This is a genomic window from Budvicia aquatica DSM 5075 = ATCC 35567, from assembly GCF_000427805.1.
GTDB classification, from domain to species: Bacteria; Pseudomonadota; Gammaproteobacteria; order Enterobacterales; family Enterobacteriaceae; genus Budvicia; species Budvicia aquatica.
On the sequence record NZ_ATYS01000039.1, the window covers coordinates 1 to 51,059 of the forward strand.

The window sequence follows — 51,059 nt, forward strand, 5'->3', positions numbered from 1 at the left end:
AACGGGATAGTTGGTGTGTAATGAGATGGCCCCCACCACCCTGTGAGCGGTATGCTGGCAGGGTGTTTCTTTATGGAGAAGACCATCATGCAAAATGTCACGCTTATTGGTATCGATCTCGGTAAACATTCTTTCCACATTCACTGCCAGGATAAGTCCGGTAAGATGCTTCTGCGCAAAAAATTCACGCGCACTAAGTTAATGCAGTTTCTGGCAACATGTCCGTCCTCGGTTGTTGTTATGGAAGCCTGTGCCGGTGCACACTTTATGGCTCGCCGGATCGCTGATTTAGGCCATGAAGCAAAGTTGATTTCTCCGCAGTTCGTCCGCCCTTTTGTTAAGAGCAACAAGAACGATTTTGTTGATGCAGAAGCCATCTGCGAAGCTGCGTCTCGTCCCACCATGCGATTTGTGCAACCACGAACCGAAGCTCAACAGGCCATGCGGGCGCTTCACCGAGTCAGGGAGTCGCTGGTCAGAGATAAAGTCAAAACGACAAATCAGATGCATGCTTTTTTGCTGGAATTTGGCATCAGTATGCCGATCGGAGCCGCAGTAATAAAACGACTTTCAACAGTCCTTGCAGAGAACGAACTTCCTCCTTATCTGGCACAGTTGCTGATGCGCTTACATGCTCATTATCTTTACCTTGTCGAACAGATTATCGAGCTTGAGAGAGCACTGGAGCAGGAACTGAGTCGTGATGAAACAGGACAACGTCTTCAGACAATACCGGGTGTTGGGCCGATAACCGCCAGCGTCTTATCATCGCAATTGGGTGACGGTAAACAATATGGCTGTAGCCGGGCTCAACCGGCCTGGTACCCCGACAGTACAGTACGGGCGGCAAAAATACGCTTTTAGGGATAAGTAAACGCGGAGACAAAAATCTGCGACGGTTACTTGTCCAGTGCGCCAGAGTCTTTATCCAGAGAATAGATTATCAGTCAGGAAAGCTGGCTGACTGGGTCAGGGCGCAGTTGGCAAGAAAACACTCCTGCGTAGTGTGTTGTGCGCTGGCCAACAAATTAGCCCGGATAGCGTGGGCAATCACAACGCGGCAGACCGTGTTCGAAAGGTAACGATGACGCCAGTCAGACTGGCAGGTTAATCGTTAATTAAGCAGTTCCCAATCTGGTTTTGCGAAGACTGATTATTGATGACATGAACGGCCTATCGACCTGATGGAAACCTAACGTAAAAAATGGCTCTCTGAAGCCGTGTGTGTTTTTAGGATTATCAGGTGCGGAACTCATCGAGGCGCGGGCATCCATGCCCATAGTGACGCCGGATAGATTTAGGCAAGCCAACATTAATCAAAAAATCAGTGTTGCAAAAATGGTGGGGGCCATAGATTTTTACGAACAGAAGTTAATGATTTCATAGATAGCGTCCACCTTATTTGGTGTCCACCATCCTGACAGGAATTTCAGGTTCTACCAGACGGTGTTGGAAAGACGCTTACCTCGAAAACAAATATTACGCATGATTTCGCCAGATAGGTCAGTACTTTCAGTCTCATGGACCTGCCCGCCAACAATTTTTCGGCTAAAAATATCCATGAATAAGTATAAGTAAAAAAAGACACCTTTTATTGCTGCTAGCAGATGAGTGATATCCCAACTTAACACCTAAATCGGCGACGTTGCGCAGGTCTCTCCGCTCCCCGGTGGCGCTGCTGGTTGGCGGCTTTAAGTACGCGATACAGGGTCGATTCTGATGCAATATATTGCCCACGCTCCGCCAATGTCGGCACTATCTGCCTTGGCGGCATATGATCGAATTCCGCTGAGTTCGCCTGTAATTACGATATTTTTACCGCTAAACCTTGCCATGATATGACCTCTCCGTTGTTTCAGCTAACGGTCCCAGTGGCTGGTCTGTTAGCCCAAACGGTACCTATACGGCAATAACTAGAACACATGTTAGACGATATGGACCGTATCAACTAGGGATCGTATTCGTCTGACTAAGGCGCTGAAGATACTTGAGGACTGTGGCCGCATCTCTATAAACAGACAGAAGAATACCAATGGAAGTACGACTCAAATGATACAGATACACCGGAATTGATTTTTTTGCTTACTAACCGCCTGTCACTAGTAGCAGGGATCTTATATCCCCAAAAAACAGCAAGACTCTTGATTAAAGACAAGTGAAATCACTTAAATTCATATAGATAGAGTAGTTTCAAATAAGTATATTGCCGTGTTTTGAGTAACATCACATCCCATAAAAGCGTGCCAGCTGTTAAACAACGATTCCAAGATGTAATGGTTGCTCACCTCCAAGAGATGCCCTCATTAAGATCAGGAATTGGGACAAATTAGTTCTGAAATCAGAGTCATTATCCTCCGCCATGCCTGGAGCCAGAGAGCTTACTAATAAAGCCGGTGTGACAGGGCTTGCCCCGTAAATACTATACCTCGAGTGATGAAAGTGCCGAGTCTCGCAAGATTCACTTGGATTTACAATCATCAGTCCAGAAGAAAAACTCTTTCCGGTATTTTTTTCATGTATGCCGTGAAGGTATTTCATTGTAAGTTCGGGGAGATAATGACTAAATGCTTTCTTACTGGTCGTATACTTCGCATCCAGAATTAATTGCCTTTGTTCACCCGTGGGGGTTGAAATACAAACAATCATATCCGGTGATCGATTAGCATAAGGCCCGCACTGCCCCCTAGGCTTCAGGTCACCATTCACAGAGTTGATAGTCCATCCTTCAGAGTTTATCAGGGCCGCATCAAAAGAGCTCGTGTGATCATGAGTCCAAGCTTTCATCTCATAGATAAGTCGTACAGTATAACCACCCCAGTCATACTCGAAATTATTCCGTTCTACTATAGGGACATTCATCAATTCAAACTTCATACCCAATAACCGCGCATTGTCAAAGTGATACTTAATCAAAAACAGCAGGTAGTATTCAAAAAGCTTGGGAATACTTTGAATCGAAAAAAGCTCCTCCTGTATGCTCCAATCAGGTGCGCCGAATCTATGCCAAGCTATTATTTTGTGAAATACTTTCTGATAATGAAGATTATATCTAGCTTTTCTTGTAAATTGCGGAGTGCCAATCACAGTCTTGGACACAGGAACTCGCTCATCGAAGGTTCGTTTTAAACGCTGTAGGTTGACAATCAACTCTTTACATCGTGCAACTTTATTTTTATTGACCACCTTCGCGAACTTACTTAGTTGTGCGAAAAATGAAATATACCCAGATATATCCGATTGCACGCGAATCTTTGAAGAGGGATACTCTTCAAGCCCCCTAAGGATCTCTGAAGCGGCGCGCATAAGGGATATTATAAAACCATGGATAACTTGATTTTCATAAATATTCAAATCTTCTTTTAGATGATTTTCTAATATTTTTTCTGAAGAATAATACGTGCCATCTAGTTCCAGTATCGCCCGCTCTTGATCATCAACTGGATAGATATTATCAGAATTTTCTGCTATCCAGGCTAGGGTGGTGTCGTCTGTTACAGAATTTTCGGATACTACAACAATTTTAGTCACGGGTGTAAGTTTTGCAATTGGTCTGGAATAGATATTTGGAATCTCGGTCATTAGCAGAAAAACATTTCGTTCGAGTTGCTCGATCAAAAAGCTAACCGATCTTTCCCCTTCTTTGAATCCTGCATTTATACGAGTTACTCGAAAAAATGCTGCTAGAGCATCGTTATCATGAAACGCTAAAAAATCGAGCATTTTTTCAGCTCGTTCAGCATTCAATTTTTTGGCAAGTACTTCAACTGGAGAATATTGCTCGATTATAACTCTTTCACCTACCCCATCAATTCTCGTTGCTATCGAGAGCTCCGCCATACCGTAGTAGTTATGAAAGAAGCACTCGTATGTTGATTGATAAATGGGTTTTGGCTTCCATTCATAAATCCATAAACCGTCACATTCTTTAATGCCAGTCACGCCTACTTCATTTTCATGAAGACACAAAAAAACATCATCCAACGGAGCGGCCACTTCCAGCCTAAACTCTAGAGCCTCGTCCTCCAGAAAAAAAATCTGATTAGAGGACTGAAGACCAAAGGAAGTCAACTCGATCTCTAGACCACGCCTCTTGCCGCTTATTATCTTCGCAGTAAGCCTCATGCATGCACCTTAGAAGTAGGAATAAGTATCAGCATAACTATCTCCTTCCTCGATGATAGCCTTCAGAGCTCTTCTCGACATGTTTAAGTCGAGGTCTGTTAATTTTTGCTCAAGCTTGACTAGTCGCTCCCTGAAGCCTGCCCCATAACCCTCAATCGCGGGAAGAATATGTTGAGCAATAGCGTAGTCAAGAGGCCGATTTCTCATCCCGCCTACTTCATTAGCTACGAAGCAATAACGTCGTATTGCGTTTATCTTACGCTTACTAATATGGATTGAGCTCGTCTTAGATACCGGCGCAGACAAAATTGCGAGTACTTGCTCAAGGACGGCTTGTTCATCAGGGAGAAAGTCAGCCTCTCCAGAAGATATATTGAAGGCAAGATTAACTTGAGCAATGGGAATTGCTCCATTAAAGCCACAATCGCCTACAAAATCAGATACATCCTCTATGCTAACATCTTCGCTCAATGTAATTATTGGCGCGCGGTCAATTAAGCGCGGTGACAGTTTTTCGGTTGTGGCGTCATTATTTATAGTTGCAATAAATCGTACCTGAGGTCCAACCTCCAGAAAACGTTGCCCTATATCAGGAATCCCAAGGTCAATACGACGTTTAGCCCCCTCGGTATCACACATGCCTAGGAAATCAGACCAATAATGCTCTACACTCGATAAATTCGCCTCATCGAGAAGCACCAGTTTTAGAAAATTATCAGAGCTATCTTTATTTCTTAGAAATTGGTACAACCCACTTCTGGACGGTTGATAAACGTCTTTCAGAGAATTATAGAAGCCCAAAATATCTCTACCAGCTACCCATCCACGGCCTACAGCTACATTTAAGAAATTTGCGGCACCTTCTCCTTCACCACCATCAATATGCAAAGCATTAGCCAATCTAATCGCCGTTGATGTTTTACCTGTACCTGGTGGGCCGGATAATATGGTAAGGAATGACTGTGTAGTGCTAATTACCAGATTTACCATCTCATCGTATGTGAATTGGCGCCCCTCTTCGGAGTGAAAGGCATCAAGCAAGCTATGAATATATTCTGCCCTGTTCGACTTTGTTAACTCCACCTCAGAGACTTTCAACTGGGAAGCCTTTACATCCATTTTTGTCTCATAATCCGGCTTACCATTTAACATTTGGATTAAAGTTTTTAGCTCAGTCAGCTTTTCCCCTAATTGGGGTGACGCAATTAAAGTTCTTTGCCTTTCCAATGTCCTATCTAAATCAATTATTTCCTTTTGTTTTTCTTGATTAGTACGTTGCTGAAACGTGATCTCTTCTTTCAAACGAACAACATTTTCAATGTCTTGATTTTTTTCTAATATTTCTTCCAAAAGATTCTGGTTTTTCTTTATTTTCTGCTCAAGTTCTGTATTCTGATTGGCCAGTAATGCTTGCTTCTCAAGCAAACTTTGATGTGCTTGCTCTGCTGACTGTTCTTGTATTCTCTTTACTTCAAGACTCGCGTCAACTCGAGCACGCTCCACACCTTGTTCTATTTCCTCTAACTCTTTTTTACGAGTTTCAGCCACCCGAGAAATGTCATTAATTTCCCGCTGAATCTGCTCTTTCTTTGCATTCGTTTGAGCATCAATCTCTTCTATTTTTTCTTTTATCAGTAAGTCTTTATTTTGTAAAAAGTAACCGTCCAGATACTTCCTTCCTTCGACATTATCCTGAAGAAAGTCCTCGATTATAGCCTTGCCGTACCCTTCATCATCAAGAAATTCAGCTAATACCTTCTCTAATCTTTTGAGACGTTCATCATTATCCATGGCCTTACTTTTTTTCTTGAAGGCATCAATTATTTGCGTTAATTTATTGGCTTCATTCTTGCCTAAAGTGCTACTCCCCTTGCCAAACCCAAACTTTGCATAATATTTTATTAGTCTTGAGGCGGAAATATAATCAACCTTTTCAAATGAGGCTCTCTCTATTTTTTTCAGGGATGTGATAAATGTACGTAGAACACCTCTGACCTCGAAACGTAGAAGTTCCCCACTATCTTCTAATAAACTTTTATCGAACTTGGCAATATGATCCGTGGGAAGATTTAACGGAGTCAAAACTGTCGAGATCGTCAGAAACCAGTCGTCGTCGTCTTTGGTCGCATTAAACGGACCGCTAACTGCGCCCGAATCCTCGATAAAAAATGAAATGTTTTTAGGTAGGTCGTATCCCAAACTGACTTTACCGGTATCAATATCAGGCATAGGCATTTTTATCACTGGGATTAGTGCATTGTGTTCAAGTCTTTCAGCCCATTCTCCTTTTGAGTAATATTTTTGCTTCCTCTTATTTTCCTGCCACTCATTGTCAGTCACATGCCACTCTGTAATTATGAATAGCTCATCATCTTTAAAGACCTCATCTATTTTTCGGTACTCTTTAGATATAAAAATTCCAGAATTAGGGAAGTCTGTAATATTTACGCTTTTAAAACTACCGTCCTCATGCTCCATTGCAACTGGTATTACATTTCCGAAATCTGGATTAAAGTTCGTCGAATCTTTTACTACAATCAATCGTCCCATGTGACATCCTTTATACTTTTTCTGAAAATCAGGGCTGAGTGTTATGCGATGGTATTTTGCTGCAACGAATCTAGCTTCTTATGGCACTTTTTCCAAGCTGAATTTTTGCCCTTGGGGAGGAGGGGGCCGCCGAGTGATTTCTCCGGTCCACTGCTTTGTTAAATAAATCGAACTTTTAGGTGATTGGCGGATCTGATCGCTACATTCGTTTCAACATCAAGCCCCATGGCAAAGCAAAAGTTTAAAATCACCAACTGGCCCACATACAACAAAACACTCAGGCAACGCAACTCTCTGAGCTGCATTCGTTAAGAGTGTGTGGTGAGCGTCGAGGTAAAAGGCGGGAAGAATCCCGTCAGATGTGCAGAAAAGAGGCGAATGAAGCTTTCTTTACCAACGATGTCTGGAGATTTACGGGGCCAGTCTAGGCAGATATCAGTTCCCTTCAAAAAAATAAAATTTAAAAAACTTTAAAATACATTTAGTTAAGGTGTTTAGTGTAAGAATTACTAGGTAGACAGTGATACATTTATTTGTTTATATACATGGTTATTATGATTTTGATTTTAAAAACAAAAAAATAATAATTATTTTTACTATTAATAACAATGACCTGAAGTATTTAAATTACGTACATGAACTGATAAGGAATATCTTCAATGCGAATGATGGTGCAGGGAAAGAAAATAATTGTTAAAGGTGATACTTCAACAACGGGAGGTACGGTACTCACGGGTTCTGCTGACTCCAGTTATGACGGTAAAGCTATAGCCCTTGTTGGCGATAAGGTGCTATGTGCAGCTTGTAAAGTTACCGGGGTTATTGCTGAAGGCTCGCCGGATATGACGATTAGAGGTATTCCTGTTGCCTTAGAAGGGCACATTGTTACCTGCGCGTGTCCTTCTGGCTCTCATCGGCTAGTCGCCAAAGGATAAAACTCTTTAAGGAGTTGTCATTAGATGGAATTAAAAGAGCTATATCGAGATGAGTTGTCCCATCTGAAGCTTTTGGCTCAGGACTTCGTTGAGGAATATCCCGATTTAGAAAGTTTTTTGTCCTCTTCTGCGGCAGATCCCGATGTTGAGCGTTTGCTAGAAGGCTCGGCATTTTTAACGGCTCGTCTGCGCAAAAAAATAGAAGATGGTTTTCCTGAGATAACTCATGGTTTGTTGGAAGAGGTTTGGCCAACGCCGTTAAGACCTATTCCAGCAACGACGATCGTCGAATTCTTTCCTGATGACAATGGTGAAATGCTCGTTGTTCCTAAAGGGACTCATATCAAGGGTATTGTAGATTCTAAGCCTGATGAGTATCTGTTTAAGGTACAACGAGAGGTTGAGGTTTTACCGCTGGAACTTGTTGATAGAAAAATGGCACACAGTAATGATGGTTCCCAAATTACACTGACATTCAGATGGAACGGAAAGTCTGATGAGCATGAGTGGCAACCATCATCTTTTACCTTATTCTTGGGTAAAAATCATGCAACGGCAGGTTTACTTCAGCTCTGGTTGAGTCATTACCTTAAGGATGTAAAAATCCAGAGTAATGATCAAACTTATACCGCTCCATTAGACTCTGTTGCGCTGATGAAGCCAGATGCAGATACGCTGGCATTACCAATAGAAATAAAACAGTATTGGCGCTTACAGTTATTGCAGGAATATTTTTACACGCCCCACGTAAATGATTTTGTTCATCTCGATTTGAGCAAGGCTATTCGAAAGCTGCCGTTAAATGACGAGGGCGTATTTCAGGTTACCTTCAATTTTAATCGTATTTTTCCGTTTGAATACGCCATTGATGAACAAGTATTCAAACTACATTGTGTCCCTGCGATTAATCTGTTTAATGAGCTGAGTTCTTCAATTCAGTTCGTTACAGGTAAACAATCCCATACTCGATATCCGCTTAATCCAGCAAATAGAGATCATCGTATTTTTCAAATACTGTCGATGTACTCTCCGGCTGATGCTTCAGATAATAACCGTGGCATGATTCAAGAATATCGGGCGATAACCAATTTTGTGCCAACCCGTTTTACCCAAGAACACGATGCCTATTTTTATAAGTTAGAGCTTGAAAATGATGTGCGCGAGAGCCCAGTTCATCGGGTATCGTTTTTTGATCATGAGGGAAAATCGGTTGAGATTACCGATCGTAATTACTTTATTTGTGAGCTTGAATGTGATGATGGTGAGCGGGTTATGTGCCTTAACGAGGGAGATATCTGTGAGCCCACCAGTGAAGTTCCCAGTGGTTTAAGTTTTCGCAATATTACCACGCTAACTAAACCACAGGCGCCGTTGCCAAGCAGCCATCGTCACTGGCCTCTGATTTCGCATCTTTCCCTTAGCCCGATGTTTTTAAATGATAAGAAGGCCATTCAACAGGTCATTCTTGATTTTGATATTCATATGGATGCAAACCGCCCCGCTAACGATAAGCATCGGCGCTATTTGGCTGGCATTGAACAGGTATCGAGCATGCCGATAGACAGGCTTTTTAATGGATTACCGGTGCGAGGATTAAAAATGAAGCTACACCTGAATCCTGATTTCTACCCTGACCTTGGCGAGGCTTATCGGTTTGGCTCTTTATTGACTCAGTTCTTTGCTTATTGCATTACTGATAACAGTTTTTTATTCACCGATATTTTTAATACCCAAACTAACGAATGCTGGACCTTGCCGCAGATTACTGGAACCCGGGGTCAAATTTAAGGAGTAAATATGAATAATAATGGACTCTATTTTACCTGCAAGGTGGGTGATCTCGCTGAAGAAACTTTTGCGGTCTACAAATTTACGCTCGAAGAAGCTTTGTCAGACCTCTATACCCTGGAGCTTTATGTTGCGACTAAAGAACCCCGCATTGATTTAGCGGCGCTGATCTGTAAGCGGGCTAATTTTAGCGTTTGGTCTGGTGGTGAGGCTCAGAGAACGATATCTGGCATAGTAGAAGGTATCGAGCAGGGTAAATCCGGTTTTCGCCGTACGATGTATAAAATCATTATCCGACCTCAGGCCTGGTTATTGACTCTGCGCAAAGATAGCCAAATTTTTCACTTTAAAAGTATTCCTCAGATCGCTGAGTCAATGTTTCAGTTCCATAACGTTCAGTTTGAAAAACAGTTTGCGGATGAACACGCCGTTCGGGAGTACGTGACTCAAAAACGTGAAACAGACTATCAGTTCTTGCAGCGCCTAACGGCTGAAGAAGGTATGACATATTGGTTTGAGCAAAAAGATGAAGAGAACGCTCAGATTTTTTACTCAGATAGCCGGTTAGGCCAAAAGGCGGGTATAAGCCTGACTTATAATACCCACCCTCAGTCAGCCGAAGCTGGCGATCTCATGAGCGATATAAGGTTTGCTGTCTATATGCGGTCTAATCAGGCCATTCATAAAGACAGAAACTATCTAAAGCCCGCCTATGAGCTAAAACATAAATCGGTTGCCGAAGGTGCGCAAAGCGGGGATGACCGCTTTACCGTATTTGAAAGTTTTGGCCGTTTTGCTGATGATTCTCCGGGTAAACCCTTTACTCAATATCGGCTTGATGCTTTGCAATCAGAGAGTGAACTAGGTAGTGCAACCACTAACTGTGTGAAATTAATGCCGGGTAAGATTTTCTCGTTAGCTGAACACCCAGACGCTAAAATGAATGTGGACTGGCAGGTCATTCGTATCCGCCATGAAGGTTCTTGCCCGCAAGCTTTAGAAGAAGAGTCAGATCAAGGGCCGACCTTTGTTAGCAATCAAGTTGAGTTTATTTCCTCTCAGAAAGAGTGGCGCCCGCCGTTTATTCATAAACCCGTGCCTGACTCTAACGAAATTGCTGAGGTTGTTGGCCCTTCAGGTGAAGAGATCCACACTAATGAACACGGTTGCGTAAAAGTACACTTCCACTGGAACCGTTATGATGCACCTGATGATAAAGCTTCCGCATGGGTACGCGTATCTAACCAGTGGGCTGGTGGCGGTTACGGCAGCGTAACTTTACCAAGAATTGGCCATGAAGTGATGATTACCTATGTTGATGGCGATATTGACCGGCCAATCGTTAGCGGTCGGCACTATAACAATGTCAATAAACCGCCTTATGCGCTTCCTGCCAATAAGACCAAAATGGTCTGGCGCTCTAAATCCCATAAAGCTGAGGGGTTTAATGAACTGTCATTTGAAGACGAAAGTGGTAAAGAAGAAGTTTATATCCATGGGCAAAAAGACTTTAACGCTTTAATTAATAACGACACCAGTTGGGATATCCGTAACGACCACAAAGCGAAAATTGGCAATAACAGTACTTGGGATATCACCGGTACTCATGATATCACGGTGACCGGTGCGACACGGATTAAAGCCGATGGCGGTAAGTCTGAAAGCATTGAAGGCGAGTCAAATCTTAAAGTCGGTGGTGCTTACGTAATAAAAACCGGTGATGAAGTCTCTATTGAGGCCGGGGCCAAGATTACGCTGGCAGCCGGGACTGAACTGACGATTAAAGCCGGTTCGCAATTTATCACCTTAAAACCATCGGGCATTTTCACTTCGACACCGTTCAATATCGGCAGCGGCTCACCGGGAACAGGTAAAGGTCTTAATCTTAAAATGCCGGGCCTATTAGGGCTCTTGGCTGCACCAACGCTGATTCAAAAGGCCACTTTGCGCAAAAGTGTGCCTTACTGCGAAGAGTGTGAAAAATGTAAGAACGGTGAGTGTGATTTATCTGATACTCCGGCCACTGATGATAAATCAGAGATGTTGAAAGGAATGATTGCTGGCGGTGGATTTGGTGGCGGTATCGGTGCAGGTATGGCAGGCATGGGAACTCCGGGCTTTGCCGGTGGATTAGGCGGTATGGGTGGCATGCCTGACTTAGGGTTTGGCGGCGGTTCGCCGATGGATATGGCTTCTGGTTTTATGAATGATTCAGGTCTGAGCTCTGGCATCAATATGGTGCAAGAGAAACTGGCACAGGCTCAGGATATGGTTGACGGAGCCAAAAGTTATGCCAGCAGTATGATGAATGATGCCATGGGGAGCGTAAGTGGCATTGCCGGAAATGTTGGATCAGGTGCATCGAGTAGTATTGGAAACATGGCTGGATCAACCGGTGGTTTTGTGGGTGGGGTTAATCCAACCGGAATCGCTGGTAATATTAGTGGAAAAGCGACCGACCTCGCTAAAAATAAGATCAAGGGTATGACAACCGACGTAGTTAAAAAGAAACTCACGTTATAACGACAGAAGTAAAAGCACCATAGGCATGGCGCAGTGATGATTGTTTTTAGCCATTGCTGGTCCAGCCTCTAAAAAAAGAATAAAAAAATAGAAATAAAGGGAATATCTGATGAATCCGCTGCCCCTTAGTCAATGGGTTGAAATAACCGCCACATCCAACATGCCACTGTATGCGGTATTGGCGAATACCGGCGAATCTCAAGCCGTCAAAGAGTATTACCTCCATGATGGTACGCAAACGCCTTATGGGCTGTATTCGGGTACGCCTTATGCTGACTGGTTTGAGGTTATGCCGATGATTGTGCCGATTAGCAACGGCAGCCCGTTTTTGAATTGGGTAGCCAATACGGAGCATAAAGATTGGGGCTGGCTGGCAAGGTCACCGTTTAGTCTGGAGATGATTGCTGAACATATTCGGGGGTTGACGCAGGTGATTATGCCCGATGGTGATGCCGCCTTTTTCAGATACTGGGACGGGCAGTACTTTTCATTTCATTTAGAATATTTAGGGCAAGAGTGGGCATCTATTTTGCCCGTATTTCCCTTCTACTGGGTCAATGGCCAGTATTTTACTTTTCAGGTCTCTGCTCAACCAGAACCCAAAGCGTTTCCTTGGTGGTCAGTACCCAAAGAGTTAATCAGAAACCTCATTAAACAAGACCAGACTCCAGCTCTTGTTCATATATTTCAGGTTCTTCAGGAAGACTACCCGGACATTTATTGGTCGATGGATGAAGATCTACTGAAAAATAAAATAGAGCATTTTTTAGATAATTCGTCGTGTGTTCTGGAAGACCTATTGAAGAACGTAATTCATCATTTGGAGAATGAACAATGACAAGCTACGGGATGGCAAGTTATGGATACCCCGCCAGAGGTGACGCTAATTCATCTGGAGCAACATCGCAAAACTCTGATTATTTAAAAGGTAAGATCCCTAAGGTTGTTATTACGCCAGAGCAGCGTTTTACCGATGTATTAGCCAGCTTTAAAAACTGCTTTAGTGACTATAAAGACTGTACTGACTTTCCCTTACTGGGTAGCCTGTTGCTGATGGATCAGGAAGTTAAAGTTGGCGATATGGAAATAACGAGAGGGCGAAGTGATGATAAGGAGATAACAGGAAAATTACCCTGTGGTAAAGATGGTCCGATTGTTGTTACTCATGCTTTTCAAGCCAAAGGCTATATTCCTATCGGTAAAGCAAAGTTTAAGGTTATCAAGAGAAAAGACTTAACACTGAAAGAAGAGCAATCTATTTGGATGGCTATGAGTGATAGCGGTGGTTTTGGTGGCTTTGATCTCTATGCTAAACCCTATTATCAGGATAAAACGGTTCTAGATAATCAGGAATTTGATGAATTTGGCATAGCGGAAATCACGCTTGAACCCTGTGATGCTGGCTATTCATATCACATTATTATTAATCCAGATGCAAGCTTAGCCAGTAATGTTAAAGCGCTGGAAAGTTCATATGCAGAGCTCATTACTCAATCCTGCGCTTTACTTGAAACTGTTTGGAAAGATAAAGCCGAAGGTGGATACGGCCAATATCAGCAATGGATCGAGTTTGAACAGATGGGCGGTGTTAACTGGGATGCCGTAAGACAAGAGTTTATGTCTGCACTAGTGGATAAAGTACTGGAACTTTATGACACCGTTAAATTAATTTTTAATTGGGTATCTCAACTTGATACTGAAAAATTATTAGAATATTTAAGTAAAGATGCCGTCGAAGAGTTAGAGAAATTATATAACAGTAGCAAGAAAGAAATATCAGATATGCTGGTTGTTCTGTCTGATGAAGTATTGGTTTTTATCTGTACTAAAGCATTATATTCCTATTTTTGTCTCCTTACGCCTCAGCAATTAGGCGAGTTTGCCGCTAAGGCAATTGGCGAAATTATTATAATGGTTGTCCTTTATACTGTGTTGCCCGGTGCTGTACTAAAAATCGCTTTAGAGGGATTAGATACCGTGGCAGGTTTTAATCCAACAACGGAATTAACCATTAATCAATAAGGATATTAATAATGAAAGCAATTTTTAAAGGGGCAGGGAAAAACGCGAGTGAACTCGTTAAGGTTTGTAAGAAGTTTATACAAATCGCCGAAGAGCACAATCCTGGCATGAAAGTGAGAGATCATATTCGAACTCTCAGACAAAAGATTGATACAAATAAACATGCCAATGTAAATTCTAAAGTTCCAGAAGTCACCAATAATAAAAATAGCAGCTTACCTAATGAGCTGGATAATAAGCACAAGATCGAGTTAAAAGATGATACGCCTGATGCCAGTATCACAGGGAAGGATGCCAATGGTAATCCGACTCAGTCGGCACCTGAAACCCCTGTTGATGGCGATCCGATTTCTTTATGCTCTGGAGAAGAATTACTTTCTATCTCTGAAGGTAAGTTATTAGGTCTTTTACCGATGGAATGGAGCCGCTTCTACCGTACTAGTGCGAGTGAAATAAATAAGGGGCTGGGCTATGGTTGGAGCCATTCTTTATCCCATTATTTAACGTTTGCCAATGATAAAATTTTCTGGTCCGATCATGAAAATAAGACTACTGAGTTCCCGGCGCTGACTGCTGATACCTTAGTCGTCACCAATAAATTAGCTAAAGCAGCTATTTCATTTGGCGATCGGTATGAGAGTTATATCGTGACCTTTTCTAACGGTCAGGGTAAATATCACTTTGAACGGGAAGGCAGCTATGCACGGTTAGTCGCCATTAGTGATAAGTATCATAATACCGTTACGGTTCATTACACGTCTGAAGGCTATCTTAGCCATATTAAGAATGATACCTGTCGAATTTACTTTTCGTATAACTCATTAAATCTGATTGAGCAGGTGGCTCTGCAACGATATGAATCTGATAATCAGCATAATGAGTTCACATGGGTTTCAAAATCAGTTTTAGCCCGCTATGAATATAATTCTTTATTACAACTCGCTTGTGCGAGTAACGGTAATAACGAAAAAGAGCGTTATGAGTATGACGATCAGAATGTAATTATAAGCCGAGAACTGAGCGGTGGTGCGATTTTTCACTGGCAGTGGGAAGGTGAAGGAAAATCGGCTCGTTGTATCAGGCAATATAGTAATTTTGATAATTTCGATACCCAGTACGAATGGAATGATGAAACCAAAACCGTCAAATTGACGCGTAGTGACGGTAGTCAGCAAGTTTACCAACATGATAGTAACGCTCGTCTGATTTATGAAAAAGCCGCCGACGGGGCCGAAACCTTTAAAGAGTACGATGATAAAGGACAACTGGTTAAAATTACTGACCCTCTGGGAAAAGTTTCACAGTATTTTTATGATGATAGCGGCAATGTCAGTGCAAGTGTTAACCCCGATCGGCAAGTAACAAATTACGTCCATTTTCTGGGGGCCGTAAAACGCGTTTCTGTCGGTGAGGGGAAATCGACAAGAATTTGGTTAAATACCATTAACCAACATGGCGAAATCGTTGCAGCTAAAGACCCATCAGGTTGTGTAACGCGTTATTCGTTTTACGATAACGGTAAGATAGAGAGCGTGACTTACCCGGATGGTGTTCAAACACAGTATTTATGGGATAGCGTCGGGCGGCTAGTCGAAGAAAAGAGCAGTACTGGGGCATTATCTTATTATCGTTATGATGACTACGGTGTTAATCCCGTTCAGGTCGAAGATGAAAGCGGCAACGTTACTTTATATCAATGGGATTCATTAGGCCGTTTATTAAAGTGTACTTATCCCGACGGACGGAGTAGAGAATACCAATACAATCCTTACGGTAAAGTGACTCAGCTTACTGATGAAGCAGGTCGAATTACTGCTTATGAATATGCGGCACCTCTGCATTTATTAACGCATAAAACCTTGCCTGACGGCAGCGTTCTAAAATACCGGTATAACAATATTCACCTTCAGGTCAGCGAGATTGAAAACCAGAAGGGGGAAGTTTATCAGCTTCGTTATACTGCAACGGGCCTTATCAGCGAAGAGATTGGTTTTGATAACATCAAGACCACCTACGCTTATGATTTAAGCGGCCACCTTATTGAGAAGTGTGAGTTTGGCGATCGGCATGACGAAGAGCCGTTTATCACGCAATACGTTCGCGATCCGATGGGACGTTTGCTGAGTAAAATTCTTCCCGATGGGACTGAAGAACAATACAGCTATGATGATTTTGGCCAACTGACCAAAATTAAGTCTGACCAACAGTTGCTGGTTTGGGAATATGATATTGCCGGGCGTTTGACTGCAGAGCATCAGAACTGGGCGACGATCCGCCATCGTTATCATGAAGAGAGCGGAAAGCTATCCGGTACGCGATTGCCGGACGGGCAGTGGCTGGAATACCACCATCGTGACGGCCAGCTAAGGGGAATGACGCTCGACAGTCAGCCGCTAGCCGCGTTTGATTATAACAACAGCGGTAGGGAACGGGAGCGTCGGCAGGGAAACGGACTGATTAATCGTTATCAATATGACGATATGGGGCGCTTGTCTCAGCATTATTTACGCGAAGGGATGGGTTTTGATGATAATCCTCAAATCCTTTGGAAACAGGACTATCGTTATCAGGCTGATAACGAACTGTCGCAGGTTATCGGTAATAACGCCCGACGCTATAGCTATGATGATATCGGGCAATTAATCTCGAGCAGCAATCCAGATGCCAATCAGGAAGATCGCCACGCAGATCGTGTTGAAACCTTTAGCTATGATGCCGCAGGCAACCGGATTAGTGCAGAAAACAGCGCGGCCGGTAACCGTTTAGCCTTCTTTGGCGATCGCCATTTTGAGTATGACCGGTTTGGTAATCTGATTGCCGAACGCCGAGGCACTGCGCATAAATTACTGACCACCTATGAATATGACTGCCGTCACCGGTTAATTAAGCATGTTTCGCCCAATGGTCGAGTATCTACCTATACCTATGATGCCTTTAACCGACGTACCAGTAAGACGGTTGAGGGTAAGAAGACCGAGTTTATCTGGCAGGGCAGTAAGCTGATTGCTGAGTGTTCTGATAAAGATACGGTCTGGCGTAGTTATGTGTATGAACCCGGCAGTCATCGACCTCTGGTGCTGGTTGAAGGAAATGCAAAAAAGAATCAGAAAACCCGAACGTTTTGGTATCAAAATGATTATCTGGGTACACCGCATAGCCTGACGGATAGTTTAGGTGGATTGGTTTATAGCTGTACCTATAATGCCTATGGGCAGGTTCAAACCGAAACTCAACATCAGCAGGAAGAGCGCGGGTTGAGAGTGGAGACCAATCTTCGGTTTCAGGGGCAGTATGCGGATGAAGAAACCGGGCTCTTTTACAATTTAAATCGGTATTATGATCCGGCCTTGGGGCGGTATTTGACAGCGGACCCGATAGGGCTGGATGGTGGGTTGAATCCTTACGTTTATGTCAATGGAAATCCAGTAAGCTGGATAGATCCGTTGGGGTTGAGCCCGATTAATACTACACCATCAATGACACCAGAACCTACCGTCAGCTCTCCCAATGGTAGTGTCTCAGTTCCCGAACCTGAATTTAAGCCAGATTTTATTGTCTCACCGAACGGAACTGTTATGCCTACCAGCAAGGATGTAAATTTAGTTGATGCCCAACAAGAAGGCGGCTCGTGGTTTCAAATTCACAATACACATAATGATATGAAAGTTAATAGTGTTCCACATACTCATTTCCCTACCATTCATTTAAAAAGCATTGTTAGGGAAATAAAGAAAACAGATGGGGCAGACCTTGATAAAGCAGATAAATTGCTCCGTGATGGAACAATGAGAGAACGAATCGGTAGAAAAGATCGAGGGGGACCAATAAAATGAGTCAATTTATTTTAATTCCTATTAAATTAAAATATGAGGATAATCTAAATCATCTTGATTTTCTTTCTCCTGTAGATAGTAAGTTTTTAGAAGATATTTCCCATTGTTTAGATCTGTACAGTAAAAATTTTCATCTCTATACAGTAAATGATTTTGATAGCATTTGCATGGACGCTCAACAAAGTTTAGCCGAAGGAAAAAGCATAGAAGATACAAATCTATTCTTTATTCTGAATGTTATCCTAAAAATCACAACTGAATTTTTTGTATGGTACGGAAATGAATATCATGAGTTGGATATTGTGACAACCATGGATAAAGCTATCGAAAATATAGTGGAATCGTTAAAAAATAGTAGTGGTGAAATATATCTTCATTATAAATGTAGTTGAATAATAATATCTGGAAAGAGTGTCCGATCTTTCCAGATATTTTACTTATTTACTCTGTAATTTAATAACCATTCGACAAAGTTTAGGCTAATAATTACCGACTTACTGGTAGTAAATCCCAATGCTTCCAGCTAGTAGCCAATGGTGTAATAGCGTTTTGTTTTAACTTCTTTTTTAATGGAGACCAATCTTCGGTTTCAGGGGCAGTATGCCGATGAAGAGACTGGACTTCATTACAACCTGAATCGGTATTATGATCCGGCCTTGGGGCGGTATTTGACGGCTGACCCGATTAAGTTGGCGGGTGGGTTGAATCCTTACGTTTATGTTGATGGAAACCCTGTGAACTGGGTAGACCCGCTGGGGTTGAAGGGAATGCCGGGTTCCGAGACGAAGCCAACTGGCGATAGAAGTCCTGAGCCTACAGATGGGTCTCAAAGACATCGAGTTACCAAAGGCGCAGATGTCACTCCTGAAATAATTCAGGACGCTTTAAAAGGAGACTCGATGAAAACAGTTCAAGGTGAGGTATCCTTGCCTGTAGTTCAACGTTATGTAGATAAATTACTGAACGGTGAAGTTCCTCCGCTAATAAAAGTTGATGGGGACGTTATTGTTGAGGGTAATCATCGTTATGTAGCCGGAAAAATAGTGGGGCTAATTTCTGAATCAACACCTGGGGTGGTATCTCCTAGTCGAATACCATTGATAAAATTAATGTCAAATACCAAAATAGACCCTATCGATTGGAGTAACCATTGATGATCGTTATTACATTTGTAACTGATGAGACAACCAGAAAGTTCGATGTTGAGAATTTAGATGGATTTGATTTTTCAGGTGATTCATTACATACGGCTACTTTTGATGGTAATTCATTAAAAAATGCTATTTTCAGAAAAGCTAATTTGCGAAGTGCGAATTTAGCGAATTGTTTACTAGATGGTGCCGATTTTAAAGATGCTCTTTTGATGAATGCTAATTTCTTATCTTCCTCGCTAATGAATGTTGATATGCGTAATGCGCGTCTAAGCGGCGCATACTTTTCGGGTTCTAATATCGAAGGTTCTAATTTCTCAGGGGCGGATTTTTTTGATGCTAACTTTGATAAAACAAATTTAAAAGGTGCTAATTTGAATGGAACAAGAATAGAAACAGCCAGTTTCACAGATGCTATATATGATAAGGATACTGTTTGGCCAGTTGGTTTTTCGCCTGAAAATAAAGGGGCTAGAATAGTTCTATAGTATTGTTAATTGTTGTATCTAACTAATTAAACCTGACTAATTTTCAACCCGATTTGGCAAATAACTACCTCAGTTTATTGTCAAAATCGGGTAATGTCCCAACCAACTCAAATTGCAGCCAAAAGCCAAAAGCCTATGCTTCACTTATTCAAAGTTATTCTTCTAATCAGGTAGTAATTTTCGTATCCGGACGTTAATTTTTGGGTGTTAGGAAAAGAGCAGGGCTGGACCTACCAATATAATAATCAAAATGAAATTAACTGCATGGTCTCGCCGGGCGTGCAAGAGGCTCATTATCACTATGATTCGGAAGCTAATGAGTTAAATAGTACTATATCAATAAAACAGATATACCGATTAAAAGCGGTTCAGGAGTTACATTTAACGATCTTGCTCTCGAACAGTTAAGGCGTAATAAATTATCCACCGATAGGTTCACCAAATATACCTAAGGGGAGGTAAGTATCATGGATTATTATTTTGCTACATTAACAATAAAACCTATTGAAGGGGAGAATAAGAATGCGCAATTATTTAATTCAGCAGCAATACTAAGTAATATTTTAGGTGTTAAATTTGAAGAAGAATTGACTAATTTTTATGAGGAATATCCTGCTTATATTGCAGAAGATAAAAATTATGAATATGTACTTTTAGGCATTCCTGAACCCGAATATGATTTAAGTGATGAACCATCTGATGACTATGAACTTCAGATTTATTCACATGGTTGTTACGCGCTAGATGATAATTTTATTGATATTTCTGATCATTTTGAAAAACTAATAAATAGTAGTGGAGAAATATTTTGTTTTAAGTAATAAATATTTTTAGGGATTCTAGCATCTTGTCTGGCTGGGCAGTAAGTTGATAGCGGAGTGCTCATATAAAGATATGGTCGTAGCTATCTGTATGAATCGGGGAGCTTCCGGTCACTGACATTAGTCGAAGTAAATGCCAAGAAGAATCATAGGATTGGAACCTATTGGTATCAAAATGATTATCTGGGTACACCGCATAGCCTGACGGATAGTTTAGGTGGATTGGTTTATAGCTGTACCTATAATGCCTATGGGCAGGTTCAAACCGAAACTCAACATCAGCAGGAAGAGCGCGGGTTGAGAGTGGAGACCAATCTGCGGTTTCAGGGGCAGTATGCAGATGAAGAGACAGGGCTCTTTTATAATTTAAATCGATATTATGATCCGGGGTTAGGGCGGTATTTGACGCCGGATCCGATTGGTTTATTGGGCGGAGTAAATCAATATCAGTATGTTGATGGAAACCCGATTAATGCGTTTGATCCTTTGGGGCTACTCAAAACTGACACGTCAGGTCAAGAAGTAATTTTGGATAATAAAAGAGGATCAATAACATTTCCTCCAACTGTAAGTGCTCAAAAGCAACAACGACATTTGAAAGGAACAGCACCAGAAAATAAAGGGTATTTAGAAAATATAGAAGATGCCCAAAAAGTATTGGATGAGTATCGAGCTGGAAATTATAGATTTATAACTGAAAATCTACGTGAAAATGAAGTCACGATAGAAGTACCCTCTGTTACTGGAACCCATGTCAATGTTGGTAATCCAAATGGGTTGCCAGATTTAGTTCTAAAAACGAATGTATTTAAAATTCAATCTATCAAATCTCCAAAGATAGTGCCTGTAAACCCAACAAAAGGATCTGACTAATGAATGATGGGCTGCTACGTTTATCTGCGCAAAAAGCGTTATTATATTATTTGTTTCCTAAAGTACGAATGATTTCTATGGATGTAGTTGATTCGTTTTTACATATTCTTTTTATTGTCAGTGATGAATTAACCGAAGATGAAAAGGATATGATTTACACTGTCGGGGGGCAGATAGAAGGTGATTTCCTTGAGATTACTGATAGAAGGGTTGATTACGTTGTAAGCAAAGATAACATCGATGAACAGCCACAACTTAGATTACTTGTTTTAGCTCAGTTTGAGTAATTAAATTAGCTGGGAAAATATCCCAGCTTTATTTATTCTGTTAAGCTCAAGAGTTTCATCTTGGATTTTAGAGGAAACAAGGTACCTTTTTGATGTAGAGCATGAAGCCTGCATGAGCGAAATATATGAAGGGTATGACATAGATATGGGGGTTGTAACTTTAGCAGAGACAAATCAAGAATGTTACAACTACTTCTATAGAAAATGTAAGACGGCAATGGAATGTTTTATTATAAGCGAACGAGCTAAAGCTCTTGAGCGGAATTTGATTTCCGCAATATTAGCTGGATGGGGAGAATTATTGGAAGCTTTGGAAAGAGATTCTCGATATAATTTAGATGATAGATAAAATAATCATTGATATTATATGATTGATTTTTATATAATTTCCCGTTCTCGGTGCGAATTGGATGTTATTTGAAAATGGACTATAAACCGTAGGGGGTTTATGGAATATTATTTTTGTGATTTATCTATAGATAAAACTGAAGGTTTTTCTAATACAGCAATGTTATTAGGAACTGCACTAGGTGTATCTTTTCATAAGGATGAGAAATTCTTATTTGATGACGTTTTGGCATATATTGCAGAAACAGAAACTCTTAGGTTTATATTGTATAGTGTTCCTGATGATGAAGCCTCATTTTATGATGATATAAATTATTATCACCTTGAAGTAAGAGGTAAAAATAGACTTTACTACTGAAGTAGGGACTAATATCTCTAGTGAGATAAAAAGGAAAATAGAAGATAATGGAAGGTTACGGTGTGAAATAATGAAAAGTCCAGAGGATTAGTTTTTAAATATTGGTCTAATTGCCATCGGGTATGAGTGTAGTGGTACACTAAATTTGGCCACTATATATCCCGCAATAAGTGGGTTAAGAGGTGTGAAAAAGATAAGTTCACCTTTAGAATATATACTAAAGTACAAATGCAGAAAAATTAGATAATAGTGAAATAGTTGTTACTTTATAAGAGTATTAGAGGTACATATGACATACTATTTTGGTGACTTAAAAATAGAAAAAACAGATAGTTTTTCTAATGTAGCTTCGTTGTTAAGCGATGTTTTGGGTGTTCATTTTTATAAAGATGAAAATTTTACATTTGACGAAATATTAGCTTATATGGCCGATACCGCTGAGTTTGAATATATATTATATTGCGTGCCTGATGAAGAAGCCTCTTTCTATGATGATATAAGTTATTATCATCTTGAAGTTAGAAGCACAAATAAAGGTATGGGAGGCGTTAGGAAAAATATATCAAGCGAGATAAAAAATAAAATAGACAAATGTAATAAACTAAAGTGTGAGGTCATGAAGGCACCAGAAAGACTTATTGAATGATCAGTTAAGGTTGTTATATCTGCTAAAGATAGTGAAGAATTCATTAATGATAACGGTAAGCTAAATAGACCCTTTAATCGGCGTACCAGTAAAACGGTCGGCGGTAAGAAGACCGAGTTTATCTGGCAGGGCAGTAAGCTGATAGCCGAGTGTTCGGATAAGGACACTGTCTGGCGTAGCTATGTGTATGAACCAGGCAGCCACCGGCCTCTGGCGTTAGTGGAAGGTAATGCCAGAAAGAATCAGAAAACCCGAACGTTCTGGTATCAGAATGACCATTTAGGTACACCGCACAGTCTTACCGATAGTTTAGGTTCACTGGTTTATAGCTGTACCTATAATGCCTATGGGCAGGTTCAAACCGAAACTCAGCATCAGCAGGAAGAACACGAACTGAGAGTAGAGACCAACCTGCGGTTTCAGGGGCAGTATGCGGATGAGGAAACTGGGCTCTTTTACAATTTAAATCGGTATTATGATCCGGCCTTGGGGCGGTATTTGACGGCTGACCCGATTAAGTTGGCGGGTGGATTAAATCAGTATGCTTATGTGGATGGCAATCCGGTAAGCTGGATAGACCCATTGGGGCTGTTTAAGCAAAGTTCGACAGGATTTGAGAATAGTTCGGCCAGTACTGGAGAGCCCAAATTACCGACATCCTCAGGGGGGACGGGCAAGAATTACGACAAGGCTGATGGTCAAGGAGTATACGTTTTAAGGGATGAAAACAGTGATGTTAAATATGTTGGTAGGGGGGATGCCGAAGCAAGAACTACAACCCATTCTCGCAGCGATGATAAACACGAATTGGAAGCTGAGATTCTATGGGAAAATAATTTGTCAAAAGAGCAAGCTAAAGCACTGGAACAGTCTTTGATGGATTATTATGGTGGGGCAAAATCACAAGATAAGAATACTCCATTACTGAACGTTATACGTTCATACTCCGATAAAAATCCGAATGCAGCAAGTTACGATATCAAGTTATATCCAAATTTATTTAGAACAACATTGGAAATACTAGGAGAAACTCCAAAATGACAACAAAAATTAGTGTGGGCGATGTTATTATGATTCCCATAGCAAAAGTAGGTATAGTTCCTGCACAAGTATTATTTGTTTCTAAGAAATATAAGAATGTCATTCAGATGGGTGTTTATCAAACTTGTTTAACTTCCTCCAACGATGAGTTTAATTACTCTGATTCATTTTGTGAGTTAATTTATACAAGTCAAGAAATGATCAAGAAAGGAGATTGGATTTTAATAGGAAACCATCTTGTAGCGGAACAATATAAAGATTCATCTTTAAGAAATGTGGCTGGGAGTCTTTATATTAATGATGACTTCATTAGACGATTAGCACCTGATGAGTATAGTAAGTACCCTAAAATGTTAGTATCGGGAAGAGGTGCGGTAGAAAACAGAATAAGAAAGAATTTCCCAGAAAATATTTTGGATGGTAATCCCGAGAGACCTTGTCCATAATTTCAACGGCGAGGATGTTCAGAATTCTGTGTCAAGCAGCAGCGAAAATGGGGCTAGGTAGCTAAGCCGTGTAGCCACTGGCAAGGTTTGACACCCATTCAGTCAGGTGGTTTCCAGCAGGTTCATAATGACTGAAACAATCACAGGAACAGCATCGTGTCGCACCACAGAATTACTATCCATAATTCTGTGGTGGTTTTATCAACTGTATTAGTTCCAAATATTTTTTTGAGATTTCTGGGTTTTTAGCCATCAGCCGGTATTCTTCCGATGTCAGGTTATTTAGGGATTCATGAGGTCGCTCACTGTTGTATTCATTCAGCCAGTTCTCTGTTATCTCCCGGCTTCATTCAGTGTTCTGAATAGATAAAAATCCAGTACTTCTGTTCGGTACGTCCGGTTAAACCGTTCAATAAAAACGTTTTGCGTAGGCTTGCCCGGCTTGATAAATTCCAGCATCACGCCATGGTCTTCTGCCCACTGTGCCAGAGCCAGCGTAACGTTGCGGCGAACTCACATTGACGTAAGAGATCAGTTCTGCATCACATAGAATCCGTTAGTTAGTCGGTTAAGCTATTATCTGAATAGTAACATTATGATACAAGCATCAGCAGCAAGAACGTCGACTGAGAGTCGAGACCAATCTGCGGTTTCAGGGACAGTATGCGCATGAAGAAACCGGGCTCTTTTATAAATTAAATCGGTATTATGACCCGCGATTAGGTCGCTATTTGACGGCTGACCCGATTAAGTTGATTGGTGGGTTGAACCCTTACATTTATGTTGATGGAAATCCGGTAAGGTTGATAGATCCGTTGGGACTAAAGGGCATGCCGGGGTATGATTGGAAGCCTACAGGGGATCGCAATCCTGAACCTGAAGTAAAGAGATCTACGACTGGATCCGATATCGATGAAAAAACCATTCAAGATGCATTAAATGGAGATATTACAGAAACAGTCCAGAACGAGGTTTCTTTGCCAATGATCCAGCGTTATTACGACAGATTACAAAGCGGTGAAGTTCCTCCAGCAATTAGTATGGATGGGAATGTGATTACTGAAGGAAATCATCGGTATGTCGTAGGTAAAATTTTTGGAAAAATGCCAGAAGTGAAACCAGGGGTATTACCGCAATTTAAATTGGAATTTAAAAAACTTGTAGGTAAATTGAAAGTATCACCAAATGATTGGGATAAAAAATGATAACAATAGAATTTGAAACGGGGGAGTTACTTGAAATTCCATCAGAAACGTTGGTTGGTTGGGATTTTAGTAATCTTAATTTACATACAGCTATCTTTTTAAATATGAATTTGGATAGTGCATTATTCATTGATTGCTATTTAAGAAATACCATATTTAATGGTTCTTTAATGGTTAATGCAAATTTAAATAATTCAGTTTTAATAAATTCGTATTTAATGGAGGTGAACCTGTTTAATGCGAAATTATGTGATGTGGTTGCAAAATTTGCGAATTTTAGACGTTCAAATTTAAAGGAATCAAATTTTAATAATGCTATTGTAGATGAAGTGGATTTTTCTGAGTGTGATGTATGTGGTGCAAGTTTAAAATTTAAAAGCTATTTAAATGTTGATTTTAATAAAGCTATCTACAATGAAAATACCCAATGGCCTGATAATTTTAACCCAATTGAATATGGTGCTATTTTAATTAAATAAGCTGACCACCGGTTAATTATAGAGACTAACCTGCGGTTTCAGGGGCAGTATGCAGATGAAGAGACAGGGCTCTTTTACAATTTAAATCGGTATTATGATCCGGCCTTGGGGCGGTATTTGACGGCTGACCCGATTAAGTTAGCAGGTGGGTTGAATGTCTATATATATGTAGATGGGAATCCAATAAGAAGGGTCGATCCATTTGGGCTAAAGGGGATGTCTGGACAGCCGAGTAACTCTACGGGGGATCGCAATCCAGAACCGAATATTTCATCTCCAGATGGCTCACCATCTATTTTTAGGACAAAACTTGATAGGCAAATTGAAGAGTTAAGAAGTGGCAATGATATCTGGGTCGATGATATTTATGAGGCTAGGAATATTATTAATAATATGCCTGATTTAAGGCCCGGTGGAGGCGGTGATTATATCCCTGGTTATGGGTACATATAGAGGAGATCTTATTAATATTAATAATCCAGAGGATAAAGTTTTTGTCCATACATTAGGCAATCGAGATCATATGTATAGTGCCCATTTCAATTTAACAATTAGAGAAAAACAATTGGATGGGGAGCTTGAAAGAGTGATATCAGCTATTTTGATAAGAGGGGAATAATATGATTGATATGAAAAAATTATCTTCTAAGTTATTGTATAGGGAGAAAATTAGTGATGAGTTAAATGAAATTATTGTATCTCTTAAATTTTTTTATATTACAGATGATGAGTTTGAAGTTGAGGTGGAATTTGAGCCTCTTGGTATGGTTGGTGAAGGCGAAGGATGGTTATGGCGTTCGTCTAGGATGTCTTTATTTGAAGTTGAGAGTTTCATTAATGAATTTATAGGCATGAATCTAAGTGAATTGGTGGAATTACCTGACTCAGAGAAATATTGTTATTATGAGGGGGAGTTGTTTGATAAAAATGGGATGCAATCATTATTATTTGAAGAAAAATATTTTGCTGGTTATTTATTACTTCCAAAACTGCCCGATGGCAGTATCTGGAAAAAAAAACCATCTTTTGTAAAAACAGTTAGTATATAAAATTATGTAGCCTGATTGGAGTGTAAAAATATATTAATTTAAAATTAGCTAAATAAATGGCTAACCTGAAAAGTCTAAATAGGGCTTTGTTGAATAAATCGAACTTCTGGCTGCAATCAGGATCAGATCATCACATTCCTGATCCTGTAGCGGTATCCCATGGCAAAGCAAAAGTTCAAGATCACTAACTGGGCGGCCTACAAAAAGGCTCTCGTTAATCGTGGATCGCTGACATTCTGGCTTGATGAGTCGGCCATCCAGGCCTGGTACGACGAGCTAAAAACGTCTTCACGGGGGCGTCCACAACGTTATTCTACGTTAGCTATTTCCACCGTACTGATGCTCAAACGCGTCTTTCGCCTCACGCTACGTGCCGCTCAGGGATTTATTGATTCCATTTTTACGTTAATGAAGCTCCCGCTTCGTTGCCCGGATTATTCCTGCGTCAGCAGACGGGCTAAGTCCGTCTGCATCCCTTTTAAAAATCCCATGCGCGGCGAGATTGCTCATCTGGTTATCGATTCCACTGACTTAAAAGTCTTCGGTGAAGGCGAGTGGAAGGTGAAAAAGCACGGTCAGGAAAAGCGCCGTGTCTGGCGAAAACTGCACCTGGCCGTGGACACCGATAGAGAATACGGCAGCGTCGTAAGTTATAACTTATTTAATAGGCGTATTGAGCGAAAAATATCCGCTAGATTCTTTGATTTTTTTAAAGAGTATGTAGAACTGAGAACTGAAATTGTTTAGTAAATATAATAAGGACATAATTATTAATGGAAAAAGACAATCACGTATCTATATGGGCAGGTTACTCTCCAACAACTGAAAGCCTGGAAAAATATATTCTTATCCCTTACTCCGAAGACGGTGACCAATTGGGCTCTCAATTCTCTCATCAGTACCATATCAATAATGGCGGTTTTATTGATGAGGATTTTTTGGAACTCTCTTGTTTTGAACCGGTCAACAGCATACTGGAAGGTATGGAATGCTCATATTACGAATATGTATCTGAGCAGATTGAAAAAGCCGGAAAGCAGTTTGTTGAGCGGCGTATTAATTTTGCGATTCTCTATTTTAACTACGATTATTCGGGGGCAGTAAACGAGAGCCATCATGATGATATTTCAACCAAATTTATAGGTAGCTTTCCGTATCGATAAAAGTCGAAGTATCATGCATTATCTGACTATTATCCCTCTTGAAACACAAAATAATTTCGCTTAATAACCTCAAGAAAACTCTGATTTTCATCCTAATTATTATCGGTGATTTTATTGCGCCGATTAATCTATTTATCAGTCAGTTATCATCAATTCTTGATGTTTTTTAACCGCTAAATACGGTATATTATCCCATATAGTTTCGGGCGTGTTTCCGACCATGAAAAGGGATGTCAGTTATGTTGAATAAGCTAAAAAGAGGAATTCCTCTTTCCGTACTTTTTATACCAACTTTATTTATGTTTTCCGGGTGTACTTCAGAGCCGGCATCTAAAAATCCTACCTATGTTGCAGCCAAAGTAAATAAAGCTCAGTTAACTGATGAAGATGTTTTTGACAGCAATCTTAATCATGAAATAACCGAAGAAGATATCCAACGGGCAATTGCTCAGGCGGAACAAGGTTTTGTGTTACCCGCCCGTTCACCGGTTATTTTAGTACAGTCAGGTGCCACAACGCCGGATTCAGAAATGCAGTTGGAGATGAGTAAATATTATCGAGTTTCGGTTAATTCAGGGGTTCCGCCGACCAAAGCAAGAATTAATCGTAAGAGCGATGAGCCGGTGATCCAAAATAACTATATGAGAACACTACGGTTAGTCGGAGCTAAAGGCCGACAAAAGGCAATTATTGTTTACTGGGGAACCCTTGAGACGGGCAAAGTCGATGATAAAACCAATATGACGGTATGGAGTACTTATACCGGCGGTAAAATGCCGTCAGAAACTAAATCCATTCGTTATCTGCTCCGCTTTGCTTTAGTTGATGTAAAAACAGGCAATTGGGTGACTTACTCGCCAACTAATACGGAACGGGAATTTGTTCAGTCGTCATTTAATAACCAGAGTTCAGCAGGTACTCAGGCCACTCAAATAGATGAACTTAAACGCAATGCCTATGAGTTTGCCTCGCGGGATTTATCTACCCGCTATGAAAAGTACTCACGGTAGAGACATTAATTAGTTTTAGAATTCAACAAAAAGGGTTTGTCATCGACAAACCCTTTTTGTATTTAGAGATTAGTTTTTGTTTTCGAGCTGATAGTACCGGTTTATTAAAGCTTGAAGCTTAAGGTCCATCTGTTGCCTAATTTGAGGTGATATTGTAGTGCCCTGTAGCTTCTGTTGTTCCATTATCCGTAATATCTCTTCAACCGGAACGTCATCACGCAGATGTTTTTGAGTGTCTAACAGCACATTTCGTATTCGCCCGACGGTAACATATTTATCTTTGGAGTCAGCTTCGTTGATCTCTTTTAGCAGCGTACTGATATTATTTTGAGTATAAATATAGCTGTCACTAATAAGTTCCGGGGGTGATTTAGATTGGCGCTGCTTCTGCCATAAGCTTGTCAGCTCTTTCTGATCTACTGAGTCGGGCCAGAGCTGCTGGGCGGTATACACTAAATTATCACCATAGTAATAGGCTGACAGCGGTGAGAAATCTGACAGTTTACTCAGCTGAGCTTTGTAGCTGCTCAGCACGGTTTTTTCCAGATTTTTAACCTCAGATTTATCTGCCTGTTGGATGAGATATCTTGGCGAGTTGTTATCTTGTTTAATGAACCAATCTAATGATGGGCCGCTGGCCATTGCGGTAAGCTCGCGCTGGTTAGTCTGAAATTCGATATAAACATAGGCAATAACCGATGCGACAAGCGCTCCTAAAACCAAACCATGCCAAGGCTTTACTTTAGAGACTGGTACTATTGGTTCTGCCGGCGGTTCTGGCGGAATCTCCTGCGGAATCACAATGCCATCGATACTGCTTAAGCTTTCTTTTATGTCGCCTTGGGCAATATAAATAAGTGATGCCGTATGTGGCGTTGCGTTGGCCGCGGCCTGAGCCTGCTGCTTTTCAAGATCGCTGACTGTATTTTGAATAAAGAAATAGAGATTCTCAATTCTGGGCAGCTTCTCTAATGAAACCTGCTGTAGTTTATTTGAGATCAGTTCCAGGGCTAGGCTGGCACGCTGTAGCAGATGGATGTCTTGATTCCCGAAGGTTTGTTTGCGTATCAGGCTGCCGATACGGGCATTAAACCAGTTTAATGAATCAGTGCGGGCTGATGACTGAGGTGGCCATAAATTCTCCCATTGGTAGCCGACCAAAGCGGCAACTAACTCGCAGCCTTCAACAAAACCCGCCAGTCCGTTCTTATTGACTCGAGCGTAGGTGTAGTAGCAGGCGGTGAGTAAATCAACGCCGTTTTTCTCAAATAGGGCAATAGCTGAGGTTTCAATAACCTGCCAGTCAACGGTCGGTTGTTTGACGTGGCTTAGCTTATTTATCTCTGTTCTGATAGCTTCGAATTCTTCAAAAGAGCGGGGATCGCCACCGGTATGAATAAATCGAAAAGTGTTATTTTCCACGATATTTCCTTAACCCCCCGGCGAAATAGCCGAGGGGGTATACGGTTAATAGAGCGTTTCAGAAAGTTTGAATTTACTGAATAACCCACCGGCAAACGGATTGTCAGAGCCGTCAACATAGACGCGATAGACAACATAACCACCGTCTACGTTGTAACGCACTTTGAAAGATGACTCGGTAATGTCAGTTAACTGACCGGCATCGATTAATCGTAACTGAGCCCAAACGCCCTGAGTGGTTAAACTCTTCGGTGAGCGGTTAGTATTCGACATCAGCGTAATTTTGCTTTCGATACCGTCTCTCATCGAGTTCGGCCAAATTAAACGCACTTTATTGCTGCGGCCATGGCTGTACTCGATTAACTGACCGTCAAGGTTCAGCACGCTGCGCAGTTTGTTGCCTGACATTTCAATCGGCTCAATAGCGTATTGAATGCCCAATCCGTTTTGAGGATTAAAGAAGGTTCGGCGAATTCGCTCTGCCGTTCTGAGCTGATTAATCACATCGGCTCTGATCAGCGAGCTATTATTCGAACTTTGCAGCAGGTTATTTTCAACGAATACCTTCAGATTTTCCTGATAGAAACTATCCATTGTTCCGCTCGGTTTAAAGAAGCGGTCAAAATCACTCAGCGCTACATCTTTGCCTGACTGCGGATTAAACGGATAACGGTCTGCCAGATTGGTATTAAATTCGCTGACGACCTTTTCGTTCCATTCCAGCTCAAGAGATTGAATCGCTTCTTTAACAATAACGTCCCAAACTTCGCTAGCCAGCTCATTCATCCAGCGACCTAAAGGCTCCGGTAACGTTTTTGCCAGTTGCTGTACTTCAAAAATGGGATCGCTATTGTTTTGGTTTAACCGAAGCTGAACGGCCTTAAGAGCCGCTTTGCCCGGAGACGGTGCATTCTGTATCGCCAGCAGGTAGCGGTGCAGGTCACTTAACTTTTGAGTTGCGTTTTGAATCGCGCTCATTTGGTTATTTGACTCATCAAGTACCGACGTTTCTTTAGCGAACTCGCGGTGTATACGATTAATCAGTAACCGGTCTTGAGCAACGATTTCTGGCTTATCCTTTTCTGACGCCGGATTAATTGGTTGGGTGTTTTCCTGTAATATTTGTAGTGCTTTCTTGAACGGTTGCTCACCACTGATAATATTCTCAAGCGCGCTGATAGCGGTCGGAATGTCATCAAACTGTTGAATACTGATATTGCTGATAGCACCGTGCCAGGTACTGGTATAGTCGCTAAGATATTGCTCGGTTATCTGGCGCTTTATCTCATCCCGATCTGCGTCACTGTATTCAACGTTCTGTGTGAGATTAAGTACCCAGCTGTCCATGGATGTCAGTTCAATCAGATGATCGTTTTGCTTGATGTAATAGTTCATTAACCCTGAGTGGGTTAAGAATTTAGGTACGTTTAACAGCTTGCTGTTAGTTTCAACAAAGACCGTATCAAAGCTGGCTCCAATTTGAGTTTTTAAATTCAAATCGTTAGGTAACACGTCTCGAGCTTTAATGCGTAAGTTTTGATAAGCACGCTGATAAACCGATAGTTTGCTTAGTTCTGCCTGTGCAGCTTTGATCGGGTCTTGATAAGGCATGAATGCCGTTTGGGCAATCTTGTCACCATTCTCTCTGGCCTTACGCCATTCAACGTGCTGCATCGCATAGTCAAGATGACCGTATAGCTGTTCCTGCATTTCACGCTGGCCTTTAAACTTATTACTCCAACGATCTTGCATATATTGCAGAACTAACGGTTTGTTGCGGCCAGACTCATCCTCAATCATACGGATGATGCGTAATATACCAAGTTTTTGCTCACTTTCTTTTGGTGCCTGATTAAGTTCAACAAACAGTCCGTCCATCACGGCCGGTAGGTAACGCTGCTGCAATAACCGTAAGTAGGTTTGTTCAACGTAAGGGCCAATACTGTAACCCTGATAAAGACCTGAATCGGCAAAGATGTGGTTACGGTCGTGGTAATTGCCGTAAGCAAACATGGCTTCGCTCAACGGATTAAGCAACGGAAGCTGTAAATTACCGTAGTAGTCCTTCTCATCCGATATTTGGATATCCATAAAGGCTTTGGCCTGTAACAGAACCTTTTCACCGGCACGATAATTTTCCAGATAATAATATTGCCAAATTCCTATTAATCCAACCGTTAAGAGTGCGCTACAGGCGGAAAAAGTAATCAACTTTCTCTTCGACTTATCTTTAAACTGTGCATTTTCACCAGCAATATTAGGTTCAGCAAATACCACGCTGCTGAACAGATCTTTAGTGAAGTAGGGCAGAGTTTGAGAAACCTGCCAGGTAGGATATGGCTGTTTGCTTAAGTTATATTGCGCAGCGGCAGATTTGACGAACAAATCGTCCATTTGCCCCTTTTGAATCGATGAGGTGAAATAAAGGCCCCGCAGCGATATCTGCTCTTGTTCAATATTGAACAGCAGTGATTCAAGCAGATTGAGTGCATAATCTTTAATGCCGTTCATTTGGCGGCTAAAGGTAAACAGCGAACTTCTCTGATTGCTGTCAACGCTATTGAGCATCATATCCGGCATCGCGGCATTGATCTTTTGAATCCAGCTTTTCCAGAAGGTTGAGAGTTCAGTTGCCCACTCTTTAGCGTTGCTATCTAACGTGAAGGTTACGCCTAATACCGAGTCGCGTTGTTCTTTATTTAACGACTGGTATATGGCTTCAAAGCCATAGAAGAGGTCAATCTTAGTAAATACGACATACAGCGGTAATTTACACTGTAAGGTATTTTCAATATCAACTAACCGTTGATGCAGGGTGGCAATATATTGCTCCCGCTGGCTTTTGTTTGATGAAACAAATTTATGAATATCAATGGTTAATATAATGCCGTTTAACGGCTGCCTATTGCGTTCAGACACTAGCCACTGAAGTAATGATTGCCAAAGACGGCTATACAACTTTGGTTTATCGGAGTCACTATCATTAGGTTGGCTCACCAATAAGCCGTTGATGTCAATGATCACGGCCTGTTCGCCGAGTTGACAGTTAACATGCAGCTTAGGCGTATCGGCAGTCTCCTCAACATCATACAGCGAGGTTAGCTTGCAGCTCTCTTTGAGTAAGGTTGTTTTTCCACTCCCTTCATCACCCAGCATTAAATACCAAGGCATTTGATAAACAGCATTTGCTGAATGATTAAAGTGTCGCTTAAGTCTGATTAGCCAGTGGGATAAATAGCGCTGCTGAAAGTGAATATCTGTGCTGACAGGATCTTTAACCTCCTGCTTGGACTCCTTCTGCATTGACTCATACTGTTGCAGTTTTTTTACCATGAGCCAGACTAACCACCCGATAAAAACAATGATATACAGTGCAGTAATCAATAGGCGGGTAACCAGAGAGGCAAAAGGGGTATATTCTGCAATTTTCCATTCAGGGCCCCATATCCATAGCCATATCAGCGAAACAACGGCAAAGATAACCAGCAGTAATGCAACCGAGGCTTTGAATTTTGGCAACTTAGGTTTAACTAATCTAAGAATTGAAGGCAACTTCATGTTTTTGGACTCCTATTCCAATTAGTTATTATTATTTGCAATATCGGAAAGAGCCTCGAAAAATGAAGGCTCCCACTCAGATAAAGTCAGGTTTTGACAAGCTAATAAAATGCTCTGAGCCTGCTGCTGTGCAATGGTATTAAACCCAGCATGAGCAAAAAGCTGAGCATTAAGATACTGTTGATGAAATTGATTACGCAATTCAGGCGTTATTGGTTGTGCATTGAGCATTTTAAGCGCTTCTTCCAATCCTTGATCGTTCAAACATTGCAGCAGGCTATTGGCCGCGAGAGACACGTCTCCTTGCTGAACGTTTTTCTTTTCACTAAGCCAACTGTGCATGTCTTTACTGATAAAAGCGCTCTTATCGCTGTACTTAAAGTCGATCAGCATTGGTAACCGTAACAACAGTTGCTGTAGTTCTTCTTTGATTGCATTCGCCGTATCCGAGTGACCAAGATGCAGCGCGATTTGCGCTGAAATGTAATGGCCTTCAAGCCAGAAGGGCATCACGGTTAAGTTGTTTTCGATTTTTAACCACTGGGCATAGTCTGTTTTAGCAATGTTGCTTTTATAGTCAGCTACCCGGTCAGCAGGCATGGGGGATAGGTCGGTAATACCATCATTATTCATGGGTTCTGAAAGGGCAGAGAAGATGGCATGGCGACGTAGGCGAAAGCTAATTGAATCGCCCCGATTGCGTTCAAATAGAATTTCAGTAACTTTGATTAATGTTCTTTTCCATTCCGTATCACTATGCTGACTGATAGTAATATTGGGGGCCGGAGGTAAATCAGATTTTGATTCTGCAGATGAGCTTTGGGCTAAAATTTCGGTATTTTCTGAGCTTGCGCGTTCCGCTTTTTCTGCAGATTTAGTCGCGATATTAGTTAAAGCCCTATCCAGGTCGATGAAAGCGTCATCAAGCTGAATATTCTGGTTCAGAAAATAGGATTTGATTCTGTCTAATTGAACGCGAATAACTTCTTGTTCAATCGATGTAGACTCAGTTTCAAACGTTGACTGCGCTTGTGCAAAACGCTGGATAACCTGTTTAAATAAACGTAGCTTTAAGCGTGGCTGAGGCGCAGCTGTTTGCCAGAAATTTTCTATGTAGTCAGCAAATAACGCTAGCGCTAAGGTTATTTCATGCGGTTTTTTGCCATGCTGTAGAGTACGCAGTAAATGGGCAACAACCCGCATATCTTTGGTTTCTTTTAATAAAAGAAGTGCGCGTTCCTGTATCTTCTCAATATCGAGTTGGGCATGGGCAATCGTACCCATTGCGGCAATTGACGTATCAATATATTCCCAGTTAGCATTACTCTCATTAACGTTACGTCCCACATCAACGATGTCGCTAAGCATAATTTCACGCCAAGGGTGGTTGTTTATAAGTTCCATCTACTTCCTGCCATGTTACCACCGGCAAGCTGAGCGCAAAGGCGCAATCGCTTGAGGTAAAGTCGATAAATTGAACACCAGTCCATTCAGTGACGGATCGCTTGATTCGATTGTCAGTGTGTCACCATGGATTAAACGTTGAATTTCTTGGATACCCGGCAACCCTCTGCTGGCTTCAAATACATAGCCATTATCTCGAGAGAACCAATTGGTTTTTATGATCTCTTTGCCGGTTCTTAAGGTTATCGCACTGCTGTCGTTAGTCATTGGTGCAGCCAGCATAATTTGCATTCGAGTGATATTGTCGATGCAGCTGAATACCAAAACCGGTCTCGGTGGCTGTCGCCCTAAAGCGGGAGAGGTTAATAAGACTTTAGGATTATCCCCTCCGCTATTAGTGACTAAGAAATCCGTATCGTTTTCATGGCGATCTTTTTCCTGAGCGTAAGCTGATAACCAACTTTGACTACGTTTTATCTGCGCGTCCGTATTGATAACCACGGCCAATGGCCGCATAACTGAGTCATAACAGTCAAGCCGGTTCAAGGCGGATGATTCCTTTGAGCATGCGGCTAACGCGCTGAGTTTTTCTACATCGGTAGGCTCTGCCAAAGCAGAGCCGATGCTTAAACAAAACGCAAGAATGCTGTACTGGATGACGTTATTCATCTTAAGGCTTCCTTGGTTAAAAAGAGGCCGATAACGTTGCAAATCAGGATGCGCAACTGACATAGCCATCAGGTTATTCAACCTCTGCCATAAATTCATTTCCCGAAATGCCGAACGTGATGCTATTAATGGGTTCTCCGGCGGATAATTTGTTAAGTAATAACAAAGAGACCGGAGGGAGCAATGCTCCGTCAATAATAGATTCAAGCATCCGTGCCCCGTTTTCCGTGCGTGTTGAACGGGAAAGGATTTCCTCTGCTACTTGGTCGGAGAACACCACTTCAGCCTTGAAGCGTTTACGCAGTACCGTATCCAATCGTTTCAGCTTGTCAGTGATAATCGATTTCAATGTATCCGGTGACAGTGGCAGATAAGGAATGACTTCCATTCGTGCCAGCAGCGCAGGTTTAAAGAAATCGGCTAATTCCTGATAAAGTTGGTCGATAATGTCATTAGGCTTATCGGCATATTCGACAATGGTCTGATAACCTAAGTTGGAGGTCAGGAAGAAGACGATATTCTTACAATCAATAATTCTGCCTTCACCATCGGCTAATTCACCTTTATCAAAGGCCTGATAGAAAAGGTTGAGCACATCAGGATGGGCTTTTTCAACTTCATCTAATAAAACGACTGAATATGGCTTTTGGCGGATAGCTTCGGTAAGCACGCCACCTTCACCATAGCCAATGTAACCGGGAGGAGAGCCAATCAGTCGGGAAACTGTGTGCTTTTCCTGAAATTCAGACATATTGATGGTCGTCAGATATTGGCGCCCGCCAAACATCAAATCAGCTAGCTGAACAACGGTCTCGGTTTTACCTACGCCGCTCGGGCCGACCAGTAAAAATGCACCTAAAGGCCTTCCGGGGCGACGAAGGTCGGCTCTGGAGGTTAGTAAATGCCGGTGAAGGTGGGCAATGGCTAAATCCTGGCCTTTTATTGACTTATTTAAGTATTGAGGGAGCTCAGTAACAACCTTTAACTCATCTTGTGAAATTTGATTAAGCGGAACGCCTGTCCATTCGGCAATTACGCTGGCCACCTGAGATTTATTTACATGAGGAGAAACCAGAATGTCCTGCTTTTGCAGCTCTGCCAGTTCTTGGGTTAGCCGCGACAGTTGTTCTGGAATTGAAAGTAGAGAATCAATCTCGCTATCAACAGATGGATTAACTGTACTATTTACTTCACTACCCAATGCTTGGGCTTCAGTATTATTGGCCTGTTCCGGTGCCAGTAACTGCCCTCTTAATTCGATAATTTTATGGACCAACTTCTGCTGTTGTCTCCAGAGATTTTCGATTTCAGTGAGTTCATTAGTTGCATCAATGTTCTGTTGATTGAGTTCGGCTAAACGCTCAGTAAAATCATTCAGGCCGAGCTTTTGCTCCCTTTCAAGCAGAACGATTTCGGCCTGCTGTTGGTGCATTTTGTTTTTCAGCGCAGAAACCTGACGCGGTGGGGAGGTCAGATTAATTGAAATTCTGGCACAGGCGGTATCGAGTACATCAATGGCTTTATCCGGTAATTGACGGCCAGAAAGATAACGGTCGCTTAACAGTGCCGATGCCTGTAGCGCATCATCGTCAATCAACACGCCGTGTGATTCTTCATAGATGTGGCGCAGACCACGCATAATGATGATAGCTTCATCAGCGCTGGGTTCGTTAACTTTGACCAGTTGGAAACGACGGGAGAGCGCAGCGTCTTTTTCGAAGTACTTTTTGTACTCGCTCCAAGTGGTCGCAGCAATAGTTTTGAGTTCGCCGCGCGCCAGAGCCGGTTTGAGCAGGTTTGATACGTCTAAACCACCGGCGTTATTGCCTGCGCCGATCAGCGTATGGGCTTCGTCAATAAATAGAATAATCGGAGTCGGCGACTGAATAACTTCAGCCATCACGCCTTTAAAGCGTTTTTCAAACTCGCCTTTAACCGACGCGCCAGCTTGAAGCGCACCAAGGTCTAGATTCATCAGCTCAGTACCTCTAAGCTTATCGGGAACCTGACCATCAATAATCCGTAGCGCAAGGCCTTCAATTAGGGCGCTTTTACCGACGCCAGCGTCACCAACTACGATAGGGTTATTTTTTCGACGACGACAGAGAATATCAATCATCAGATCAATTTCTTCATCACGGCACAGTACTGGATCTAACTTACCGTCACGAGCCTGAGCGGTAACGTTAGAGGCGTAGCGGGCTAATAGGGATGAATCCGAATTAGCCGCTTGGCCGTTAGTCTGTTGGCTGTTCTCAACGATACTTTCGGCGGAACCTTGGGTCCAGAGTTCAAACTGATTTTTCAGTAATTCTGAATTAATGGTCAGTAAGTGCTGGGTGATTTGCTGAGAAACATAACGGCTTGGGTTATGCAGTAGAGCTAACAATAATGCTCCGCTGCGAATTTTCGCCTGATGAAGCTCGGTGGTAGAGAGCAGTAAAGCATCTTGAAACCACTCCACCAACAGCGGTGAAAAAGAGGGCGTGTCATTAAAATTATTATGATTATTAAAGCGATTTTCTAATAGGTTTTTTACCGTGACATAGTCAACTTTGGCTTTCTCAAAAATAATCCGCACGTCACACAAAGGCGTATCTAAGCATTGAAGCAAAAAGTGAGATACGGTGATCTCTGACTCTTGCTGGCTTACGCACAAGGTCGCTGTAGTTTCTAATATTTGTTTACTGATTGGATTAAACTGTGCGACCAATTTAGGTATATCAACTCTGATCATTTCTAGCTCCCTTAGTGCAATAGCTTATTAAGCTGCGTCAAAATATCCTGGCTTTGGCTATGCAATTTGAAAAAGTAAAAGCCGTAAATAACCAGTAAACCGGCAAATAGGCCGATAGACAGACGTTTAATGGATAACCGATTACTCAGTTTGTAAGACTCTTTTATCGGTTTTCCTTGATGAAGTAATGTGCCGCCGGTGTCGTCTTGTAATGCCAATATCTGATTATGTAACCGACGGAAGATCCGGCTAAATTCATCATCACCGCCGGTTGCGACCTTATAGCGACCACGAAAGCCAAGGCAAAAACAGAGATAGATAAATTCCAATAGATCTTTGTATCGTTTAGGTTCGCCCATTAGGCGGTCCAGCAGTATATAAGCGCGCTCTCCACCCCAAGATTCGTTATGAAACTTAACTAACAGGGAGTGTGTCCCCCAGTTATTCTGGGCACTCCATGGATGCTGCATAGCAAGCTCATCGATAAACGTACAAAGAACATAGCGAAATGAAACAATAGCGCCTGTTTCATAGCCTTTTTCTTGCAGGATTTGCTCTATCGCTGAAATATCATTCACGACCTGACGATAAACGATGTCGGCATTATCTAAATTAGTGATATCCCTAAGGCGTTGAGTCATACCAAGCAGAGGCGTTGCAGCATCAATCATCGGATTAATGCTTTCACCTCTGAGTGAGAATGTGTTTTGAGCAAGGCTTTCCGATGCTCTTATACTGTTGCTATTTGGGCCCATTTTTATTTACTCCTTATTGCCCAGAACTGCATATCCAACTCAGGGAAACTACCTGATACGTGGAATGCGATGGCACTGTTAGCAACAATGTCGTCCCATGCAGGAGACTGAGTATCCAACTGGAAGTAGGTATAACCCGAATGATGTGGCAACTGAGATGGTGCTGCGTTCAGCGCTTTTAATGGCACCCCCTGGATCTGAATACTAACCAAATCGCGAATTCTGTTTGGTGAAGTGATTTTGACCTGCTGGGTAAATAGCCGCAGTAACTGTTCTTGCGGTACACGTGCTTTGACGGCGATGATAAAGTCTGCGCTTGTCAGTAACTGCTTATCATGAATAACACCATCAGATACGCCATGCGTGCGTTTAAATAGCTGAATAGATACGGCTCTTGGCGTTAGTACGGTACTTAGTGCCCGACGGGTAATAATCATTAATTCCTGAAAGGTATAGGACAGATTATCATGGTCATAGTGAGCAAAAACGGGTGATACTCTTGATTCATCGGTAAAGGTCATTAATTCACCGCAGATTTGCACCAACTGACGATATAAATCTTCCGGATGAACTGAACTACGTTTTGCTAAATGAACAAAGATTGGTTGCATGCGATTAAATAACTGCAACATCATAAACTCGGCAACGTCAGCAACCCCTTGTTGGCCGGGAGCGCTGATTCGTTGAGATAACTGTTTTGCCCGCTCGGTAATCAAACCGGCAACTTCTCCTAGAAAATCATAAAGGCTATGAGATACAGCGACAGAGCTACAGGTAGGAATAAAATCTTCATCCAGAACTAATGTGCCATCCGCTTTCTTTTCCCTGATTCGGCATACCGGTAAAGTGGTATAAGCACTCAGATCCTCAGAACCCTGCATTAAGCGAGGAGCCAGCATGGCAACCGGAACCTCACGGACATCGCCATTTTGACCATATACATCACGGACATCGTTAGATGCTTGTATATATCGGGTATTACCGGTTTTTAGATCCTGAGCCGTATCAATAATGCCAATAGAGTTATTGCGGATAGGGAGAGCAAGATAGATCTCGCCGCTTGCCGCATCATTTAAGTTAATGATATCTAACGGATCGGGCATTCGGTCCTGAAATGGCAGTTCAAACAAAGTACCGTCAGGCATGACGCCTAAGGCCGAGGTAATACCTATGCGGCCTAATCTCAGAAACTCCCGGTTAACTTCCAGATGGCTAAAACCATAAAAGTAACTGTTTAACGTATTGAGTTGATGGCTCAGTAAATAATCATAAAACCTTTGTTGTTGTTGAAAGTGTTGTGGGCGAACGGCACCGTTAACCCAAACGACATTGCTATGTGTTCCCATGATTATTTATCTTCCTTTTTAACTTCAACTTCATTGGCCCGAATGTGGATCATGACCGTTTCATTTTTCCCGACGCTTTCGACTTCAATAATGTCAGACCACTGAGAACCTTCGATATCGGAAAAGTGTGCAATAACGGCAATAAAACGTGTTTCAGGTTCTAATTTCACGACAGGCATGGGTTTAAACTGGCCCGGTAATAGGGAGTAGTCCTGATGATTGACATAATTTTTTCCTAGCATTTTCTCTGGGCCGTCATTCAGTAATTGGTCATAATCCATCGCCATAAACTTAGAATCTTCATTAAGGTAAATGACCTGAACTTCAATAGGGGTTGGCTCCCCACTCTGGTTGGGATTGATATCTGTATCAGTGAGGAACGTTAGAGATATCTCACTGGGTTTTCCTGATGGATAACCAACCGGCACGTTCGGATCTTTAATTACCTCATAAAGTTTTTGCGTTGTTTCACATCCCGTCAGAAGTACGGTGATAATGAGCAACAGTGGAAAGAAAAAATGACTTTTACGCATTCTTCTCTTTCTCCTGATTCAGCCTGCGCAGCTCCCGGTCGTATTCTTGTTCATAATGTTCCCAGAAGAGCTTCTCAAACCCGGTTTGGCGGTTCGATGAAAGTTCATTGAAATAGCTGCAATACATATGCCATGACCATGCGCCATCCATTTCATTTCTTTTACGGCTATGTCGATAGATTGAGAATCTATTCAGTAGCTGTTCAGGTGAAAAAGCATCAAGCATTGAGGAGAGTGCATAACGTGTTGCCGCTTGGCTGGCTGAATTATGCAGGCTAACGTTACTTAAGCTTTCAGCAACGGCGGCAGGCGCGGAAAGGTGTACGGAGCAGGTTTGTTCTGCAAATAGCAGATTCATGGTATCGGTATAACTAAGGTTCAGACGAAGTGGATTATCTTCAATCGCGCGTAAATTCTTATCATTTAAGATGTTTTGGGACTGCTGCAGCTTGAGTAATCCTTCAATTGAAGCTTTAATTGTTTCGCCTAGTTCTTCTAAAATTGCATTAGCTTCATCAGTATTTTCCAGTGAAATATTAACGCCGATACCTCTGAGTAACGGGGCTAACCCGAGATGAAGTTCCGAAATATTACGGTTAGTACTGACCAGATTTTTATTGGACGCCACGTGTGGGACTTGAACAAAATTACTACTCATACTGACGTCTCCTTGTTGTATCTCTGAACGGTAATCATCACGCTTTATTGTTGAGTGATTGGCTTGGCTAGTGGTTAAATCATCATAAAAAGAACTGATCGGGCTCAATGAGTCAGACTCAATAGCTTTAAGCGGGTCGATAATCTGATTTTTATCTGCTGTGTCAAACCCGTCTGAATCATGAAGTGAAGCACCCGATGCAGGGCTATTTAAAATGTCTTCCATTGGTGAGCTGTGTGAAGAGATAATTTGCTCTGGCGTTGTGCTTAACGGATCAATCAGTAATTCAGGATTAGAACTGATTCTGACCGAAAGAATTAGCTGACCAATCTGGATCTTATCTCCGTGCTGTAACTTGATGACCTGAGTACGCTCGGTTATATGGGCATCATTGACGATTAACAATTTGCCAATCAGTGAAATAAAGAAAGCGCCTTCTTTATAATCAATTTGGGTATGAATACCGGGAATACCGAGATAAAGGTCCTGAATTGACCAGTCACTGTTTGAGTTACTGCCTAACGTACCGCCTTCGATACCAAAACGATGCTCATTAGTTCTACCACTTTGCAAAAACTCGTTATTGGTTATTTTTAGCAACAAAAAGTGTTTGTTGTTGAGTTGTTCCATCAGATCATTCCCGTACACAAAGGGTTACGTTTGGATTCTCTGGCATCTCGCCAATGAACGTTGTCCAGCCGAGAAGGCATGTCACATCGTTTCCTAAATCCATTTCGGTTAATTGATCGGCTGCCAAGGATAGTGAGATATCAAAAGCAAACTGATCGCGTAAAATAAAAGAGACAAACGTTTTTAATGGTAGGTAAGCATCCCCGGTAGGAAGAAATGACAAATAGCGTTTAATTGTTAAGTTATTTAAACATAAGGTAAATTTACCGCTACAGTCATGAACGTAATCTCCAATGATGAAGTTATCACCTAATATCGAGTTCGCTTCACCTAACACAGTTTGTTGGTCGTCTGGAATATCGACACGCCTGAACTGCCAAGGTAAAACGGTGACATCGGCTAAATCAAAACAGTGGGCAATGACACCACTGATAATGTCAGGGGAGCGACTAGATCCTGATAATAAACCAGCATAGGCCAGCATTTTGCTGTGGTTGGTGGTCAGTGTTTGTCTGATGGCTGGATTTTCTAAACCTACCAGAGCAAACATTCTCTGAGAGAATGCATCATTCCCATTATTTTTAAATGAAATGTAATAACGGTATTTACGCCAAATTCGGTGAAGAAGTTGGGTTGAACGATGGTTAAAAAGATCAAGGAACGTCGCTAGGCTTTGCTCTTCTTGTGCGTATTCCCATGCCAAAGGTTCCAGATAAAATCCCGGCAGGGGAGACTGGCTACCCTGAAGCCCAAGAAAAGCCACTTCTAATTGATAGCGCCCTTGGTCATCCATTTTTAGCGATGACAAATCACTGGTTGGGAATGCCAGAGAACCACTCGATTTAAAGCGAATGATTTCATCCTCGGGTAAAACGTCTTTATCCAGATGGTCTTGCTTACCTGAATCTTTATGAATTAATTCAAGTAGCTGATAGAAACTGTATTGCCCCGGAGTTATATCAGCGAGTGCTGACCGATGTTCACTGGCCATGTATAACGCTCCTGATTATCCGTATTCACCATCGTTAACAGATGAAATGAGTTCAATGTTGCATACTGGGAGAAAAACTGTGCCAGTACAGTGCCAAATAGATAAAGTTCTCCTTCAGAATTAAATACCGATTGTTTTATATAAAGCGAAGTTTCAGATCCCCTGACAACTAATCCATTAGCGATTTTTCTCTCAGCCTGCTGGGTTTCTATCTTCTGAATGCCGCTCAGTTTTTTTAATGCACTTTTTTCTGATTGGCGATTATGCATGGCTGGAAAGTCATAGCTAAGAAGTATCTGTTTTAAGCTATCTGGGTTTAATAAAGACTTATAGTTCTGCGCTAATTTTGAAATGGTTGTCCAATACTGTGACTCATCAAGCATCGGTAGTAGCTGCATAGTAGGGCGTGTGATATTGGTCAATAACACTGAGCCGGTTGTTTTTTTAGATACCAGTGTGCTGATATCGCCAATGCGTAGATGTGAAGGTAAATCTTTATTGGTGCAGATATAGCGGACAGAGATGGTTTCATCAATGTCTTGCCAGAGTTCTTCATCCCCACGCACAAAAGAAATCCAGTGCCGAATATGGCGACTCGTTACATCTTGAGTTTGTTTTATATTGTAGTAAAGACGTTGATAGTTTTTATCAAACTGGATTTGATGTTCAAAGCTATCAAAAGGGAGAAAAGTATACTCATTACTATTCTTTGACGATCTGTTGTGACGGCGGCAACTTTCCACATGCTCAACCGAAAAAATTTCAAATCCGTCAGGATATTTATAGCTTGGGACTAAAGGGTATTGGGTTTTCTTTCCCGTCAGAATGACCGGTTCCCCATCGTGCTGGAATAGGTTTACTGCCGGTACGCAGTTAATCCGGATCGAATCTTTTCTGATTTTTAGATTTTTAGGAAAAGAGCGAGTAAACCGAATTTTTAAACCAAACGTCGTATTGTTCTGCAGATTAGCAGGGAAAAGATTTTGTTCGTTATGATGCATGTTGAGGAATAAAAAACCTTCGGGAAAACAGAAGTATTCCTGTAACAGACGGTTACCAAGATTGGTATTAGCCGGGTAAGGTAACATGGCATCAGAATGAGTCATACCTACCGGCGAGAACTTGAGATTAACGGGTAGCTCAACCTCATTAATCACTACGACAGTTGATTGCATGTAATGGCTAAGCATCAGGTAAAGTTGATAACCAATATGGTTATCGGAACCTAAATACAGTTGTAATTGATTGAGGTTCTTAATGGGTAAGTTATTTTTAAAGCTAAAAGTGATAAACAGGAACTCACCGTCGATATCACGTGAAAGGGTAGTATTAGTAATATTTAACGGATGAGCAAGTAAGTCTCGGCACGAGCGAAATGTGCATGCGGGCTGTTCAAGCGAATTATCGCTAACTACCGTGCCTTTTGTCACTAATGTTGGATTGTCACTCCCAGTCACCGATGCATTAAGAATGGTCATGCTGGGCGTGGGTCTTAAATAATTGGGCCACAATAACATCAACAGAGATTGGACCAGCTCTGGAAAATCTTGTTCTAGTTTTGCTTTAAGCGTTCCAGTAAGGAAGGCTAAACCATCCAATAACCGCTCAACGTCGGGATCGGTACTTTCTTCAATAATGAATTGGGGCAATTGGGGATGAGCGTCAGCAAAATCCTGAACCGTGGACTTTATAAAAGTTATTTCATCCTGAAAATGACGTTCGAGTGACATTGTAGCCTTGTGTTATTCAATCTAAAAAATAGCGCCGCTCATTATCAAGACGCAGCTGAAATTCTACGTTATCGATACCACGTTCATGTTTAACTTCCGCAGTGATATCAAATAACATAGTGAGTGGATCAACATTATTAGAGCGGGCCGTCACCGTTGCCCTAGAAATTCTGGGTTCGTATTTTTCAATACACGCTTTAATTGATTTACAGATAACAACGTTAAGCTCAGTTGAGCTTATCGTTGCATCGTTCAAATCAATAACACCGATATCTTTAGTACTCTGGCTATTACCTGGCCGTGTATTGAGTATTCGTGATAAATTAAGCTTGATTGAACGCAGTGGGTCATTTGTAACGCGATAATCGTCACGATCGGCTTTATGCCTGATACGTTCAAATAAGCTTAAAGTATTATCTTTTTTCCACTTCAATAACGCGGCCATATAATTTTCTACTCTTTGTCTAAACGTCCAACCAGAGATAACTCGAAGTTTGCACCCATATATTTAAAGTGCGGACGTACTGACATCGAGACCTGATACCAGCCTGGATCTCCCTCAACGTCTGAAACGGTGATTTGTGCAGCGCGTAACGGACGGCGACTACGGACATCAGACGGTGGATTCTCCTGATCGGCGATGTACTGTTTTAGCCATACATTAAGTTCACGTTCTAAATCGGATCTTTCTTTCCAAGAACCAATTTGTTCACGCTGTAGTACTTTAATATAGTGAGCTAAGCGGTTAATGATGAACATGTAAGGTAATTGAGTTCCAAGTTTATAGTTGGTCTCGGCTTCTTTACCTTCTTTAGTATTTGGGAAACGTTTTGGTACTTGAACTGAGTTCGCGGAGAAGAATGCCGCGTTGTCGCTGCCTTTACGCATCGTTAAGGCAATGAAACCTTGTTCTGCTAATTCAAATTCACGTCTGTCAGTTATCAGCGTTTCAGTCGGGATTTTAGCCTGAATTTCACCTAAAGATTCAAACAGGTGAACCGGTAGATCTTCAACCGCACCGCCGCTTTGTGGGCCAATAATGTTCGGACACCAGCGGTATTTAGCAAAGCTGTCTGTTATACGTGTAGCCAATGTAAATGCAGTATTAGCCCATAAGAAATTCTCATGATTACTATCAACATCTTCATTGTAGTTAAATGATTTTATTGGATTATCTGAACTAGAATAAGGCAAACGAGCTAAATAGCGACCCGATGTTAGGCCTAAATATCTAGCATCTTCAGATTCACGCAGTGAACGCCATTTGGTATAAACCGGGCTTTCAAAAATAGAGCTTAGTTCTTTGATTGAAGAGAGTTCTGTGTAGCTATCAATACCAAAGAATTTAGGTGATACGGATGAAATGAATGGCGCGTGGGCCATTGCACCAACGGCACTGACATACTGCATTAACTTGATATCTGGAGCGCTGGCAGTGAATGCATAGTTACCGATTACAGTACCTACGGGCTCACCACCAAATTGTCCGTAAGAGCTTGAATAGATATGTTTATAGAAACCGGTTTGAACGATTTCAGGCGCATATTCAAAGTCTTCTAACAGCTCTTCTTTAGTGGCATGAAGTAACTGGATTTTAATGTTTTCACGGAAATCGGTACGATCAACCAGTAACTTAATACCACGCCATGAGCTTTCTATCTGCTTGAGTGAGTCATCGTGCAAGATAACATCCATCTGAGAGGATAAAACTTTATCTAACTCAGCGATCATTTGGTCAACTAATACTTTGTTAACGGGCTCATCAGATGTTCCGCTATTCAACATATTAGAGATGAACGTAGCTACACCCTGCTTGGCAACCTCATAACCATCATCAGTCGGCTCAATACGAGACTTCTGCATAATCTGTTCAAGAATGCTGAGCTCACCGCTTGCCGATTCATTTTCAACATCTTGTTGTAGAACTTGAGACATAATTTAATCTTCCTTTCCCAAAAACGATAATATATTTGCGGTATTAAGGTTGTTCTGGTTTGTAAGCTTCTAATTCATCAAGAATTTTTTGGCGAGCATTTTCGTCTTTCAGAACTTTGCTGATTTGTTCACGGAATGCTTTGATATTCCCCAGAGGGCCTTTTAAAGCAACCAGCGCTTCTCTCAATTGCAATAAATTTTGTAATTCAGGAACTTGTCTGGAGATGTTATCCGGTGAGAAATCTTGGAGATTTTTTATATCAAGATTGATGGTGAGGTCATCATCAACATTCTCTTGCAGTTTGTTAGGCACAGAAAAAGTAAGATTAATGCCTGACTTTTCCATGACTTCACTGAAATTGTTTTTATCAATTGATACGAGAGGTCTATCTTCGATAGGTGTTTCTTCGGTTCTGCCTTTATGATCGCCGATAACAACCATACTTAAAGGCAGTTCTTTTTCAGCGACCTGATCGCCAGTCGCAGGAACAAACTTTACATTGATGCGCTCTTTTGGGGCAACGCTAACACTTTTACTACTCATAGAGACAATCCTTTTATCACATTCATTTCCGACGAAGATAGTTAGAAAACATACAACAAAAGGCCACCCAGTTATAAACAATAGCATTTAGGGTGGCACATACAGATACATCAGTTATTTGAGGTCTATTAATTATCATAAATTTTTAGGGTGATCTAGGAGATATTACTCGGTTCCTAAAAAGAACGACATATTTATAATTTATTTTAAAAACCTGTCATTATTACGAGCTGTATTCATTAAGCAAGAGGGCTATAATGATTGCATTTATGTTTTAGAAAAATGTAATGATGCCTTATATAACCCAATATAATTTTTATTTATAATATTTCCAACCGTGTTAGCCTATTTAATATAGGCTGACTTAATAATGAAGTTTTAAGGAGAGAACTGAATGCCAACCCCATGTTATATCTCAATCGAAGGGAAAACTCAGGGCAATATTACCGCTGGCGCTTTTACCGCTGAGTCTGTTGGTAATATTTTTGTGGAAGGTCATGAGGATGAAATGTTAGTGCAAGAATTTCTGCACAACGTTACCGTACCTACAGACCCACAATCAGGACAACCATCCGGTCAACGGGCGCATAAACCTTTTATTTTTACTGTTGCTTTAAATAAAGCCGTTCCACTGCTTTATAATGCGCTGGCTTCAGGTGAAATGTTGCCTAAGGTTCAACTGAAGTGGTATCGCACATCGATTGAAGGTAAACAAGAGCATTTCTTTACGACATCGCTCGAAGACGCGACGATTGTTGATATTAATCTGCATATGCCTCACTGTCAGGAGCCAACTCAAAAAGAGTTTACTCAATTAATGGCCGTATCGCTGGCATACCGTAAAATTGTTTGGGAACACACTGTCGCTGGAACGTCGGGTTCAGATGACTGGAGAGCCCCGCTCGAATCATAATGATTCTATTCTGTCCGCCTTCGTTGAAGGCGGATTAATCGAGATATCATTAATACGTAACGTGTTGGACTGTACCACGTCTGAACGGTAGAGTTTGGTTATCTTTCTGTATTGCTTTGGATGTATATGGATGTATAAAGAATGACTAATGATGAAAGAAAGCGACTGGAGAGAGCCAAGAAAAAAAGTAAAAAAAATAATCTCACCATACTCAACGCCCATGATATCGAATACAAGCATTTTGCTAATCAAAGCATTGTCATAGATACGGCCAACGGGGCGGTCTGTTTTTACCCTACAACAAATAAAATACAGTATCGAGGCAAGGTTTGCATCGGTGATGCCACCCAACTTGTTATTTTATTGTCTGTATTGAGTGATTTTTCTCGCTTACCGGAGGTTACTCGTCATCTACCGCTTGCCCTTCAGGAAGATTTCATTGAGAAACTCCACGATGTTATTGCAGAAAGACGTTCTGAGGCGCAATGCACACGGGCTGAACCAACGGCAAGAGAACAAAGAATAGAAATGATTTGCCAGATGCTCTTGAAGGACGGGATTGACCCCACTGAATTGTGATGTGGCAGGTTCGGTTAGGTAAACATAATGTCATGAACAGCTTACCCTATGGCGCTGGTTTAACTAAAGGAACGTACCCGTTCATCCCGCCAGTTGATCCCTTCAGACCTGAACTCGACGATGACCATAGTCGAATGTGGGTTAATATGCCATCCATGATAAGTAGTGCGTTCCCTATACTGTGGACCCGATAAAATGGGCAGTGATGACCAATGACAGTCGATAAGCGACAGATATTTAGAAATCATCGAACCGCGTGGACAATTCACGAGCTGCAATTTTTGGAAACCCACTATGGCATCATGATGACCGCAGATATCGCGGCGCAATTAGGCCGTACTCTGGTGGCCATCAGATTGGCTGCACGACAGTTAGGCTGTAGTCAGGAGCAGAATGGCCCTTGGACTGATGAAGAAAAAGCCATCATCCATACCCATTATGCGGATGGTCGGGGGATAGCCTATGTGAGTCAGTTATTGCCAGGTAGGAAGCGAAAAACTATTTTTGCGATGGCAAGAGAGTTAGGCGTAAAAAGTGCCCGAAATTGGCAACCATATGAATGTCAGATTTTGACAGAATATTATCCCGATATCGGTGTCAAAGTGGCAGAGAAATTACCGGGAAGAACCGCCGATGCTGTTAAAATCAAGGCGATGGCATTAGGGGTTAAATATCGCGGGAAGGCTGAGGGTGAGATACGTCTTGTTAAGTGGAGCGATGAGGAATGGCGTTTGTTGGAAAAAAATCTGCATTTACCTTACCCCGAATTGGTGATGCTTTTTCCCCATCGAAGTCAAGACGCGCTCGAAAAGGCTAAGGCAAGATTAAAGAAACGGATTGCCAAACGTTGAGTGTCGTAGTCAGGTGCTTAGCGAGCGAGCTCAACATAGTGTTGCTCTATCTTTCACGAAAGTAAGATTAAAAAAATATAACAACATGATTACTACGTAAGCTCCGATTAAGGTCGCCTTACTGGATTGCGCGATTTTCTCATTGATTTAACAGGAACAAGATGGCCGAACTTATCCCTACGCTAAACAGTTGCACTGAAAAAATGAGGTCAGGTGAGCGCCGCTTAGCCAAACGACTCGAGGCATCTCTCGATAATGATTGTTTATGTTGGTACGACATTCCTGTCGGTCAGCAACAACGACGTTACCCAGACTTCATTATTTTGAACCCGGAACGCGGGTTGTTGTTGTTAGAAGTGAAAGATTGGCGAATTGAGCATCTGCATAACGTCAACAAAGCCTATGTGGAATATGGACATATCACAAAAGTTAATCCGATCGAACAAGTCCGTCAGTGTAGCTATGTCGTGATTAATCAGCTCAAGACAGACAAACAATTAATACAACAGGATGACCGCTATAAAGGGAGTTTGTGCATGCCATATGGTTATGGGGTCTTCTTTAGCCATATCACACGCAAACAGTTAAATAACGCCATACCTATTGATGAGCAAGCTAACCTTCTTCCGCCTCATTTGATTATTTGCAGTGATGAAATCACTGACG

The 51,059-nt window shown here is 41.7% G+C and carries 43 protein-coding genes and 6 pseudogenes; 31 read left to right on the forward strand and 18 right to left on the reverse strand.

Going from position 1 to position 51,059, the window contains the following annotated elements; genetic code table 11:
* The first annotated feature begins 87 nt into the window (after positions 1–87).
* Positions 88–1,082, forward strand: a pseudogene (locus tag YWE_RS27385) (IS110 family RNA-guided transposase).
* Positions 1,083–1,663: 581 nt separating this feature from the next.
* Here the strand turns inward: YWE_RS27385 and YWE_RS31960 are convergent.
* The 3 genes and pseudogenes from YWE_RS31960 to YWE_RS0114785 form a co-directional block, all read right to left on the reverse strand.
* Positions 1,664–1,795, reverse strand: a pseudogene (locus YWE_RS31960) (helix-turn-helix domain-containing protein); the annotation flags it as partial.
* A gap of 455 nt (positions 1,796–2,250) precedes the next feature.
* A complete protein-coding gene (locus YWE_RS0114780) occupies positions 2,251–4,122 on the reverse strand; it encodes a DUF2357 domain-containing protein (protein WP_029095246.1) in 1,872 nt (623 codons plus the stop codon).
* Between the two features lie 9 nt (positions 4,123–4,131).
* Entirely contained in the window at positions 4,132–6,672 is a 2,541-nt protein-coding gene (locus YWE_RS0114785) for a hypothetical protein (protein ID WP_029095247.1), read from the reverse strand.
* A 659-nt stretch (positions 6,673–7,331) separates the two neighbouring features.
* Between YWE_RS0114785 and YWE_RS0114790 the strand changes: the two genes are divergently transcribed.
* From YWE_RS0114790 to YWE_RS0114875, 18 genes and pseudogenes are all read left to right on the forward strand, one after another.
* On the forward strand, positions 7,332–7,607 hold the full coding sequence (locus tag YWE_RS0114790) for a PAAR domain-containing protein (protein WP_029095248.1): 276 nt from the start codon (positions 7,332–7,334) through the stop codon (positions 7,605–7,607).
* Positions 7,608–7,631: 24 nt separating this feature from the next.
* Positions 7,632–9,395, forward strand: a complete 1,764-nt coding sequence (gene tssF, locus YWE_RS0114795; protein WP_029095249.1) for a type VI secretion system baseplate subunit TssF — start codon at positions 7,632–7,634, stop codon at positions 9,393–9,395.
* A 9-nt stretch (positions 9,396–9,404) separates the two neighbouring features.
* Complete coding sequence (gene tssI / locus YWE_RS27390; protein ID WP_051323357.1) at positions 9,405–11,918, forward strand: type VI secretion system tip protein TssI/VgrG; 2,514 nt, start codon at positions 9,405–9,407, stop codon at positions 11,916–11,918.
* Positions 11,919–12,027: 109 nt separating this feature from the next.
* Complete coding sequence (locus tag YWE_RS27395) at positions 12,028–12,756, forward strand: DUF4123 domain-containing protein (RefSeq protein WP_051323358.1); 729 nt, start codon at positions 12,028–12,030, stop codon at positions 12,754–12,756.
* The gene (locus YWE_RS0114810) at positions 12,753–13,940 is read left to right on the forward strand and encodes a hypothetical protein (protein WP_029095250.1); all 1,188 of its coding nucleotides are present in this window, start codon (positions 12,753–12,755) and stop codon (positions 13,938–13,940) included. Before YWE_RS27395 ends, YWE_RS0114810 begins: the two co-directional genes overlap by 4 nt.
* Before the next feature lie 11 nt (positions 13,941–13,951).
* On the forward strand, positions 13,952–17,773 hold the full coding sequence (locus YWE_RS27400) for an RHS repeat-associated core domain-containing protein (RefSeq protein WP_051323359.1): 3,822 nt from the start codon (positions 13,952–13,954) through the stop codon (positions 17,771–17,773).
* On the forward strand, positions 17,770–18,165 hold the full coding sequence (locus tag YWE_RS0114820) for a hypothetical protein (protein ID WP_029095251.1): 396 nt from the start codon (positions 17,770–17,772) through the stop codon (positions 18,163–18,165). Before YWE_RS27400 ends, YWE_RS0114820 begins: the two co-directional genes overlap by 4 nt.
* Before the next feature lie 186 nt (positions 18,166–18,351).
* A pseudogene (locus YWE_RS31445) lies at positions 18,352–18,541 on the forward strand (RHS repeat-associated core domain-containing protein); the annotation flags it as partial.
* Between the two features lie 131 nt (positions 18,542–18,672).
* Positions 18,673–18,927 carry a hypothetical protein gene (locus tag YWE_RS31450; RefSeq protein WP_227660016.1) on the forward strand — a complete coding sequence of 85 codons (255 nt, stop codon included), beginning with the start codon at positions 18,673–18,675 and terminating at the stop codon, positions 18,925–18,927.
* Positions 18,927–19,412 carry a pentapeptide repeat-containing protein gene (locus YWE_RS0114830; RefSeq protein ID WP_029095252.1) on the forward strand — a complete coding sequence of 162 codons (486 nt, stop codon included), beginning with the start codon at positions 18,927–18,929 and terminating at the stop codon, positions 19,410–19,412. The genes YWE_RS31450 and YWE_RS0114830 overlap by 1 nt, the downstream gene beginning before the upstream one ends.
* A 467-nt stretch (positions 19,413–19,879) precedes the next feature.
* Positions 19,880–20,233, forward strand: a complete 354-nt coding sequence (locus YWE_RS0114840; protein ID WP_029095254.1) for a hypothetical protein — start codon at positions 19,880–19,882, stop codon at positions 20,231–20,233.
* Between the two features lie 153 nt (positions 20,234–20,386).
* A complete protein-coding gene (locus YWE_RS31745) occupies positions 20,387–21,106 on the forward strand; it encodes an RHS repeat-associated core domain-containing protein (protein ID WP_345917565.1) in 720 nt (239 codons plus the stop codon).
* Positions 21,106–21,393, forward strand: coding sequence for a MafI2 family immunity protein (locus YWE_RS0114850; protein WP_029095255.1), 288 nt, complete (start codon positions 21,106–21,108; stop codon positions 21,391–21,393). The genes YWE_RS31745 and YWE_RS0114850 overlap by 1 nt, the downstream gene beginning before the upstream one ends.
* Before the next feature lie 112 nt (positions 21,394–21,505).
* Positions 21,506–21,742 (forward strand): hypothetical protein, encoded by a 237-nt coding sequence (locus YWE_RS0114855; RefSeq protein WP_029095256.1) that lies wholly within the window; start codon positions 21,506–21,508, stop codon positions 21,740–21,742.
* 99 nt (positions 21,743–21,841) lie between these two features.
* A complete protein-coding gene (locus YWE_RS0114860; protein WP_029095257.1) occupies positions 21,842–22,099 on the forward strand; it encodes a hypothetical protein in 258 nt (85 codons plus the stop codon).
* 289 nt (positions 22,100–22,388) lie between these two features.
* On the forward strand, positions 22,389–22,745 hold the full coding sequence (locus YWE_RS0114865) for a hypothetical protein (RefSeq protein WP_029095258.1): 357 nt from the start codon (positions 22,389–22,391) through the stop codon (positions 22,743–22,745).
* Positions 22,746–22,928: 183 nt separating this feature from the next.
* Positions 22,929–23,786 (forward strand): RHS repeat-associated core domain-containing protein, encoded by an 858-nt coding sequence (locus YWE_RS0114870; protein WP_029095259.1) that lies wholly within the window; start codon positions 22,929–22,931, stop codon positions 23,784–23,786.
* The gene (locus YWE_RS0114875) at positions 23,783–24,232 is read left to right on the forward strand and encodes a hypothetical protein (protein ID WP_029095260.1); all 450 of its coding nucleotides are present in this window, start codon (positions 23,783–23,785) and stop codon (positions 24,230–24,232) included. Before YWE_RS0114870 ends, YWE_RS0114875 begins: the two co-directional genes overlap by 4 nt.
* A 210-nt stretch (positions 24,233–24,442) precedes the next feature.
* Here YWE_RS0114875 and YWE_RS29660 read toward each other — a convergent pair.
* Positions 24,443–24,733, reverse strand: a pseudogene (locus YWE_RS29660) (integrase core domain-containing protein); the annotation flags it as partial.
* 143 nt (positions 24,734–24,876) lie between these two features.
* Here YWE_RS29660 and YWE_RS29040 point away from each other — a divergent pair.
* From YWE_RS29040 to YWE_RS0114910, 8 genes and pseudogenes are all read left to right on the forward strand, one after another.
* Positions 24,877–25,437 (forward strand): RHS repeat-associated core domain-containing protein, encoded by a 561-nt coding sequence (locus YWE_RS29040; protein ID WP_248595858.1) that lies wholly within the window; start codon positions 24,877–24,879, stop codon positions 25,435–25,437.
* Positions 25,434–25,916 carry a pentapeptide repeat-containing protein gene (locus YWE_RS0114885; RefSeq protein ID WP_029095262.1) on the forward strand — a complete coding sequence of 161 codons (483 nt, stop codon included), beginning with the start codon at positions 25,434–25,436 and terminating at the stop codon, positions 25,914–25,916. The genes YWE_RS29040 and YWE_RS0114885 overlap by 4 nt, the downstream gene beginning before the upstream one ends.
* A gap of 30 nt (positions 25,917–25,946) precedes the next feature.
* Positions 25,947–26,114 (forward strand): annotated as a pseudogene (locus YWE_RS31465) (RHS repeat-associated core domain-containing protein); the annotation flags it as partial.
* 18 nt (positions 26,115–26,132) lie between these two features.
* Positions 26,133–26,369, forward strand: a complete 237-nt coding sequence (locus YWE_RS31470) for a hypothetical protein (RefSeq protein WP_227659972.1) — start codon at positions 26,133–26,135, stop codon at positions 26,367–26,369.
* Between the two features lie 167 nt (positions 26,370–26,536).
* Positions 26,537–26,965: a hypothetical protein gene (locus tag YWE_RS0114895; RefSeq protein ID WP_029095264.1), complete on the forward strand. Its 429-nt coding sequence runs from the start codon at positions 26,537–26,539 to the stop codon at positions 26,963–26,965.
* Positions 26,966–27,124: 159 nt separating this feature from the next.
* A pseudogene (locus YWE_RS27425) lies at positions 27,125–27,589 on the forward strand (IS5 family transposase); the annotation flags it as partial.
* 149 nt (positions 27,590–27,738) lie between these two features.
* A complete protein-coding gene (locus YWE_RS0114905) occupies positions 27,739–28,128 on the forward strand; it encodes an immunity 22 family protein (RefSeq protein WP_029095265.1) in 390 nt (129 codons plus the stop codon).
* A gap of 239 nt (positions 28,129–28,367) precedes the next feature.
* Positions 28,368–29,138 carry a lipoprotein YafT gene (locus YWE_RS0114910; RefSeq protein WP_029095266.1) on the forward strand — a complete coding sequence of 257 codons (771 nt, stop codon included), beginning with the start codon at positions 28,368–28,370 and terminating at the stop codon, positions 29,136–29,138.
* A 69-nt stretch (positions 29,139–29,207) separates the two neighbouring features.
* On the opposite strand, the gene YWE_RS29045 is transcribed toward YWE_RS0114910, so the two are convergent.
* The 14 genes from YWE_RS29045 to tssB all read right to left on the reverse strand — a co-directional run bounded on the left by YWE_RS29045 (position 29,208) and on the right by tssB (position 48,050).
* The gene (locus YWE_RS29045; RefSeq protein WP_051323361.1) at positions 29,208–30,560 is read right to left on the reverse strand and encodes a VasL domain-containing protein; all 1,353 of its coding nucleotides are present in this window, start codon (positions 30,558–30,560) and stop codon (positions 29,208–29,210) included.
* A 45-nt stretch (positions 30,561–30,605) separates the two neighbouring features.
* A complete protein-coding gene (tssM, locus tag YWE_RS0114920; RefSeq protein ID WP_029095267.1) occupies positions 30,606–34,118 on the reverse strand; it encodes a type VI secretion system membrane subunit TssM in 3,513 nt (1,170 codons plus the stop codon).
* A 21-nt stretch (positions 34,119–34,139) separates the two neighbouring features.
* Positions 34,140–35,522: a type VI secretion system protein TssA gene (gene tssA, locus YWE_RS0114925; protein WP_029095268.1), complete on the reverse strand. Its 1,383-nt coding sequence runs from the start codon at positions 35,520–35,522 to the stop codon at positions 34,140–34,142.
* Positions 35,523–35,537: 15 nt separating this feature from the next.
* Positions 35,538–36,191, reverse strand: a complete 654-nt coding sequence (gene vasI / locus YWE_RS0114930; RefSeq protein WP_029095269.1) for a type VI secretion system-associated protein VasI — start codon at positions 36,189–36,191, stop codon at positions 35,538–35,540.
* A 73-nt stretch (positions 36,192–36,264) separates the two neighbouring features.
* The gene (gene tssH / locus YWE_RS0114935; protein WP_029095270.1) at positions 36,265–38,928 is read right to left on the reverse strand and encodes a type VI secretion system ATPase TssH; all 2,664 of its coding nucleotides are present in this window, start codon (positions 38,926–38,928) and stop codon (positions 36,265–36,267) included.
* Positions 38,929–38,939: 11 nt separating this feature from the next.
* Positions 38,940–39,683: a type IVB secretion system protein IcmH/DotU gene (gene icmH, locus YWE_RS0114940; protein ID WP_029095271.1), complete on the reverse strand. Its 744-nt coding sequence runs from the start codon at positions 39,681–39,683 to the stop codon at positions 38,940–38,942.
* Between the two features lie 2 nt (positions 39,684–39,685).
* The gene (gene tssK / locus YWE_RS0114945) at positions 39,686–41,029 is read right to left on the reverse strand and encodes a type VI secretion system baseplate subunit TssK (protein ID WP_029095272.1); all 1,344 of its coding nucleotides are present in this window, start codon (positions 41,027–41,029) and stop codon (positions 39,686–39,688) included.
* Between the two features lie 2 nt (positions 41,030–41,031).
* Positions 41,032–41,562, reverse strand: a complete 531-nt coding sequence (gene tssJ / locus YWE_RS0114950; protein ID WP_029095273.1) for a type VI secretion system lipoprotein TssJ — start codon at positions 41,560–41,562, stop codon at positions 41,032–41,034.
* Positions 41,555–42,850 carry a type VI secretion system-associated FHA domain protein TagH gene (tagH, locus tag YWE_RS0114955; RefSeq protein ID WP_029095274.1) on the reverse strand — a complete coding sequence of 432 codons (1,296 nt, stop codon included), beginning with the start codon at positions 42,848–42,850 and terminating at the stop codon, positions 41,555–41,557. Before tagH ends, tssJ begins: the two co-directional genes overlap by 8 nt.
* Before the next feature lie 4 nt (positions 42,851–42,854).
* Positions 42,855–43,841: a type VI secretion system baseplate subunit TssG gene (gene tssG / locus YWE_RS0114960; protein WP_029095275.1), complete on the reverse strand. Its 987-nt coding sequence runs from the start codon at positions 43,839–43,841 to the stop codon at positions 42,855–42,857.
* Complete coding sequence (tssF, locus tag YWE_RS0114965; RefSeq protein WP_029095276.1) at positions 43,805–45,571, reverse strand: type VI secretion system baseplate subunit TssF; 1,767 nt, start codon at positions 45,569–45,571, stop codon at positions 43,805–43,807. Before tssF (YWE_RS0114965) ends, tssG begins: the two co-directional genes overlap by 37 nt.
* A 16-nt stretch (positions 45,572–45,587) precedes the next feature.
* Positions 45,588–46,004 carry a type VI secretion system baseplate subunit TssE gene (gene tssE / locus YWE_RS0114970; RefSeq protein ID WP_227659971.1) on the reverse strand — a complete coding sequence of 139 codons (417 nt, stop codon included), beginning with the start codon at positions 46,002–46,004 and terminating at the stop codon, positions 45,588–45,590.
* A 20-nt stretch (positions 46,005–46,024) separates the two neighbouring features.
* Positions 46,025–47,506 carry a type VI secretion system contractile sheath large subunit gene (gene tssC / locus YWE_RS0114975; protein WP_036016195.1) on the reverse strand — a complete coding sequence of 494 codons (1,482 nt, stop codon included), beginning with the start codon at positions 47,504–47,506 and terminating at the stop codon, positions 46,025–46,027.
* A 43-nt stretch (positions 47,507–47,549) separates the two neighbouring features.
* Entirely contained in the window at positions 47,550–48,050 is a 501-nt protein-coding gene (tssB, locus tag YWE_RS0114980) for a type VI secretion system contractile sheath small subunit (RefSeq protein WP_029095279.1), read from the reverse strand.
* A 394-nt stretch (positions 48,051–48,444) separates the two neighbouring features.
* On the opposite strand from tssB, the gene YWE_RS0114985 reads away from it, so the two are divergent.
* The 4 genes from YWE_RS0114985 to YWE_RS0115000 all read left to right on the forward strand — a co-directional run.
* Positions 48,445–48,963 (forward strand): Hcp family type VI secretion system effector, encoded by a 519-nt coding sequence (locus YWE_RS0114985; protein WP_029094501.1) that lies wholly within the window; start codon positions 48,445–48,447, stop codon positions 48,961–48,963.
* A 141-nt stretch (positions 48,964–49,104) separates the two neighbouring features.
* Positions 49,105–49,542: an H-NS family histone-like protein gene (locus YWE_RS29050; protein ID WP_051323362.1), complete on the forward strand. Its 438-nt coding sequence runs from the start codon at positions 49,105–49,107 to the stop codon at positions 49,540–49,542.
* A gap of 212 nt (positions 49,543–49,754) precedes the next feature.
* Entirely contained in the window at positions 49,755–50,393 is a 639-nt protein-coding gene (locus YWE_RS0114995) for a hypothetical protein (protein ID WP_051323363.1), read from the forward strand.
* Between the two features lie 161 nt (positions 50,394–50,554).
* Positions 50,555–51,059: nuclease-related domain-containing protein (locus YWE_RS0115000; RefSeq protein WP_029095281.1), on the forward strand; the 505-nt coding region annotated here is incomplete at its 3' end.

Bases quoted from the DNA above. Each gene is read 5' to 3' on its own strand.
- YWE_RS0114780 (WP_029095246.1), bottom strand. From the start codon at position 4,122: ATGAGGCTTACTGCGAAGATAATAAGCGGCAAGAGGCGTGGTCTAGAG.
- YWE_RS0114785 (WP_029095247.1), bottom strand. From the start codon at position 6,672: ATGGGACGATTGATTGTAGTAAAAGATTCGACGAACTTTAATCCAGAT.
- YWE_RS0114790 (WP_029095248.1), top strand. From the start codon at position 7,332: ATGCGAATGATGGTGCAGGGAAAGAAAATAATTGTTAAAGGTGATACT.
- tssF (WP_029095249.1), top strand. From the start codon at position 7,632: ATGGAATTAAAAGAGCTATATCGAGATGAGTTGTCCCATCTGAAGCTT.
- tssI (WP_051323357.1), top strand. From the start codon at position 9,405: ATGAATAATAATGGACTCTATTTTACCTGCAAGGTGGGTGATCTCGCT.
- YWE_RS27395 (WP_051323358.1), top strand. From the start codon at position 12,028: ATGAATCCGCTGCCCCTTAGTCAATGGGTTGAAATAACCGCCACATCC.
- YWE_RS0114810 (WP_029095250.1), top strand. From the start codon at position 12,753: ATGACAAGCTACGGGATGGCAAGTTATGGATACCCCGCCAGAGGTGAC.
- YWE_RS27400 (WP_051323359.1), top strand. From the start codon at position 13,952: ATGAAAGCAATTTTTAAAGGGGCAGGGAAAAACGCGAGTGAACTCGTT.
- YWE_RS0114820 (WP_029095251.1), top strand. From the start codon at position 17,770: ATGAGTCAATTTATTTTAATTCCTATTAAATTAAAATATGAGGATAAT.
- YWE_RS31450 (WP_227660016.1), top strand. From the start codon at position 18,673: ATGAAAACAGTTCAAGGTGAGGTATCCTTGCCTGTAGTTCAACGTTAT.
- YWE_RS0114830 (WP_029095252.1), top strand. From the start codon at position 18,927: ATGATCGTTATTACATTTGTAACTGATGAGACAACCAGAAAGTTCGAT.
- YWE_RS0114840 (WP_029095254.1), top strand. From the start codon at position 19,880: ATGGATTATTATTTTGCTACATTAACAATAAAACCTATTGAAGGGGAG.
- YWE_RS0114850 (WP_029095255.1), top strand. From the start codon at position 21,106: ATGAATGATGGGCTGCTACGTTTATCTGCGCAAAAAGCGTTATTATAT.
- YWE_RS0114855 (WP_029095256.1), top strand. From the start codon at position 21,506: ATGAGCGAAATATATGAAGGGTATGACATAGATATGGGGGTTGTAACT.
- YWE_RS0114860 (WP_029095257.1), top strand. From the start codon at position 21,842: ATGGAATATTATTTTTGTGATTTATCTATAGATAAAACTGAAGGTTTT.
- YWE_RS0114865 (WP_029095258.1), top strand. From the start codon at position 22,389: ATGACATACTATTTTGGTGACTTAAAAATAGAAAAAACAGATAGTTTT.
- YWE_RS0114875 (WP_029095260.1), top strand. From the start codon at position 23,783: ATGACAACAAAAATTAGTGTGGGCGATGTTATTATGATTCCCATAGCA.
- YWE_RS0114885 (WP_029095262.1), top strand. From the start codon at position 25,434: ATGATAACAATAGAATTTGAAACGGGGGAGTTACTTGAAATTCCATCA.
- YWE_RS31470 (WP_227659972.1), top strand. From the start codon at position 26,133: ATGTCTGGACAGCCGAGTAACTCTACGGGGGATCGCAATCCAGAACCG.
- YWE_RS0114895 (WP_029095264.1), top strand. From the start codon at position 26,537: ATGATTGATATGAAAAAATTATCTTCTAAGTTATTGTATAGGGAGAAA.
- YWE_RS0114905 (WP_029095265.1), top strand. From the start codon at position 27,739: ATGGAAAAAGACAATCACGTATCTATATGGGCAGGTTACTCTCCAACA.
- YWE_RS0114910 (WP_029095266.1), top strand. From the start codon at position 28,368: ATGTTGAATAAGCTAAAAAGAGGAATTCCTCTTTCCGTACTTTTTATA.
- tssM (WP_029095267.1), bottom strand. From the start codon at position 34,118: ATGAAGTTGCCTTCAATTCTTAGATTAGTTAAACCTAAGTTGCCAAAA.
- tssA (WP_029095268.1), bottom strand. From the start codon at position 35,522: ATGGAACTTATAAACAACCACCCTTGGCGTGAAATTATGCTTAGCGAC.
- vasI (WP_029095269.1), bottom strand. From the start codon at position 36,191: ATGAATAACGTCATCCAGTACAGCATTCTTGCGTTTTGTTTAAGCATC.
- tssH (WP_029095270.1), bottom strand. From the start codon at position 38,928: ATGATCAGAGTTGATATACCTAAATTGGTCGCACAGTTTAATCCAATC.
- icmH (WP_029095271.1), bottom strand. From the start codon at position 39,683: ATGGGCCCAAATAGCAACAGTATAAGAGCATCGGAAAGCCTTGCTCAA.
- tssK (WP_029095272.1), bottom strand. From the start codon at position 41,029: ATGGGAACACATAGCAATGTCGTTTGGGTTAACGGTGCCGTTCGCCCA.
- tssJ (WP_029095273.1), bottom strand. From the start codon at position 41,562: ATGCGTAAAAGTCATTTTTTCTTTCCACTGTTGCTCATTATCACCGTA.
- tagH (WP_029095274.1), bottom strand. From the start codon at position 42,850: ATGGAACAACTCAACAACAAACACTTTTTGTTGCTAAAAATAACCAAT.
- tssG (WP_029095275.1), bottom strand. From the start codon at position 43,841: ATGGCCAGTGAACATCGGTCAGCACTCGCTGATATAACTCCGGGGCAA.
- tssF (WP_029095276.1), bottom strand. From the start codon at position 45,571: ATGTCACTCGAACGTCATTTTCAGGATGAAATAACTTTTATAAAGTCC.
- tssC (WP_036016195.1), bottom strand. From the start codon at position 47,506: ATGTCTCAAGTTCTACAACAAGATGTTGAAAATGAATCGGCAAGCGGT.
- tssB (WP_029095279.1), bottom strand. From the start codon at position 48,050: ATGAGTAGTAAAAGTGTTAGCGTTGCCCCAAAAGAGCGCATCAATGTA.
- YWE_RS0114985 (WP_029094501.1), top strand. From the start codon at position 48,445: ATGCCAACCCCATGTTATATCTCAATCGAAGGGAAAACTCAGGGCAAT.
- YWE_RS29050 (WP_051323362.1), top strand. From the start codon at position 49,105: ATGACTAATGATGAAAGAAAGCGACTGGAGAGAGCCAAGAAAAAAAGT.
- YWE_RS0114995 (WP_051323363.1), top strand. From the start codon at position 49,755: ATGACAGTCGATAAGCGACAGATATTTAGAAATCATCGAACCGCGTGG.